This is a genomic window from Actinomadura formosensis NBRC 14204 (genome assembly GCF_001552155.1).
GTDB lineage: Bacteria > Actinomycetota > Actinomycetes > Streptosporangiales > Streptosporangiaceae > Spirillospora > Spirillospora formosensis.
The window spans coordinates 1-57671 of record NZ_BCQQ01000023.1; the positions used below are offsets into that span (position 1 = coordinate 1).

Consider the following 57671-nt stretch of genomic DNA (forward strand, 5'->3'; position numbering starts at 1 on the left):
GTGCCGGTCATGAGATAGCCCTGGACGTCCTCGGGCACGTTGCGGAGCCGGGTGACGTAGTCGTGGTGGACGATGCCGGTGAACACTCCGACGTCGGCGCCCTTCAACGACAGCGGGTCGATGCCCGCCCGTTCCAGCGCCTCCCACGACGTCTCCAGCAGCAGCCGCTGCTGCGGATCCATCGCCAGCGCCTCACGCGGCGAGATGCCGAACAGGCCGGCGTCGAACTGCGCGGCCTCGTGCAGGAACCCGCCCGAGCGGGTGTAGCTGGTGCCGGGGTGGCCGGGGTCCGGGTGGTACAGCCCCTCGACGTCCCAGCCGCGGTCGAGTGGGAAGCCGGACACGGCGTCCCGCTGCTCCACCACCAGCCTCCACAGCTCCTCGGGACTGTCCGCGCCGCCCGGCAGCCGCGTGCTCATCCCGACGATCGCGATCGGCTCGCCGGAGACCGCCGCCGGCGCCGCCACGGCCGGTGGTGCCGCTCGCTCGCCGATCAGCCCGGCCCGCAGGTGGGCCGCGAGGAGCGCGGGGGTCGGGTAGTCGAAGATCAGGGTGCTGGGCAGGTCCACGCCGGTGAAGTCGCGCAGCCGGTTGCGCAGCCTGACCGCGCTGAGGGAGTCGAAGCCGAGGCTCTTGAAGGACCGCTCCTCACCGAACCCGTCCGAGTCGCGGTGCCCGAGCACGACCGCGGTGCTCTCCCGGACCAGGTCCATCACGATCTGGAGCTGTTCGGTGGCCGCCAGCCCGGCCAGCCGGTCCGCCATCGCCCCGCCCGGCCCGTCGCCGCGCGCCACCGCGCGCCGGGCGAGCGGCACCGGTGGTGCGCCGGTGCCGGGCTCCTCGGCCACCGTGCCGGGCAGCGGGTGCCGGGCGCTGAGCGCCTCCGCGCCGCCCGCCGCCGTATCGGTCTCCACCCAGTACCGCCGGTGCTGGAACGCGTAGGTGGGCAGGTCGGTCCCGACCGCCGCGGCCGGCCGGCCGAGCACGGCCGCCCAGTCGACGGCCACGCCGCGCACGTGCAGTTCCGCGAGCGCGGTCATGACGTCGGTGGCCTCCGCACCGTTCCTGCGGAGGGTGGCGACGCAGCTCTGCTCCTCCGCGCCCAGCGTGCCGAGCGCCATCGCGGCGAGGACCCCGCCGGGGCCCAGTTCGAGGAACGTCGTCGCGCCCCTGTCGCGCAGCGCGGTGACGGCATCACCGAACCGCACCGCGTTCCGCGCCTGATCGACCCAGTAGTCGGGGGTGCCGAACCGGCCGTCCTCGGCGGGACGGCCGGTCAGCGTGGACACGATCGGCAGGTCGCCGGGCCGGCGCGGCAGGCCGGCCGCGACGGCGCGGAACTCGTCGAGCACGGGTGCCATGAGCGGCGAGTGGAAGGCGTGGCCGACCGGCAGCCTCCGCGTCTTACGGCCACGGCCGGCCAGCTCGCCGGCGGCGGCCAGCACCGCGTCCTCCGCCCCGGACAGCACCACCGAGTCGGGGCCGTTCACCGCCGCGACGCAGACCACACCGCCCACCTGGCCGAGCAGCGGCACCACCTCGGCCTCGGCCGCCTGGACCGCGACCATCGCGCCGCCTTCGGGCAGGCCCTGCATCAACCGGCCGCGTGCCGCGACCAACGTCGCCGCCTCGTCCAGGGCGAGCACCCCGGAGACGTGGGCGGCGGTGATCTCACCGATCGAGTGGCCCGCCAGGAGGTCCGGTCGCACGCCCCACGACTCGAACAGCCGGAACAGCGCGGTCTCCAGGGCGAACAGGGCGCCCTGTGTGTACATGGTCTGGTCGAGCAGGTCGCCGTCCGGCGCGGACACCACATCGCGCAGCGGATGTGCCGCGTACCCCCGCAGGTGCTCGTCCACGGCCGCGCACGCGGCGGCGAACGCGTCCCGGAAGACCGGGAACGTCTCGGCGAGTTCGCGGCCCATGCCGGCCCACTGGCTGCCCTGACCGGTGAAGAGAATCGCCAGCTTGCCCGGCACCGGAGTGCCGGACACGACCGAAGGGCTCGCCTCCCCGCTCTCGAAAGCGGTCAGGTCCGCACGGGCCCGGCGCCGGTCGGACGCCACGACCACGGCGCGGTCGTCGAGGTGGGCCCGCTCGGTGGCGAGCGCGTGGGCGGCGTCGGCGAGGCGCACGTCGGGCCGGTCGCCGAGGAACCGTGCGAGCCGGCCGGCCTGGCCGCGCAGTCCGGCCGGCGTCCGCCCCGACACGAGCACCGGGACGGGGACACCCGCCGGCTCCGGCGCGGGCTCCGGCGTGGGGGCCGCCGGCTCGTCGGGAGCCGCTTCCAGGATGACGTGCGCGTTGGTACCGCCGATGCCGAAGGACGACACGGCCGCCCGGCGGGGCCGGCCCGTCTCCGGCCAGTCGCGGGCCTCGGTCAGCAGCGCCACGGCGCCCGCCGACCAGTCCACCTTGGACGACGGGCGGTCCACGTGCAGCGTCCGGGGCAGCACGCCGTGCCGCATGGCCATAACCATCTTGATCACGCCCGCCGCGCCCGCCGCCGCCTGCGTGTGCCCGATGTTCGACTTCACCGACCCCAGCCACATCGGCCGGTCGGCCGGCCGGCCCTGGCCGTAGGTCGCCAGGAGCGCCTGCGCCTCGATCGGGTCGCCGAGCGTCGTGCCGGTGCCGTGTGCCTCCACGGCGTCCACGTCCGCCGCGCGCAGGCCGGCGTCGGCCAGTGCCCTGCGGATCACCCGCTGCTGCGCCGGGCCGTTCGGCGCCGTCAGCCCATTCGACGCACCGTCCTGGTTCACCGCCGACCCGCGGACCACCGCCAGCACCCGGTGGCCCCGGCGGCGGGCGTCGGACAGCCGCTCCACCAGCAGCAGCCCCACGCCCTCGGACCAGCCGGTGCCGTCGGCGCCGTCCGCGAACGCCTTGCACCGGCCGTCGGGCGCGAGCCCGCGCTGCCGGGAGAACTCCACGAAGGTCTCCACGGTGCCCATCACCATCACGCCGCCCGCCAGCGCCATGGAGCACTCGCCCCGGTTCAGCGCCTGCGCCGCCATGTGCAGCGCCACCAGCGAGGAGGAGCAGGCGGTGTCGACCGTGATGGCGGGGCCCTCGAAGCCGAAGTGGTAGGCGACGCGCCCGGAGACGACGCTGCCCGAGCCGCCGGTGAGCCGGAAGCCCTCGACGCCGGACGCCCGGTGCATCCGCATGCTGTAGTCGTGGCTGTTGACGCCGGCGAAGACGCCGACGTCCTGCCCGGCGAGCGTGGTCGGGTCGATCGCCGCCCGTTCGAACGCCTCCCAGGACGTCTCCAGCAGCAGCCGCTGCTGCGGGTCCATCGCGAGCGCCTCGTTCGGCGAGATGCCGAAGAAGGCGGCGTCGAACCCGGCGGCGTCGTCGAGGAAGGCGCCGTGCCGCACGTAGGTGGTGCCCTCGTGGTCGGGGTCGGGGTGGAAGAGCCCGCCTGTGTCCCAACCGCGGTCGGCCGGGAACTCGGTGACGGCGTCGACCCCGTCGGCCACCACCCGCCACAGGTCCTCCGGGCTGTGCACGCCGGCCGGGAAGCGGCACGCCATCGCCACGATCGCGATCGGCTCGCCGGCCGGCGCGGCGGGGCCGCCGGGGCCGGCCGGACGGTGCGCCGTGCCGCCGGCGAGCACGGCGCGCAGGTGCTCGGCGAGCGCCGACGGCTTCGGATAGTCGAAGATCATTGTCGGGGAGAGGGGGAGCCCGGTCGCGGCGGCCAGCCGGTTGCGCAGCTCCAGGGCGGTCAGCGAGTCGAACCCGGCGTCCTTGAAGGTCCGGCCGGGGTGGACGGCGTCGGCGGTGTGCCCGAGCACCTCGGCGGCGTGCCGCCGCACCAGGGCGAGTACGGCCTCGGCCTGCTCGGGGCCGGTGAGGCCGGCGAGGCGGTCCGCCAGGGGCGCGGACACGGCCGCCCGTGCCGCGGGTCGCGGCGCCGGGACGAGACCGCGCAGCAGCGGCGGGACCGGTTCGCCGGCGGCCGCGGTCGCGCGCAGGGCGAGCAGGTCGAGCTTCGCCGCCACGAACGTGCCGGAGGCGCCGAGGGCGGCGTCCAGGATGGCCATGCCTTCGGCGGTGGAGAGACCGGCCATGCCCGTCCGCTGGTTGCGCCGCAGGTCCGCGGCGCCCAGGTGCCGGGTCATGGCGCTGGCCGTCGACCAGTGGCCCCAGGCGAGCGAGACGGCCGGCAGCCCGAGACGGTGCCGCCGGCGGGCCACCGCGTCGAGCGCGGTGTTGGCCGCGGCGTAGCCGGCCTGCCCCGGGTTGCCCAGCACGCCTGCCGCCGAGGAGAACAGCACGAACGCGGCGAGGTCCAGGTCGCGGGTGAGTTCGTCCAGGTGGAGCGCCGCGTCCACCTTCGGCCGCAGCACGGTGTCGACACGTTCCGGGCTCAGCTCGGTGAGCACCCCGTCGTCGAGGACACCGGCGGTGTGCACCACGGCGGTGAGCGGGTGCTCGGCCGGGACGGCGGCCAGGACGGCCTCCAGCCGGATCCGGTCCGCCGTGTCGCAGGCGGCGATGGTGACGGACGCTCCCATGGCGGTCAGCTCGTCGTGGAGGTCCGGGGCATGGCCGCGGCGGCTGACCAGGACCAGGTGCCTGATGCCGTGCGCGGTGACGAGATGCCGGGCCGTGGCCGCGCCGAGTGTTCCGGTGCCACCGGTGATCAGCACGGTGCCACGGGGGTCGAGCGGGCGGCGGTCCCCCGCGTCCTCGGGCGAGACGCGTGCCAGGCGCGGCACCGCCGCGGCGCCGCCGCGCACCCTCAGCTGCGGTTCGCCGCTCAGCAGCACGGCGGGCAGCACGGGCCGGGAGGCGTCGTCGAGGTCGGCCAGCACTATCCGGCCCGGGTGCTCCGACTGCGCCGAGCGCACCAGGCCCCACACCGCGGCCGCGTCGAGTTCGGCGCAGTCCCCGGTGACGACGGCCAGCCGGGTGTCCGCCAGGGCCGGTTCCGCGAGCCACGCCTGGAGCAGTGCCAGCGCGGCGTTGACCGACGCGCGGGGATCCCCGGCGATGGCCTCGTACAGCAGGAAGTCGGGAGCCGCCGCGGCCGACGCGGCGACGTCCGCGCCGGTCGCGACGGGCACGATGTCGAGGGCGCGGTCCGCGGCGGGGAGCGGCAGTTCCGTCCAGTCGACACGGAACAGGGCATCGTGCGGCGACGCGCCGGCGATCCCCGCCTGTTCGGGGGAGAACGGTGTGCCGAGGACCGCGTCGACGGTCATGACGGGTCGCCCCGCGGTGTCGGTCAGCGCCAGCCCGGTCCCCCGCTCCGACGTCGCGCCCGGTCGCACGCGCAGCGCGGTGGCGCCCGATGCCAGAAGGGTCACCCCGGTCCACACGGACGGGAGCATGTCGCCGGGGACGACGGTGCGGACGGCGGCGTCGAGCAGGGCGGGGTGCATCCCGTAGCGGTCGGCGTCGCGGAGAGCGGCGCCGTCCAGGCCGACTTCGGTGGCGGCCCCGGCGCCCGGACGTGTCACCTGCGAGGCGGCGGGCGCCAGCGTGCCGTGCGCGTGGCTCGTCCATGGTGCGTCCAGAGGGGCGTCCGCGGCGCGGGAGTAGATCTCCACGGACCGCCGCCGCGCGTCGTCGGGCTCGCCGACGACGGCCTGGATGTCGCGGCCGCCTCGCTGTGGCAGCACCACGGGCGCCTCGACGGTCAGTTCGTCGAGGACGGGGGTGGCGGCCAGGTCGCCGAGCCGGACGGCCACCTCGACCAGGGCCGCGTTCGGTACCGGGACGGCATCGGCCACGAGGTGGTCCGCGAGCCAGGGCTGCGACTGCGGTGACCACCTCGACGTGGCCGTGAATCCGGCCGAGCCGGGCAGGCTGACGACCGCGCCCAGCAACGGGTGGTCAGCCGCCGCCTGTCCCAGCGACGCGGCATCCGCCGCCGGCCGGGCCGGCTGGAGCCAGTAGTGACGGTGGTCGAAGGCGTAGGTCGGCAGATCCACCCACCCGGACGCGGGCGGCAGCACCTCGGCCCAGTCGACGGTGACGCCCCGCACGAACAGCTCGGCGATCGAGGTCAGCAGCCGCCGCATACCGCCGTCGTCACGCCGCAGCGAGCCGGTCACCACCACGTCGGCGGTCCCGGTGATCTCGGTGATCGGCTGGACCAGCACCGGGTGGGCACTGATCTCCACGAACACGCCGTGCCCACGCTCGATCAGGTCCGCGACCGCGGGGCCGAAACCCACCTGGTTGCGCAGGTTCCGGTACCAGTACCCGCCGTCGACGGCACCGGCGTCCCGGATCCAGTCACCGGTGACGGTGGAGTAGAACGGCACCGCCGGCGCCAGCGCGCTGATCCCGGCCAGTGATTCGGCAAGCGTGTCGTGGACGTCTTCCACGTGCCGGGTGTGCGAGGCGTAGTCCACCGCCACCCGCCGCACCCGGACACCCTGGCCCGACAACGCCTCCAGAGCCTCGTCCAGCGCCTGCGCGTCCCCGGCGATCACCACCGAGGACGGCCCGTTGACCGCCGCGACCTCCACCCGGCCCGCCCAGGGCGTCAACCGGGCGACCGCGTCTTCTTCCGCGAGCGCGACGGAGGCCATGCCGCCGCGGCCGGACAACCGGGCCGCGATGGCCTGGCTGCGCAACGCCACCACCCGCGCCGCGTCCTCCAGCGACAACGCACCGGCCGCACACGCCGCCGCGATCTCACCCTGGGAATGGCCCACCACGGCGTCGGGCCGCACACCCACCGACGACCACACCGCCGCGAGACCGACCATGACCGCGAAGGTGGCGGGCTGCAGCACGTCGACCCGGTCCATCAGCTCGGGCTCGGCGTCGCCGCGCAACACGTCCACCAGGGACCAGTCGACCCACCGGTCCAACGCGGCGGCGCACTCCGCGATCCGTTCGGCGAACACCGGGGACGAGCCGAGCAGTTCCCGGCCCATCCCGGCCCACTGCGTCCCCTGGCCCGGGAACACCCACACCAGCTTGCCCGGCACGTCCGCACCGCCCGCGACGAGACCGGGCGCGGGCTCACCGCGCGCCAGGGCGCCCAGGCCGGTCAGCGCCTCCTCGCGGGAACCCGCCACCACGACGGCCCGCTCGTCCATCACCGCCCGGCGCGCCACCAGCGCCCCGGCCACATCCGCCGGCGGGGTCTCACCGGAATCCCCGATGGACGCCGCCAGCCGACCGGCCTGTCCCGCCAGCGACCCGGCGCTCCGCGCCGACACCACCAGCGGCACCACACCCGCCGGCGCCACACCCGCCGGCGCCACACCCGCGGGCGCCGCCTCTTCGGCGGCCGGCTCCTCGGGCGCCTCCTCCAGGATCACATGCGCGTTCGTGCCGCTGACCCCGAACGAGGACACACCGGCCCGGCGCGGACGGCCGTTCCGGGGCCACTCACGGGCCTCCGTCAGCAACTCCACGGCGCCCGCGGACCAATCCACCTCGGTCGTGGGCCCGTCCACGTGCAGCGTCGCCGGAAGTACGCCGTGCCGCAGCGCCTGCACCATCTTGATCACACCGGCCACACCGGCCGCGGCCTGCGCGTGCCCGATGTTCGACTTCAGCGACCCCAGCCACAACGGCTTCCCGGGGTCCCGCTGCCCATAGGTGGCGAGCAGCGCCCGCGCCTCGATCGGATCGCCCAGCGGTGTCCCCGTTCCGTGCGCCTCCACCGCGTCCACATCGGACGGCGCCAGGCCCGCGGCGCCGAGTGCCCTGCGGATCACCCGCTGCTGCGACAGACCGTTCGGCGCCGTCAGGCCGTTGGACGCGCCGTCCTGGTTCACCGCGCTGCCGCGCAACACCGCCAAGATCCGGTGCCCGCGCTCCCGCGCCACCGACAGCCGCTCCAGCACGACCACGCCCGCGCCCTCGGCCCAGCCGGTCCCGTCGGCCGTCGCCGAAAACGCCTTGCACCGACCGTCGGGGGCAAGAGCCCGCTGCCGGGAGAACTCCACGAAGGTGCCGGGTGTCGCCATGACCGTCGCGCCGCCGGCCAGCGCCATCGAGCACTCGCCCTGCCGCAGCGCCTGCGCGGCGAGGTGAATGGCCACCAGCGACGACGAGCACGCCGTGTCCACCGTGACCGCCGGGCCCTCGAAACCGAACACGTAGGACACCCGGCCCGACGCCACGCTCGACGCCGACCCGGTGGTCGCGAAACCTTCCAGTTCCGGCGCGACCACGCCGCCCCCGTAGCCGTGACCGAACACGCCGGAGAACACCCCGACCTCGGTTCCCTTCAACGAGAGCGGGTCGATGCCGGATCGTTCCAGCGCTTCCCAGGAGGTCTCCAGCAGCAACCGCTGCTGCGGGTCCATCGCCAGCGCCTCACGCGGCGAGATACCGAAGAACCCCGCGTCGAACAGCCCGGCCCCGCGCAGGAAGCCGCCCTGACGCGTGTACGAGGTGCCCGCGCGATCGGGATCGGGGTCGAACAGGCCCTCCAGGTCCCAGCCCCGGTCGTCGGGGAACCCGGAGACGGCGTCGACCCCGCCGGCCACCAGCTTCCACAGGTCCTCCGGTCCCGCCACCCCGCCGGGCAGCCGGCAGGCCATGCCCACGATCGCGATCGGTTCGCCGGGGTCGGCCGCCGTGACCGGCCCGGTCACCGATCCGGTGACACCGAGGACCTCGGTCCGCAGGCAGGACGCCAGCGCCGCCGGAGTGGGGTGGTCGAAGACGGCGGTGGTGGGCAGCCGCAGCCCGGTGCTCTCCGTCAGCCGGTCGCGCAGTTCGACGACGGCCATCGAGCTGAAGCCCAGGTCGTGGAAGGCGCGGTCGGCCGGGACCGCCTCGGGTCCCGGCTGCCGCAGCACAACGGCGGCCTGCGTGCGGACCAGGTCTTCCAGCAGTGTCCGCTGCGCGCGCTCCTCCAGACCGGCCAGCCGGTCACGCAGGGCCGCCGTGACGGCCGCGTCCGGCCTGCTCTGCCGGGACGGCGTCCCGGCCAGGGCTTTGAGGATCGCGGGAACGGGGGTGCCCGGGGCCGGTGTACCCGCCCTCAGGGCCAGCAGCGGCGAGCGGTCCGTCGTGACGGCGAGGTCGAGCGCGGCGAGCAGGTCGCTCAGCCGGCCGGTGGCGCGGGGCCAGCCGAGGAAGGAGGCCGGCAGGTTCCGCAGCCGGCGGTTCCGCACCACCGCTTCGGACAGGACGCCGTTGACGGCCGCATGGTGGTCGCCGGGTGACCCCAGCAGCCCCGCGGCATCGGACACCACGACGAAGGTGGAAGGCCCGTCGCCGGCGGTCATCTCATCCAGGTGCAGGGCCAGTCCGGGATCGTCGGCGGCGTGCACCACCGCGGTCACCGGGAGCCGCGGGCCGGCCAACGCGGCCCGCAGCGGCTCCGGGTCCCGGCCGTCCGCGGTCACCCAGGCGGCGTCCGCCCCGGTGAAGGCGGGTTCGGTGCCGGGCGGACCGACGAGGACCAGGTGCGCCGCGTTGTGGACCGTGGCCAGCCGGCGTGCGATCGCCGCGCCGTGCCCGGTGTCCGCTCCGGTGACCACCACCGTGCCGGCGGCACCCGGCCACGACTCCGCCCGCGGCGCGCCGGTGACGGGCAGGCGGGTCAGCCGGGGCGCCAGCAGTGCCCCCGACCGCACCGCGACCTGCGGCTCGTTCGACGCGATCGCGGCCATCAGGGTGCCGGGGCCCGGTTCGGCGCCGCCGTCGAGATCGAGGACGGTGAGCGGAGCGTCCGGGAAGGACCGGGCGACGGCCCAGAGCGGAGCGTCGGCCAGGTTCTGGGCGCCGTCCGTCGCGGTGGCCGCGACCGCGGCGCGGGTGAGGACGACCAGCCGGGAAGCCGCCGGTTCCGGCCGCGCCGCCGAGGCGCGCACGTGCTCCGCCAGGAGACGGGCGTTGTCGCGTCCCGCGGCGACCGGGTCGTGCGCGGGTCCGGGCGGCCGGACCAGGACCGTCACGTCCGCAACCGCCTCGGCCCCGGCCGCCGCCGCCAGGTCCGGGTACTGCCGTACCTCGGCGCCGCCCGCGCGCAGCGCGGTGACGAGTCCGGCCGCGGAACCGACCACCGCCCAGCTCCGGACCGGGGGCGCGGGGTCCGCCGGTGCCGTCACCGGAACCCAATCCACGGTCATCAGCGCGTCGTGGTGCCCGCTCGCCGCGTACCGCAGCCGGCTCGGCCGGTCCGCCAGGAGACGCCGCTGGACCTTGCCCGACGTGGTCCGGGGGATGCTCGCGACCTCGTGGACCTGCTCGGGCGCCTTGTAGGCGGAGAGTTCCTCGCGGCACCGGGTCATCAGGGCCTGGACGTCGAACCCGGAGGGGCCGGGGATCACATACGCGACCGGCACTTCGCCGAGCATGTCGTGCGGCGCACCGGCCACCGCCACATCGGCGACGCCCGGGACCGTGCGCAGGACCGCCTCCACCTCCGTGGGGTGGATGTTCTCCCCACCGCGGATGATGAGCTCGTTGATCCGGCCGCGAATGGTGAAGTAGCCGGCGTCGTCGCACCGGGCCAGGTCGCCGGTCCGGTACCAGCCGTCCCGCAGCGCCGCGGCGGTCGCCTCCGGGCTGTTGTGGTAGCCGACCATCACGTTCGGCCCGCTGACCCAGACCTCCCCCTCCTCGCCGGCGGGAACGTCGAGCCCGGTGCCCGGATCGACGACGCGCACCCCGACACCCGGCACGGGCAGGCCGCAGGACCCGTCGACCCGGGCACCGTCCGGCGGGTTCATGGTGATGGCCCCGCACGTCTCGGTGCTGCCATAGGCATCGACCAGCGGGACCCCGAAGGTCTCCTCGAACTCCCGGCGCAGCCCGGGCCCGGTGACCGCTCCCCCGACCAGGCCGATCCGCAGGCGGGGCGCGGAGAAACCGTTCCGCCGGGCGGCCGCCACCAGGCGGTGGTACGTCGTGGGAACACCGGCCAGGAAGGTCGGCTCGTCCTCGCGGAGCGCCCTGATCACGTCCTCCGCTGAACTCCCGTCCATGATCCGGGCGGTGGCGCCGACCACGGTGACGGAGAGGACGCACGCGATGTGCGAGAGGCTGTGGAACAGCGGGAGAGGCCAGAGCACCCGGTCCCGGTCCGTCAGCCCCGGAATCGGCACATAGCTGGAGGCGACGGACCAGAGGCAGTTGCGCTGCGTCGACAGGACGCCCTTGGGCCGGCCGGTCGTCCCCGACGTGTAGAACATCCAGGCCACGTCGTCGAGGCCGAGGTCGTCCCTGGCCGGCGTGTCCGGCTCACCGGCGGCGAGTTCGTCGTAGGAGTGGGCTCCCACCCGCACCGGGGCATCGCCCGTCACCACCAGCGTGAGGTGCGGCGCGGGCTGGAGCCGCTCCGCCTGCGCGGCATCGGTGATGACCACCGTGGCGCCGCTGTCGGCCAGCAGGTACTCCAGCTCGGCACGGGCCGAGGCGGGGTTGAGCGGCACCCCGACACCGCCCGCGCGCACGATCGCGAGATAAGCCTCTACGGTGGACACCGTGTTGCCCAGGCAGATGGCCACCCGGTCTCCGTGCCGGACGCCGAGGCCCGCCAGATGCCCGGCCAGCCTGCGCGTCCGCGCCTCCAGGTCCGCATAGGTGACCGCCCGCCGGTCGTCCGCGAAAGCCACCTTGCCGGGAAAGCGGGCCGCGTTCTCCTGGAGTACGGCAGGCAGCGGCTTGATGAGGTCGGTGCGCACTATGCCGCGGATCCTTTCGGGGACTCGGTGGGGAGAGCGCTCACCACGAGACGGGCAGGTTCTTCACCGCGAAGACGGATCCTCTGAGCAGCAGCGGCACCGCATCGGCCGCGACGGCCAGCCGGAGGCCGGGGAACGCGCGGAAGAGAGCCGACAGCCCGGCGCGCAGCTCGATGCGCGCCAGGTTCTGGCCGAGGCACTGGTGGACACCGAAGCCGAACGCCACGTGGCCCGAGGTGTCGCGAGCGATGTCCAGCCTGTCGGGGCACTCGAACTTGGCCGGGTCACGGTTGGCCGCGGGCAGCGACACCGTGACGCTGTCCCCCTTTTTGATCACCTCACCGTCCAGTTCGAGGTCCTCCAACGCGGTGCGGTAGGTGTGGTACTGGTTGACGGTGAGGTAGCGGAGTAGTTCCTCGACCGCGGCGTTGAGTTTCGCCGGGTCCGCGCGGAGCGCCGCCAGCTGGTCCGCGTGGTGCAGCAGCGCGAAGACACCCACGGCCAGCGCGCTCTCCGTGGTCTCGTAGCCCGCGAACAGCAGAAGGGTGACGATGTTGCGCAGCTCTTCGGTGGTCAGTTGCCCGTCGGCGGCGAGGCGGCTGACGAGGTCGTCCTCAGGTTGCTTCCGCCTCCTCTCGATGACCTCGTCGAAGAAGGCGCCTGCCTGCTCGTAAGCGGCGGCGGCCTCTTCCGGGGACGCGTCCGGGTCGTGCAGGAGAGCCACTGCGTGTACGTACCGGTCACGTTCGGCGTAGGGCAGGCCGACCATCTCGGACAGCACCCTCAGGACGAGCGGTTTGGCGAAGGTCGCCACCAGATCCACCGGAGCCCCGTGCTCACGCATGACGCCGATCTGCTCGGCGGCCACGGCCTCGACGCGCGATGTCAGCCGGCTCGCCCGGCGGACGGTGAACTCACCCGCCAGCAGACGGCGGTACCGGGTGTGATCGGGCGGGTCCATATGGATGAACATCCCGGGAATCTTCGGATGGGTCGGTATCACCTCCCCCTGGTGCGTCACCGGAAAATGACCGATTTCGCAGCTGTGGCTGAACCGCGGGTCACTGAGGACCTCGCGCACCAACGCGTAGCTGGAGACGATCCAGCCCACGTGTCCGTCCGGGTAAACCATCCTCGCGAGGGGGCGTTCTTCGCGCAGCGAAGCGAATACCGAAGGAGGGTCGAACTTGTCGGTCCGCGCCCACGGCACCTCGAAGGAAATGGCGTCGTTCATGGAATCCTTCTCACTCGGGACAACGGGCGGGCGGGCGAAGGGAATCACTCGGCGATCTTCGTGCGATTCGTCCAGTGGAAGACCGCGACCTCGCATCCGTCTATCGTCTGGTATTCCCCGTCGTGAACGAAATGCTCGTACCCGGCTCGGTAGCAGATCTTGAGCGTTCGGCCCAACTCCGCCACCGGGACCCTGCGGTCCACCGTAGCCAGCTCGACCGGACCGCCGCTCAGCATGATTTTCACTTGCGCGACACTCACCATGATCCTCAACTCTCGCCGGGCCATTCCGCCCGGTGCACAGGCGCGGCATGACCATTCCGGAATAGTTGGCTTCACATGCAGGAGATACGATCAGCCGGTTTGCGAATCGCTTATTCATAAACCAGGCTAGACGAGCCGCGACTACCCGGCATCCCTCAGGCTGGTAGGACTAAGACCGAGCCGGGATCATCATCAGATATCGACGGGACGGCTGGTGCGCGCCGATTTTCGGGCCGCCTGGATGACCCGCAGCGCACGCACCCCGGCTGCACCATCCGGGCCTACTTCGTGCCCATTACCGACCGCGGCGATGAACTCATTGAGCATGACCGAATACAGGTCGGCCCCGCCCGGTTCCCACCGTTCACCGGCGGTGGCGGAGTCGAATCCGCCGAGCAGCCGCGGGCAGGAATTGAACTCCGCACTCGCCCGCTCGCCGATGAAGGTCATGGTCGGTCCGCCCGCTGCCGGCCGGCTCGCTGACGGGCTCCAGCTGCAGTCGATGGCCGCGACCACCCCGCTCGGATAACGCACGGTGACCAGTGCCGCGCTCGCAACGCCCGGCTCCGCGCCAAGGACGCCGTTGGACTGTGCGTACACCTGCTCCGCCGGCTCCCCGCCGAGCACCGCGTCCACCATGTCCAGCAGGAACGCCGCGTTGGCGTCCAGCGCGCCGTCCGCCGCCGCCTCCCCGGTCGCCGGCGGGGAACCCGGCCGGGCCCGCCCCGGGTTGTTGCAGGCCCCGTGGATGGTCGTCAGCCTGCCGATGACATCACCGGCGGCGATCGCTTCGCGCACAGCGGTGAACGCCGGGCTGAAGCAGACCGGGGACGCCGCGGTCAGCCGCACCCCCGCATCCGCACAGGCGCCCGCCATCGCCTGAGCGTCCGCTTCCGTGGCCGCCAGCGGCGGCTCGCACAACACCTGTGCCCCGACCTGGGCCGCCCGCTCGGCCAACTCCCGCCGGCGGGCGATCTCGCTGGTGACCACCACGGCCTGGAGACCTGGCGCGAACACCTCGTCCCAGCCGCCCGCATATGCCGCGCCGAGCCGCCGGGCCACGGCCTGGCCCCGCGCCGGATCATCCGGCGAACCATCGGGGTCGGCAATGACCACCTCCACCCCGGGCATGTCGCGCAGCAACCGAGCGTAGGTCGCGGCACGCTCGTGGGCGAACGACAACACGGCGACCTTCATGCGGCCCCGCCTTTCTGAAGGTGTCCCGAGGGTCCCGTGCGAGCGGGACCACCGGGTGGTGCGGGTGAGGCAGGGACGGAACTCATGCCGGCTGCCCTCGATGGCTCAGGAGGCCGGCCTCCTCGACCGGCAACTCCACCGCACGCCCCGTCCATGCGGACTCCGCCGCGGCCTGGGTGATGCGCACGGCGGCCAGCGCGTCCCGGGGCCCCAGACGCGGCTCGGGGCCACCCGAAAACGCCTGAGCGAACTCCCGGATCTCGGAGACGAACGGCAATTCCCCCACGTATCCGAATCTCCCGATGCTCCCGGCCGCGTCACCGGTGACCTGGACCTCCTGAGGCCACTCAGAGTCATGGCGCACCGTCCCGCCCGTACCCGAGACATGAAAGGCGATGCGAACGGGCGGGTGCGGCGTCGCCGTCCATCGGCTCACGATCTGACTGAGCGCACCGGTGGCATGCGTGAGAAGGGCGGTCCCGACCGCGACGGTCCCCTCCGGGGCCGGTGCGGCGATTTCCCCCTGGTAATAGGCGTGCACCCGCACCACATCCCCGAAGATCCAATAAGCAAGGTCAACGCCGTGCAGCATCTGATCGGTCAGAATTCCGCCCGACCGCGCGGACATATGCCCCGTCCAGGGCCGCGGATGATAACCGCTCACGGCGAACCGGGCGACCGCGCCCGCACCCAGCCGACCCGCCGCCACCAACTCGTGAAGCCGGGCGAACGCCGGGCCGTAACGCACATCATGGGCCGGATAAAGCCGCACACCAGCCCGCTCCGCGGCGGCAACGATCTCCTCGGCCTCCGCGACGCTCGCGGCCAGCGGCTTCTCACACACCACCCCCGCACCCGCGGCAATGGCGGCCATGGCTATTTCATGATGACTGTTCGTCGGGGTGCAGATATCCACCGCATCCGCGCCGTCCAGCGCCTCATCCAGAGAACCGACGGCCTTAACACCGAACTCATGCGCCAGATCCGCAGCCCGGCCATCATCGGAGTACACCCGAACGGACGCCCCGGCACCGATCCACGCCTCCACATGCAAACGCGCTATCAGTCCCGCACCGATCAGCGCCACCTCAAGCCGCCGCATGGCACTCCACCCCTCCCCAGACCCGCAAAGCACGCAGGCTCTTGAACATTTCCTCACCTACTACGACTGTGAATAGCCGACAGGGAGTGTCAGTCCCGGCATGGCCGCCGACGCCCTACACGTCCGAAGCCTGATCAGTTTCACCCGCACCGCTCGTCGCTGCCATCACTAACATGGGTAATCTCCGCCAGGTGCTGAGCCTGGTGCGCCTCGGGTCACGTCCATGGCGGTGCTGGACGAGATCCGGCAGGTCACAGGATGTCTTCATGAACGCGCGGCGGACGGGTGCAACCGGGGTGCGGGCTTCGGGATAGAGGAGGGTGTCAGCACCCCCTGGTCACGGAGAACGCGCTCCATGAAGAGACGCCCATGGGCACTGTGAGTCATGCCGGCGAAGAGCCGGACGATTCGAGGATCGTCGCCGGCCCCTCCTCCTCCGGCGACGGCCGCTGCGATCCCTGCGCACCGTCGTTCTCGGTCATCGCCGGGCTCCTCAGCGCCCGGAAGCCCGGAGTCGCGCGGTGCTGGACGCCCCCTGACCGTTCCTGGAGGCGTCTCCCCCATCACCCGTCAGGAACATCCGGAACAGGCTGCGGCGGTACAGGTCTCCAGCGACCTGCTTCTCGTCCGGTTCCAGATCCGCGGCGGTGTGAACCCGATGGCCCTGTTCCGCGACTGTGCAGAGGACGGGAGGACGACATGAACGATGAGTTGCTGGTGGTTCGCTGCCAGCTCGGAGAGCGGGAGGCCTTCACCGAATTGGTGGGCCTCTGGCACGTCCCAGTGTGGACGTTCGTCCGGCGGATGCTGGATGCCGAGCGAGCGGACGACGTGGTCCAGGAAATCTGGGTGGCGGTGCTTCGCAGCCTGCCCCGGCTGGCCGATCCCAGCCGGTTCGCGCCATGGCTGTTCACCATCGCCCGGCGTACCGTGCTGGACCGCCTCCGCCGCGAGTACACGGTCACCGAAACACCCGGCGGGGCCACTGAGACGCCCACCGAGGATCTGGCCGAGGAAGTCGCGGACCGGACCGACCTGATCGCCGCACTGGCGAGCCTGCCGACGCTGGAGCGGGAGATTCTCATCCTGTTCTACCTGGAGGATCTGTCGATCGCGGACTGCGCGCAGATCTGCGAGGTCCCGGCCGGCACGGTCAAGTCCCGCCTGTATCGCGCGCGCCGCCTGCTGCGCGAGCACCTAGCCGAGAAGGGATGTCAGCCATGAACGACGAACCGCGCATGTCCGCGGAGGAGATGCTGGAGCGACTGGCCCCGATGCTGTCGCGCAGGCGGCGGCTGCGCGGCATCGGGGCGTTGCTGGCCGGGCTGACCGGAGCGGTCTTCACCACGGTGTTGTGGGTCACCGAGCCGGGATCGCTTCCAGACCGCACCCGGCTGTCGTTCGCTCTGCTCATCCTGGTGTGCCTGGCCTGGACCGGCTACGGCATCTGGTTGACCGCACGGCGCGCCCCGCTGTTCGCACTGGACCGGGTGGTCGGCGCGTGGCTCGGCCTGACCGCCGCGCTGCTCACCGGAACCATCACGATCACGCTGGCAGCCGTCCGGGAACGGGGCCTGATCACCGCCCTGGTGGTGAGCGCGATCATCGTCGCCGTCGCCGTGCTGCTCACCGTCCGGGCCCACTCGCACCGCGCCGCCCTGCTGCGCCGGAAGGCGGAGCTCACCGGATCCGGCCCGCGATAACGGCGACCCGGCATCCGCACTCCCCGCCGCCCCTCCGAGACCTTGTGGCGACGCCGCCTCGAAACAGCCGGAAACGCACCGCAAGGGGCCCGTTCCACGTGGAACGGGCCCCTTGCGGTGCGCGGCGGGTCAGGCGAACGCCTTGCACTCCACCACGGCGCGTCGCTCGGTCATGCCCTGCTGGACCGACGAGGTCACGCACGCGCGCTGCTTCTCGTTGAGCTGCGGCTGACCGCACTCGGTGGCGCTTGAGTAGGTGCGGCAGTCCCGGCGCGTGTTCTGCTCGTGGGACGGCTGGGCGGCGGTGGCGCTGCCGACTCCGGCGATACCCACGAACCCGGCGATCAGCGCACCGGTCATGACCCTCTTCATCTGCTCTCTCCCCCGTCGCGTACTTGGGCAACGAGGATGTTCCTCCCCGGGCACGGAAGCATAAAAACACCCCCAAAGGTCAAGAAATCGGGCACATGTCCGGGTCAAGCCACCGCCGAGGATCCCGGCCTCCCCGATGGACCGGTCCCGGCTCCGCAGACGCGGAAGGCCGCCCCCGCGAACGCGGGAGGCGGCCTTCTGCGTGCCCTGCGGCCTTACCGGTTGTACTGGCCGAAGTCGTACTCCTCCAGCGGGACGGCTTCGCCGGAGCCCTGCCCGAAGGCGTACTCGGCGCCCTCGTCGTAGGAGCCGACGGAGTACACCGCCGCCTTCGCCTCCTCGGTCGGCTCGACCCGGACGTTGCGGTACTGCGGCATGCCGGTACCGGCCGGGATGAGCTTACCGATGATGACGTTCTCCTTGAGGCCGAGCAGCGGGTCGCTCTTGGCGTGCATCGCGGCCTCGGTGAGCACCCGGGTCGTCTCCTGGAAGGACGCCGCCGACAGCCACGACTCGGTCGCGAGCGAGGCCTTGGTGATGCCCATCAGGACGGGGCGGCCGGCGGCGGGGGTGCCGCCCTCGGCCACGACGTTCCGGTTCGTCTCCTCGAAGATCGGACGCTCCACCAGGTCGCCCGGCAGCAGCTCGGTGTCGCCCGACTCGAGGATGTTCACCCGCTTCAGCATCTGGCGGACGATGATCTCGATGTGCTTGTCGTGGATCGACACACCCTGCGACCGGTACACCTCCTGCACCTCCTGCACGAGGTGGAGCTGCACGGCGCGGGGACCGAGGATGCGCAGCACCTCGTGCGGGTTGATCGCACCCGCGATGAGCTGCTGGCCGACGTCGACGTGCTCGCCCTCCTTGACCAGGAGCCGCGAGCGCATCGGCACCGAGTAGGCGATCTCGTCGGAGCCGTCGTCCGGGACGATGACGACCTTGCGGGCCTTCTCCGTCTCGTCGATCTTCGCCCGGCCGGCGACCTCGCTGATCGGGGCCACACCCTTGGGGATGCGGGCCTCGAACAGCTCGGTGACACGCGGCAGACCGTGCGTGATGTCACCGCCGGCGACACCGCCGGTGTGGAAGGTCCGCATGGTCAGCTGGGTGCCGGGCTCGCCGATGGACTGCGCGGCGATGATCCCGACGGCCTCGCCGACGTCCACCCGGTTGCCGGTGGCCAGCGAGCGGCCGTAGCAGGCGGCGCAGACACCGATCTTGGCCTCGCAGACCAGGGCGCTGCGAGTGCGGACGGTCTCCACCCCGGCCTCGACGAGCCGCGTCACGACCGCGTCCGACAGGTCGGTACCGGCCGGGAAGATGACCGTGCCGTCCACGACGACGTCCTCGGCGATGGTGCGGCCGATCAGCGAGGTCTCGCTCGTGGCCGGCTTGACCAGCGTGCCGTCCGCCAGCTTCTCGGCGACCTCGAACGGGATCGTGCGGTCGGTGCCGCAGTCGGTCTCGCGGACGATGACGTCCTGCGCGACGTCCACCAGGCGCCGGGTCAGGTAGCCCGAGTCGGCGGTGCGCAGCGCGGTGTCGGCGAGACCCTTGCGGGCGCCGTGCGTCGAGATGAAGTACTCGACGACCGACAGGCCCTCGCGGAACGACGACTTGATCGGACGCGGGATGGTCTCGCCCTTCGGGTTGGAGACCAGGCCGCGCATACCGGCGATCTGGCGGAGCTGCAGCGGGTTGCCGCGGGCACCCGACTGGATCATCATCCAGATCGGGTTGGCCTTCGGGAACGCCTTCTCCATGTCCACCGCGACGTCCGCGGTGGCCTTGTTCCAGATCTCGATGAGCTCCTGCTTGCGCTCATCGTCGGTGATCAGGCCGCGGTTGAACTCCCGCTGCACCTTCTCGGCGCGCTGCTCGTAGCCGCCCAGGATCTCCTGCTTGTTCGGCGGCGTGATGACGTCGTCGATCGCGATCGTGACCCCGGACCTGGTCGCCCAGTGGAACCCGGTGCTCTTCAGCGCGTCGAGCGCGTTGGCGACGGCGACCTTCGGGTACGTCTCCGCCAGCTCGTTGACGATCGCCGAGAGCTGCTTCTTGCCGATCTCGTCGTCGACGAACGGGAAGTCGTCCGGCAGCGCCTCGTTGAACATGGCGCGGCCGAGCGTGGTCTCCAGCCGGTACGGCTGACCGGGCTCGTAGCCCTCGGGCGCCTTCCAGCCGCGCGGCGGCGGGATGTCCTTCAGCCGGACCTGGATCTTGGCCTGCAGGTCCAGCTCACCGCGGTCGTAGGCCATGATCGCCTCGGCGACCGAACCGAACGCGCGGCCCTCGCCGGTGGCGCCGTCCTTCTGCGTCGTCAGCCAGTACAGGCCGATGACCATGTCCTGGGTGGGCATGGTGACGGGCTTGCCGTCCGACGGCTTCAGGATGTTGTTGGTCGACAGCATCAGGATCCGCGCCTCGGCCTGCGCCTCGGCGGACAGCGGCAGGTGCACCGCCATCTGGTCGCCGTCGAAGTCCGCGTTGAACGCGGTGCAGACGAGCGGGTGGATCTGGATGGCCTTGCCCTCGACCAGCTGCGGCTCGAACGCCTGGATGCCGAGCCGGTGCAGGGTCGGCGCGCGGTTCAGCAGCACCGGGTGCTCGGTGATGACCTCTTCCAGCACGTCCCACACGACCGGGCGGGCCCGCTCGACCATCCGCTTGGCGGACTTGATGTTCTGCGCGTGGTTGAGGTCGACCAGCCGCTTCATGACGAACGGCTTGAACAGCTCCAGCGCCATCTGCTTGGGCAGGCCGCACTGGTGCAGCTTCAGCTGCGGGCCGACGACGATGACCGAACGGCCGGAGTAGTCGACGCGCTTGCCGAGCAGGTTCTGCCGGAACCGGCCCTGCTTGCCCTTGAGCATGTCGGACAGCGACTTCAGCGGACGGTTGCCGGGCCCGGTGACCGGGCGGCCGCGGCGGCCGTTGTCGAACAGCGCGTCGACGGCCTCCTGCAGCATCCGCTTCTCGTTGTTGACGATGATCTCGGGCGCGCCCAGGTCGAGCAGGCGCTTGAGCCGGTTGTTCCGGTTGATGACCCGGCGGTACAGGTCGTTCAGGTCGGACGTGGCGAACCGGCCGCCGTCCAGCTGGACCATCGGACGCAGGTCCGGCGGGATGACGGGGATGCAGTCCAGCACCATGCCGAGCGGGCTGTTGCGGGTGTTGAGGAACGCCGAGACGACCTTCAGCCGCTTCAGGGCGCGGGCCTTCTTCTGGCCCTTGCCGGTGCGGATGATGTCGCGCAGCTTCTCGGCCTCGGCCTCGAGGTCGAAGTTCTGCAGCCGCGCCTGGATGGCCGCGGCGCCCATGCCGCCCTCGAAGTACTTGCCGAACCGGTCGCGCATCTCGCGGTAGAGCAGCTCGTCGCCCTCCAGGTCCTGGACCTTGAGGTTCTTGAAGCGGCTCCACACCTCGTCGAGACGGTCGAGCTCGCGCTGCGCGCGGTCGCGCAGCTGCTTCATCTCCCGCTCGGCGCCGTCGCGCACCTTGCGCTTCTGGTCGGCCTTCGCGCCGGCCTCCTCCAGCTCCGCGAGGTCGGCCTCCAGCTTCTGCTGGCGGGCCTCGACCTGCGCGTCGCGGGCCTGCTCGATCTGCTGGCGCTCCACCGAGATGTGCGCCTCCAGCGTGGGCAGGTCGCGGTCACGCCGCTCCGCGTCCACGCTGGTGATCATGTAGGCCGCGAAGTAGATGATCTTTTCGAGATCCTTCGGGGCCAGGTCCAGCAGGTAGCCGAGGCGCGACGGGACGCCCTTGAAGTACCAGATGTGCGTGACCGGCGCGGCCAGCTCGATGTGGCCCATCCGCTCGCGGCGCACCTTGGCACGGGTCACCTCGACGCCGCAGCGCTCACAGATGATGCCCTTGAAGCGGACGCGCTTGTACTTGCCGCAGTAGCACTCCCAGTCCCGGGTGGGGCCGAAGATCTTCTCGCAGAAGAGCCCGTCCTTCTCCGGCTTGAGGGTCCGGTAGTTGATCGTCTCCGGCTTCTTCACCTCGCCGTGCGACCACTGGCGGATGTCGTCGGCGGTCGCCAGACCGATGCGAAGCTCGTCGAAGAAGTTGACGTCAAGCAACTGTTTTCCCCTTGAGTTCTCAGACCTCGTCGACGCTCATCGCGCCCTCGTTCGGGCGGCGGGAGAGGTCGATGCCGAGCTCCTCCGCGGCGCGGAAGACGTCCTCGTCGGTGTCGCGCATCTCGATGGACATGCCGTCGCTGGAGAGCACCTCGACGTTGAGGCACAGCGACTGCATCTCCTTGATGAGCACCTTGAAGGACTCGGGAATGCCGGGCTCGGGGATGTTCTCGCCCTTGACGATGGCCTCGTAGACCTTCACGCGGCCGAGCACGTCGTCGGACTTGATGGTCAGCAGCTCCTGGAGGGCGTAGGCGGCGCCGTAGGCCTCCAGTGCCCACACCTCCATCTCACCGAAGCGCTGGCCGCCGAACTGGGCCTTACCGCCGAGCGGCTGCTGGGTGATCATGGAGTACGGGCCGGTCGAACGCGCGTGGATCTTGTCGTCGACCAGGTGGAGCAGCTTGAGGATGTAGATGTAGCCGACCGAGATCGGGTCCTTGTACGGCTCGCCGGTGCGGCCGTCGAACAGCCGCGCCTTGCCGCCCGGGCCGACCATGCGGCGGCCGTCGCGGTTCGGCAGGGTGCTCTCGATCAGGCCGGTGACGTCGTTCTCGCGGGCACCGTCGAAGACCGGCGTCGCGGTGTTGGTCCACGCCGGGGCCTCGTCGGCGCCGATCTCCTGGAGGGCGCGCTTCCACTCGGTGTCGTCGCCCTCGACCTTCCAGCCGCGGGAGGCGACCCAGCCGAGGTGGGTCTCCAGGACCTGGCCGACGTTCATGCGGCCGGGGACGCCCAGCGGGTTGAGCACGATGTCGACCGGGGTGCCGTCCTCCAGGAACGGCATGTCCTCCACCGGCAGCACCTTGGAGATGACACCCTTGTTGCCGTGCCGGCCGGCCAGCTTGTCCCCATCGGTGATCTTGCGCTTCTGCGCCACGTACACCCGGACCAGCTCGTTGACCCCCGGCGGCAGCTCGTCACCGTCGTCGCGGGAGAACACCCGCACCCCGATGACCTTGCCCTGCTCACCGTGCGGCACCTTCAGCGAGGTGTCGCGCACCTCCCGCGCCTTCTCCCCGAAGATCGCCCGCAGCAGCCGCTCCTCGGGCGTCAGCTCGGTCTCCCCCTTCGGGGTGACCTTGCCGACCAGGATGTCGCCGGGGACGACGTCGGCGCCGATCCGGATGATGCCGCGCTCGTCCAGGTCGGCCAGGACCTCTTCGGAGACGTTGGGGATGTCGCGGGTGATCTCCTCGGGGCCCAGCTTGGTGTCGCGGGCGTCGACCTCGTGCTCCTCAATGTGGATCGAGGACAGCACATCGTCCTGCACCAGGCGCTGGGACAGGATGATGGCGTCCTCGTAGTTGTGGCCCTCCCACGGCATGAACGCCACCAGCAGGTTCTTGCCCAGCGCCATCTCACCATCGTCGGTGCACGGCCCGTCGGCGATGACCTGCCCCGCCTCGACCCGCCGCCCCTCGTCCACGATGGGCTTCTGGTTGTAGCAGGTGCCCTGGTTGGAGCGCTTGAACTTGGTGACCCGGTAGGTGGTGCGGGTGCCGTCGTCGTTCATCACCGTGATGTAGTCGGCCGAGACCTCCTCGACCACACCGGCCTTCTCGGCGACGATGACATCACCGGCGTCGACCGCGGCGCGGTACTCCATGCCGGTGCCCACCAGCGGCGCCTCGCTGCGCAGCAGCGGCACCGCCTGGCGCTGCATGTTGGAACCCATCAGCGCCCGGTTGGCGTCGTCGTGCTCCAGGAACGGGATCATCGCGGTGGCGACCGAGGCCATCTGCCGCGCCGAGACGTCCATGTACTGGACCTCGTTCGGCGGCACCAGCTCGACCTCGCCGCCCTTCTTGCGGACCAGGACGCGCGCCTCGGCGAACGAGCCGTCCTCGTTGAGCGCCGAGTCGGCCTGGGCGATGACGTAGCGGTCCTCGACGTCGGCGGTCAGGTAGTCGATCTCCTCGGTGACCACGCCGTCCACGACCTTGCGGTACGGGGTCTCCACGAACCCGAACGGGTTGACCCGCCCGAACGCCGCCAGCGACCCGATCAGCCCGATGTTGGGGCCTTCGGGCGTCTCGATCGGGCACATCCGGCCGTAGTGCGAGGGGTGAACGTCACGGACCTCCATGCCCGCCCGCTCCCGCGACAGACCACCCGGGCCCAGCGCCGACAGCCGCCGCTTGTGGGTCAGACCGTCCAGCGGGTTGGTCTGCTGCATGAACTGGGAGAGCTGGCTGGTGCCGAAGAACTCCTTGATGGAGGCCACCACCGGCCGGATGTTGATCAGGGTCTGCGGCGTGATCGCCTCAACGTCCTGGGTGGTCATCCGCTCCCGGACCACCCGCTCCATCCGCGCCAGCCCCAGCCGCACCTGGTTCTGGATCAGCTCGCCCACCGTGCGCAGCCGCCGGTTGCCGAAGTGGTCGATGTCATCGACCTCGATCGGCACCGGGGCACCGCCGACAGAACCTTCTTCTTCGCCGGCGTGCAGCCGGACCAGGTACTCGATGGTGGCGACGATGTCGTCCTCGGTCAGCGTCCCCTGGTTCATGTCCAGGTCCAGACCGAGCTTCTTGTTGATCTTGTAGCGGCCGACCTTGGCCACGTCGTACCGCTTGGGGTTGAAGTACAGATTCTCCAGCAGCGTCTGCGCCGACTCCCGCGTCGGCGGCTCTCCCGGCCGCAGCTTGCGGTAGATGTCCAGCAGCGCGTCATCCTGACCGGAGGTGTGGTCCTTCTCCAGCGTCACATTGATCGACTCATACGACCCGAAACGCTCCCGGATCCGCGCCTCGTCCCATCCCAGCGCCTTCAGCAGCACCGTCACCGGCTGCTTGCGCTTGCGGTCGATGCGCACCCCGACGTTGTCGCGCTTGTCGATCTCGAACTCCAGCCACGCCCCCCGCGAGGGAATGACCCGGCATCCGTAGATGTCCTTGTCGGACGCCTTGTCCAGAGCGCGATCGAAGTACACCCCGGGCGAGCGCACCAGCTGCGACACCACCACCCGCTCGGTGCCGTTGATGATGAAGGTCCCCTTGGGCGTCATGAGCGGGAAGTCACCCATGAACACCGTCTGGCTCTTGATCTCACCGGTGGTGTTGTTGATGAACTCCGCCGTGACGAACATCGGGGCGGAGTAGGTCATGTCCTTGTCCTTGCACTCCTCCACCGAGTACTTGGGCGGCTCGAACCGGTGGTCCCGGAACGACAAGGACATCGTCCCCGAGAAGTCCTCGATCGGACTGATCTCCTCGAAGATTTCCTCAAGCCCCGACTGAGTCGGGACGCTCTTACTACCGGCCTTCTGGGCCGCCTCGACCCGGGCCTTCCACCTCTCGTTGCCCAGCAGCCAGTCAAACGAGTTGGTCTGTAGAGCAAGAAGGTCCGGGACTTCGAGCGGCTCCTTGATGCGCGCGAAGGAGACGCGGTACGGACCGGTTGTGGTATTCGAGGCGTTGCGCGAGGCTGCCAAGAGTGGTCCTTCCGAGGGCTCGCGGCGTAACTGACGACACGCACGCCAGACGATCCACGTCCGAGACCTGCTTTTTTCGGGTCTACGACAGACCCCTGCAGGGGTGCTCTCACACGCGGATAGTCAGAGGGCAGCGCAAAGGGGCAGTGTAGCCGACCGGTACACCGCTCGCAACTCTAGCGCCGCAGTATGCATCACGTTGCCATGGAGCAACGCCCCTCAGCGCCTCTCAGTCAAGAGCGGACTTGGACTTTTCGGGCCCTGACCTGCAGTGAGGAAGACCATAGTTTAGAGGACGCAGACCCCGGTGTTCGCCGGCGTCGCCCGTGGTGAAGGCCACCTTCCGGCCGAGTGGGCGCCGGGGTCGCGGGGGTCGTTCGCCGGCCGGGCGGGCGGGGTCAGGAGATGACGGTCAGTTCGGACGCCAGCCATCTGCCGTCCTTCTTCTCCATCGTCATCTTGATGCGGAGCGGCTCGGGGAGGCGCTGCCGCTCGTCGTTCTTGGTGGCGGACGAGCGGTTGGCGTAGACGAGGGTGACGACCTTGTCAGGTGCCGCGCTCACGACACCGACCTTCATCACGGTCGTGTTGGAGACGGCCTGCTGCTGGACGGCGACGGTCCTGAGTTCCTGGGCGAGCTTGTCGTACTGGGTGCGGAGCTTGCCCGTCGTCGTGGCGGACGCGGCCTTCAGGTCGGCGTCGAGCGTCTGGTAGTCGTACGACGAGAGCTTCTGGGCCGCGCGGGACGAGGCGAACGACGCCTCCTTGCTCGCCTGCTCGGTCGCCTTCTGCTCGCGGACCTTGAGGTACAGCACGGTGGTGCCGGCGCCGAGCGCGAGCACCAGGACGGCCAGGACCGCGATCACCGTCGAGAGACCGCCCATGCGGGCCCGGCGCGGCTCGTCGTCCTCGTCGTCTTCTTCCTCGTCGTCCTCGACCGGCTTCTTGAGGTTCAGGCGCCTGGTCTTCGTCGCCTTGGTCGTCGCCGGCTTCTCCTCCTCGCCGGCCTCGGCTTCGGACTCCGCCTCAACGGCGTCGTCGGCGTCGTCGTCAGCGTCGTCGTCGTCAGCGTCGTCACCGGCGGTGTCGGCGTCCTCGGGGGTTTCCGCGGCGGCAGAAACCGGCTCCGGAGCCTCTGAGTCGCCTTCTGGCGCGTCATCGTCCTTGGAAGCGACTTCGGATACCCCTTCGCCCTTTCGGGGCTTCTCTGGGGACGTGACGGTCTTTCCGGACTCCTCCGCCTCCACGGCGGCGGCCTCGTCCGCGGCTATCTGGGCCAGGCGGGCGGCCTCGCGGGCCTTGGCCGCGGCCTCCTCCGCCAGCCTCGCTGCCTCCTCGGCCTTCGCCACCTTGTCGGCCTTCACAGCCTTGTCCGGCTTGTTGTCTGCCTTGTCCGTCTTCTCGTCGGGCTTCTTCTTGCCCCGGCCAAGCATTGTCACGGGACGACCTCCAGTCCGGACACGAGCCAGCGGCCGTCGACCCGCGTGAGGTCCATCTGGTAGCGGTAGCCCTGCGGCGTACCGTTCTTCACCTTGTCGTTGGTGACGGTCCCGTTGAGGGAGACCATCACCTCGGCGGAGTCACCGTCGATCGAGACCAGGGCGGCGTCGACGTCGCTGACGGTCGACTTGGCCTTGGCCTTGGTCACCTGCTGCATGAAGGCGCTCGACTGGCTCGCCAGCTTGTTCTTCAGGTCGCCGGTGGTGCCGGCCACGATGCGGTCGAGGTCGCGCTGCGCGGTGGCGGCGTCCAGCGACATGAGGTTGACGCCCATCTGCCGCGCCGCCTGAACCGCCTTCGCCCGCTGGTCGGCCTCGTCCTTGCCCCGGAGGGAGACGACGCCGAGCCAACCGGCCGCGATCGCGAGGCCGACCACGATGACGCCGAGCGTGATCGCGGTGACCAGGGGAAGACGGCCTCTCATCGTGTCCGCCTCACTGGCTCAGGGGTCCGAGCAGGAGCCACTTCCACGAGGATTCCTCTCCCAACTGGCGTGTACCGGCGCTGCGCGGCATGACGTATCGCTTGCCGTCGGGCCCGTAGACGGCACCCGTCGTTGGATCGTATCCAGCGAATTCCACGGAATCCGCCGGATAGGACAGGATCAGCCGACCGTCCGTCAACTGGCCGGTCGGGGCCGCCGCCTTGGTCTTGGCGTCGCCCTTGCCCTTGGCCTCGGACGTCTTGCCGTCGTCCTCGGTGCCGTAGGCGCCGCCTTCGGGGAAGCCCGCGCCAGCGGTGGCGCCCGCCGGGACCTGCGGGTACGGCGCGATGGCGTCGCGCGGGAAGTTGCGGGCGCCGCGCACGGCGGTGGGGGCGTTGTGCGGGGCCTTGCAGCCGGCGTCCAGGGCCGGCTTCTTCGAGGACGTGTCCTGCGGCCAGCGGTGCTTGACCTTCTCGTAGCCCTTGGTGCAGGCGGGCGGTGCGTCGATGTTGAGCGCGAGACCCAGGTGCTGGGTGCCGTCGCCGGGCGTGACGGTGAACGCGCCGCCGACCGTCAGCGGGTACAGGATGAACAGCGTCCGCAGGCCCGCCTTACGGGACGTGATGACCTGGCCGGTCGTGGTGAGGTTCGCCAGCAGGACGGGCAGCGTCGGCGCGAGCTGGTTGATGGCCTTGTGCGTCTCGTCCACGGCGCCCGGCACGGCGTCGATGGTCTTGCGCAGGGCCGGGTCGTCGTTGCGCAGGGACGTGGTGAGCTCGTTCAGGTTGCGGGCGAAACCGCGGATGTTGGCGGCCTGCCCGCGCTGGGTGTCCAGGACGGTGACGCTGTTGTTCAGCAGCCGCTCGGTGTCGGGGTATGCCTCGTCGGCGGTCTTCAGCAGCCGGTCGGTGTCGTCCAGGATCGACTGGAGGTCCTCGGCGGAGCCGGAGAACGCCTTGTCCAGCTCGTCCACGATGATGCCGAGGTCCCTGGTGTCGACCGATCCGACGAGCGCGTCGACGTTGCGCAGCAGCTCGGCGGTGGACACCGGCAGCGTGGTGCGGCCCCTGGGGATCGTGTAGGGGTCGCCCTCGTCGAGATAGGGGCCGTTCTTCTTGGCGGGCTCCAGATCGATGTACTGCTCGCCGACCGCGGACCGGTTCGCCACGACGGCCTTGGTGCCGTCCCGGGGGATCCGCTTGCCGCGTTCGAGCAGCAGCTTGACCCGGATGCCGTCCTTGGTCAGCTCGATCGGCCCGACCCGTCCGACCGGGACGCCCCGGTAGGTGACCTCGGCGCCCGTGAAAACGCCGCCGGAGTCGGTGAGGTCGACGTAGGCGATGTACTGCTTGCCGAGCAGGTCGCGGCCCAGCCCGATGTAGTTCACCGAGACGATCGCCACGCCGACGACCGTGATGACGGCGAACGCGATCAGCTGGACGATGACGCCGCGCTTGAGGATCACGAGAGGCCCCCCGTCAGCAGGGTCCGCAGACCGCCGTCACCGGAGCCGGGGGCGAGCGCGCCCGTCCGTTCCGGGTTCGGGGTGCCGGACGTCGTCTTGGCCGGTGTGGGCGTGGAGCCGCCCGGCAGGCCCGGGACGCCCTGTCCGGGGAGTCCGCCCGTGCCGCCCGGTGTCTGCGGCAGCACGCCCAGCGGCGAGTCGGGCAGCGTCACGTTCGGCACCTGCAGCATGCCGCGCATCTGCCTGCCGCTGCCGAGCATCCCCTCCAGGTCGGTGCCGCCGAGCAGGTTGCGGGCGATGGACTCGAAGTCCAGGTCGACGGTCAGCCGCACGTTGCCGTAGTCGCCCTCGATGACGTTCTCGAACGTCGCCGGGAACGGGAAGGTGATCAGGCTCTCCAGCGACTTCGGCAGGTCGGAGCCCGCCCTGTTGAGGTTCCGCAGGATCTTGTCGAGGTCCTGCAGGTTCGCCAGCATGTCGGCCTTGGAGCGGTCGATCACGTAGGTGGTGGTGCGGCTGAGCTTGTCGAGCGCGACCAGCATCTTGGTCAGGTCGGCGCGGTTGCGGTTGAGGACGGCGATCGCCGGGCCCGTCTCGTCGATCGTGTCCTGGATCGTCCTGCGCTCGTTCGCGAGCTTGCCGCTCAGCCGGTCGATGCTGTCGAGCGCGCGGGTGATCGCGGCCCGGTTGCGGTCCAGCGTGCCGGCGAAGGTGTTGACCCGCTCCAGCACCGACCTGATCGTGGACTCGCGTCCGCCCATCGCGGCCTGCAGTTCGTGGCTGATCGTGGAGACCTGCTCCAGCCCGCCGCCGTTCAGCAGCAGCGACATCGCCGACAGCACCTCTTCGATCTCGGTGCCGCGGGAGGTGCGGTTCAGCGGGATCAGGTCGCCGGAGCCGAGGCGCCCGATCGGGGCCTCGTTCCTCGGCGGTGCGAGCTGCACGAACTTCTCGCCGAGGAGGCTGGTCTGGCCGATCGCGGCGACGGCGTTGTCCGGGAGCTTGACGTCCCCGCGCACCTTCACGGTGACGAGGGCGTGCCAGCCGCCCTTCCCGGGGGCGCCGCCGGCGAGCTCGATGTCCTCGACCTTGCCCACCGACACGTCGTTGACCTTGACCGCGGACTGCGGGACGAGGTCCAGCACATTCGCGAACTCGATCTTCACGGTCCGCGGGTTCGAGCCGAGGTCGGGGCCGCCGGGCAGCGGCAGCGACTCCACGCCGTTGAACGAGCAGCCCGACAGGGCCGTCGCCGCGGCGACCGCGGCGGCGCCCAGCAGATGGGCGCGGCGGGCGAGCCGTGTCCTGCTCATCGGCCACCTCCGGGCAGCAGCGCGCTGAGGTCCCCGGGCCCGCCGCGCGCCCCGGCCGTCGCGGTCTTGGCCGGCGTCGTGCCCGTCTTGCCGGTCTTGCCTGGCTTGCCGGACCCGCCCCGCGGGCCGTAGGCGTCCGGCGGGATCGGCACCGGGTCGTAGTGCGTGGTCAGCGCGGTGATCCAGGACAGGTCCAGGCTGAAGCCCGTCAGCGCCTTGCCGATGCCGTTGTACGGCCGGACGAAGTCGAGGCATTCCTTGGCGGGCGTGCCGACCGAGTACGCCAGCGAGCAGATCCAGTCGGCCAGGTCGTGGAACTGGCGGAAGTTGTCGCGGGTGTGGATGGTGCCGCTGATCGGGTCGTACGCGCGGGCCAGGTTGTTCACCGCGAGCGGTCCCGCGGTGAGGATCTCGGCGAGCGCGTCCTTCTCCTTCACCAGCACGCCGGTGATCTGGGCGAGCTGCCGGACGTTCGCGGCCAGTTCACCGCGGTTGTCCTTGACGAAGCGCTGCACGTTCCGCAGCGTCGGCGCGAGCGTGTTGAGGGCCGCGCTGAGCTCCTCCTTCTCCCCCGCCAGCTGCGCCGACACCCCGTTGAGGTGCCCGGTGAACGACTTGATCTGCTGGTCGTTCGCCTTCATCGCGTCGGTGATGATCCGCAGGTTCCGGATCGTGGCGGCGACGTCGCCGCGGTCGGTGCTGAGCGTGCTGAGCGCCTTGGAGGCGTCCGCGATCGTCTGCCGGATGTCCTCGCCCTGCCCGTCCAGGTTCGCGGCGCCGACCCGCAGCAGCCGCGACAGCGATCCGGTGCCGTCCTCGCCGGGCGCGTTGGCGCCCTGCGGGCCGAGCGCCTTGGAGAGGTCGTTGAGGCTGCCGCCGACCTCGTCGACCTCGACCGGGACGGCGGTGCGGCTGGTCGTCAGCGTCGCCCCGTCCGCGAGGACGGCGCCGCTCCGGTAGACGGGGGTCAGCTGGATGTAGCGGTCGGCGACGAGCGTCTGGTTGATGATGACGGCCTGCGCGTCGGCGGGCACCTTGTACTTGGCGTCGTACCTCATCTCGACCTTGACCGCGTCGCCGACGGGTTCGACGCTCGTGACCTCCCCGACCGGGATGCCGAGGATGCGGACGTCGGCGCCCTTGTAGAGGCCGACGGTCTTGGTGAAGTACACCGTCAGGCGGCGCTGCTTCGGCTCCTGGAGCACGAGCAGGAGCACGGCCACCAGCACTGCGACGGCGAGGACCGCGCCGCCGAGGCGAAGGATGGTTGCGGAGTTGCGCACTGTGACCTGCCTGCTCACGGGAGGAACGGCAACGGGTTGTCGCTCTGGTTGCCGGTCTGGTTGCCGCTCTGCTTCTGCTTCGTCCCGCCGTTCTTCGGGGCGTCCTGGATCGAGGCGGGGATCGGGACCAGGTTCTGGATCCAGGAGTCGAACCAGCGCCCGGTGCCGGTGACGTCCGAGAACTGCCGTGCGAACGGCGCGAACAGCTGCAGGATCCGGTCCAGGTTGTTCTGGTTCTTCAGCAGGATCCGGTTGACCTTCGCCAGGTTGTCCAGCATCGGCCGCAGCTGCTTGTCGTTCTCGCTGATCAGCGCGTTCACCTGCTGGGACAGGGTGACCGTGTTGATCAGCAGCTGGTGGATGACCGCGCGGCGCGCCTGCACCGCGCGCAGCACCTCGTCGCCGTCCCGGACGAGCCTGGCGAAGTCCTGGTTGCGGTCGGCGAGCAGTTGCGAGACGTCCTTGGCCTTGCCCGCCAGCTCGTGCAGCTCCTCGTCCCGGGACGCGACCGTGTTCGACAGCCGCCGCAGGCCCTCCAGCGACGCCCGGACCTCCTCCGGCGAGTTCTTGAACGTCTCCGACAGGACGTCGAACGACTTCGCGACCTGCTGGACGTCGATCGCACCGACCCGCTGGCTCAGCTCGCTGATCGCCGGAACGACCTCGAACGGCACGTGCGTCCGCTCGATCGGGATGTTGCGGCCGAGCCTGCCCCTGCCGCGCGGGGTCAGCTCCAGGTAGTGCGCGCCCAGAATCGTCTTGATCTTGATGCCGGCCTCGGTGCGCTCGCCCAGCCGCACCCCGTCGTCCACCCGGAAGGTGACCTTGACGTGGTCGCCGTCCAGGTCCAGGCCGGTGACCTTGCCGACCTTGACGCCCGCGATGCGGACCTCCTCGTCGGGCTTGAGCCCGGCCGCCTCCTTGAACGAGGCGGTGTGGGTCCGGCCGCCGGAGACGAGCGGGATGTTCTCCAGATTCATCGCCAGCGCCACCAGCAGCGCGATGATCGCGAACGCGGAGAGCCCGATGGGGACCGGGTTGCGTTGCCGGAACGGGACCCTCATCTACTTGCACCTCGCGTTCTCGTTCACGATCGCCGGTGTCTGGTAGACCGGTCCGCCCGGCAGCCGCACCCGCGCGTCGAGACCGCAGATGTACATGTTGAACCAGGACCCGTAGGACGAGATGTTGACGAGCTTCTGCAGCCGCTCCGGGCTCCGCTTGAGGCCCTTGTCGAGGTCGCCTCCGCTGGCGTTGAACGTCGCGGTCAGCTTGCGCAGCCCCGCGATGTCGTTGCGGATGCCCGGACGGGCGTCCGACAGCAGGTCCCGCGTCGTGCCGGTCAGCTCGTTGATCGCCGCGACCGAGTCGAAGATCGCCTTGCGGTCGCCGGAGACCCCGCCGACGAACCCGCGCAGATCCGTGATCAGCCGGTTGACCTCCGTGTGCCGCTCGTCGATGGTGCCGAGCACGGTGTTCAGGTTGTCGATCACCTGGCCGATGACCCGGTCCCGGTCGGCGAGCGTGTTGGTCAGCGACGCCACGTGCGCGAGCAGGCTGTTGATCGTGCCGCCCTCGCCCTGCAGCACCTGGACGATCTGCATCGCGAGCGTGTTGACGTCCTTCGGCTCCAGCGCGCGGAACAGCGGCCGGAAACCGTTGAACAGGGTCGTCAGGTCCAGTGCCGGCCTGGTCTGGGAGATCGGGATCGTCCCGCCCGGCTTCAGGTAGTCGTTGGCCTGCCCGGCGCCGTCGGTCAGCGCGAGATACCGCTGGCCCATCAGGTTGCGGTAGCGGATCTGCGCCTGCGTGGACGACGGCAGGCCCACCTTGAGCGGGCCGTCCCGCTCGACGCGGAACGTCACCTCGGCCTGGCTGCCCCGGTACAGCCGGATCTTCTCGATCTGCCCGACCCGGACGCCCGCGACCCGGACGTCGTCGTTCTCCAGCAGCCCGGTCACGTCCGAGAAGATCGCCTTGTAGCCGCGGGTCTCCCGGAACCGCACGTTGGCGATCGTCATCGCCAGCACGCCGGTGGCCACCGAGGTGATGACCACGAAGATGCCCAGCCTGATCGCCGCGCTCGTCGTCCTCACTTGATCGTCACCACCGATCCGTCCCGCAGCAGCGGACCGAACATCAGCGACGCCACGTCGGACACCTCATCGGCCGGGGTCCGCGTCGCCGGCCCGAGGACGCTGTTGAGCTGCTCCTTCGGGGACAGCGAGCCGGTGTCGACGAAGACGTTCGACAGCGCCCGGCCCCGGTCGCCGCCCCCGCCGTTCGGGTCGTCCGGGTTCTTCCACCACAGGTCGTCCTGCGTGCCGTCCAGCGCCAGGTAGTCCGGGAACGGCTTCTTCGGGTTCGGCAGGCCGTAGCAGCGCGGGTTGCGCTGGTCCCTGGCCTCCGGCTTGTCCAGCGGGTACTTGTAGCCCGGCCGCGGCTTGACGATCTCGATCGTCAGGTTGAAGGTCTTCGACCCGTTCCCGCCGGCCACCCGCTCGGACTCCGGCTTCAGCTTCATCAGCCCGGCGAACACGCACGGCAGCGACGGCGAGTACCGCGCCACCAGGCTCGCCACGTCCCGGTTCGCGATGTTCACGCCGATGATCTTCGGCCCGTTGTGCCGCATGAACGTGTCGCCGTCCTGCGCCAGCGCGGTCGTCGCCGGGATCAACTGCTCGATCGTCGCCTTCTTGTCGGTGATCGTCCGGCTGGTCACATTGAGGTTGCGCAGCGTCTGCAGCAGGTCCGGCGCCGCCGCGTAGTAGATGTCGGACACGTCCGACAGGCTGTTCAGGTCGTGCACCAGCGTGCCGAGCTGCGGGTTGATCTTCTTCAGCAGCGCGTCCGCCTGCTCCAGGTTCCGGCCGATCTGGTCGCCGCGGCCCTGCAGCGCCGTCGCCAGCGCGTTCAGCGTCGCGTTCAGCTCCGCCGGCTTCACCGCCTGCAGCAGCGGCAGCAGGTCGTTCAGCACCTTGTCGACCTCGACGGCGGCCTGGGAGCGGTCCTGCGCGATCACCGCGCCCTCGCGCAGCCCGAGCGGGGCCGGCTGGTCGGGGATCCGCAGGTCCACGTACTTCTCGCCGAACAGCGTCTTCGGCAGCAGCCGCGCCTGCACGTTCCGCGGGATCAGCTTCGCCTTGCCCGGGTCGAGCGCCAGGTGCAGCGTCGCGCCGTCCCCCGTCGCGGCGGTGCCGCGCACCTCCCCGACGATCAGCCCGCGCACCTTCACGTCCGAGTGCGGCAGCAGTTGCAGCCCGGCCCGCTCGGTCTTCACCGTCACCTCGGTGACCGGTGTGAACGCCTTGTTGTACAGCGCCACGGTCAGCGCCAGCAGCAGCGCGATCACGATGATCATCGAGATGCCGAGCACCCGGTAGCGCACACGTTCGCTCATCGCCGCGTCACCCCGCGATCCGGACGTCCGTCGAGGTGCCCCAGATCGCCATGCCGAGCAGCAGGTCCGCCACGTTGATCACGACGATGCTGGTGCGCACCGCGCGGCCCACCGCGACGCCGACGCCCGCCGGGCCGCCGCTCGCGTGGTAGCCGTAGTAGCAGTGGATCAGCATCACCAGCACCGCGAAGATGATCACTTTGCCGAACGACCACAGGATGTCGTTCGGCGGCAGGAACAGATGGAAGTAGTGGTCGTAGGTTCCGGGCGACTGCCCGTAGAACACCGTCACGATCACCCGTGTCGCGCCGTAGGAGGCGAGCAGGCCCACGGTGTACAGCGGGACGACCGCGATCATCCCGGCCAGCATCCGGGTCGTGACGAGGAACGGCATCGACGGGACGGCCATGACCTCCAGCGCGTCGATCTCGTCCGAGATCCGCATGGCGCCGAGCTGCGCGGTGAAGCCGCAGCCGACCGTCGCCGACAGCGCCAGCGCCGACACCAGCGGCGCGATCTCGCGGGTGTTGAAGTAGGACGCGACGAACCCGGTGAACGCGGCCGTGCCGATCTGGTTCAGCGACTCATAGCCCTGCAGGCCGACCTGGCTGCCGGTGAAGAACGTCATGAAGCCGACGATCACCACCGAGCCGCCGATCACCGCGAGGCCGCCGGTGCCGAGGCTCACCTCCGCCAGCAGCCGCAGCACCTCCGTGCGGTAGCGGCGCAGCACCCGGAACACCCACGCGAACGCGCGGGCGTAGAACGACAGCTGGTGCCCGAAGTCGTCCAGCCGCTGGAGCGGCGCGCCGGCCAGCCGGCCGGCCGCCTTTCCCGCCTTCGAAGGGGCAGCCATCACATCCCCTTCGACGGGACGAACTGGAAGTACAGCGTGGAGATCAGGAAGTTCTCCACGAACAGCAGCATGAACGTGATGACGACGGTCTGGTTGACCGCGTCGCCGACACCTTTCGGGCCGCCCTTGGCATTCAGGCCCTTGTAGGCGGCGACAAGGCCGGCGGTGATGCCGAACACGAACGCCTTGAACTCGGCCTGCAGCAGGTCGGGCAGTTGCGCGATCGCATTGAAGGACGCCAGGTACGCGCCCGGCGTGCCGCCCTGCAGCATGACGTTGAAGAAGTAGCCGCCGAGCAGGCCGACCACCGACACCAGGCCGTTCAAGAACAGCGCGACGAAGGCGCAGGCGAACATCCGCGGCACCACCAGGCGGTGCAGCGGGTTGATGCCCAGCACCTCCATGGCGTCGATCTCCTCGCGGATCTTGCGGGAGCCGATGTCGGCGCACATCGCCGACCCGGCGGCGCCCGCGACCAGCAGCGAGGTGACCAGCGGGCTGGCCTCCCGGACGATCGCGACCACCGCGGTCGCGCCGGTGTAGGACTGCGCACCGAGCTGCCGGATCAGCCCGCCGACCTGCAGCGACAGGATGCCGCCGAACGGGATGGCGACCAGCATGGTGGGAACCACGGTGACGCTGACGATGAACCATGCCTGCTGGACGAACTCGCGCCACTGGAACGGCCACTGGAACACCGCGCGGCCGGTGTCCAGACACAGGGCGAAGAACCGCCCGGGTTCCCTGACGACCACGTTGGCCGCGCCGTCCCCGATCTTGCGGAACGTCGCGGAAGAGCCGCCGCCCTTATCCCCTCGCTGGTCCGCGCCGATACCAGGAGTGGACATCAGTACCCTGCACCGCCCCCGGGCCGGCCAGGAGGCGGGTTGCCCGGGAACTGGCCGGGTCCGCCCGGCGGCATGCCGCCGGGCTGCCCCGCGGAGGACGCGCCGACGGGCGCCATGGACGCCACGTACCGCGGCCACTCCTCCACCCAGTTGCGGCCCAGGTCGTCGACGAACGAGCCGGGCGGCGGGGTGACGCCGTGCGCGGCGCACCACGCGCCGGGCGCGTGCATCCCGGCGCGCAGCAGCCCGTTGCTCGGCATCTGCTGCGGCGGGATCGACGGCAGCTTGCCGGGGTCGTGGCCCATCTTGGCCTCGGCCTCCAGCTCGGACTCGTCCTTCTCCTCGGACATGCCGATCGGGCCGATCTTGCTGGCGTTGAGGAACTGCCGGACGACCGGCTCCTCGCTGGACAGCAGCATCTCCCGGGGCCCGAACATCGCGAGGTGCCGCTGGTACAGCAGGCCGATGTTGTCGGGAACGGTCCGCGCCGTGTTGATGTCGTGGGTGACGATGAGGAAGGTCGCGCCGATCTGCGCGTTCAGGTCGATGAACACCTGGTTCAGGAACGCGGTGCGGACCGGGTCGAGGCCGGAGTCCGGCTCGTCCACCAGGAGGATCTCGGGGTCGAGGACGAGCGCGCGGGCGAGGCCGGCGCGCTTCTTCATACCGCCGGAGATCTCGCCGGGGAGTTTGTGCTCGGCGCCGAGGAGACCGACCATGTCCATCTTCTCAAGGACGATCCGCTTGACCTCGGACTCGGACTTCCTGGTGTGCTCGCGCAGCGGGAAGGCGATGTTGTCGAACAGGTTCATCGAGCCGAACAGGGCGCCGTCCTGGAACAGGACGCCGAAGAGCTTCCTGGTCTCGTACAGCTGCCCCTCGGGCAGATAGGGCAGGTCCCTGTCGCCGATCCAGATGTGCCCGCGGTCGGGCTTGAGGAGCCCGACGAGCGACTTCAGGAATACCGACTTGCCGGTACCGGACGGGCCCAGAAGAACGGAGATCTCACCTGCGGGAATGGTCAGCGACACGTCCTGCCAGATCACCTGGCGGCCGAAGGACTTGGTCAGGCCCTCGACTCTGATCTCGACGCCCACTCGTCACCTTTCGTCCAGGCCGGGGGAATCCCGAACCAATGAGCGAGTAGCACTCAGGCTCTTTCTGTCGTCACACGGCGTGTCCGCCGTATTGCTACCGTCCGGTAGCCGCGCCGGGTTCCACCACCGTAGCGGCCCCCCGTCCAAATGGAAGAGGTTCCTCTCCGGATCAGCGGCCGAATGCGACGTTGTAAGGCAATCGTTACTTACAACGCCTATGAGACTAGTGGTCCAAGAACCGACGTCTCAAGGGAGGGGTCCGGCCGACCGCCGAACCCGGACGGCAGGGACGGAGACCGCCTGATGTGACCACAGCGTCAGAACGGGACGGTACGCGGCCCGCAGATGACCACACAACCCGTCGCGGCACACGCTTTCACGCGGACCTTTATCACTCCGGCACAGGAAACGAAGGCCCCGGAACGCGAAGGAGGCGGCCACCCCCGAAGGGGTGACCGCCTCCGCGCAGAGCGGTGGAGCCACAGGCTCCGCGACTCTGGAGCTTGAAGAGCTCTGGAGCGTCCTTACTTGACGGTGACCGACGCGCCGGCCTTCTCCAGGGCCTCCTTGGCCTTGTCGGCCGTCTCCTTGTTGACCTTCTCCAGCAGCGGCTTCGGCGCGCCGTCGACCAGGTCCTTGGCCTCCTTGAGGCCGAGGCTCGTCAGGGCGCGAACCTCCTTGATGACCTGGATCTTCTTGTCGCCGGCGCCCTCAAGGATGACGTCGAACTCGTCCTGCGCGGCGGCCTCCTCGGCGGCCGGGGCGCCCGGCCCGCCCGGGACGGCGGCCACGGCCGCGACCGGCGCGGCGGCCTTGACGTCGAAGACCTCTTCGAACTGCTTCACGAACTCGGAGAGCTCGAGAAGGGTCATCTCCTTGAAAGCGTCGAGCAGGTCGTCGGTGCTGAGCTTCGCCATGATGTTTCCTCCGCTATGGCTTGTGATCTGGGGTGTGGGGAACCGCGGGTGTGCCTACTCGGCGGCGGGTGCCTCGGCGGTCTCGCCGGCGTCCTCGCGCTTGGCGCGCAGCGCCTCGGCGAGCTGGGCCGCCTGCGTCGGCAGGGCGTTGAACAGCGCGGCGGCGTTCGCCATCGAGCCCTTCATCGCACCGGCCAGCTTCGCGAGGAGCACCTCGCGCGACTCGAGGTCCGCGAGCTTGGCGACCTCGGCCGCGTCCATCGACTGACCGTCGATGAACCCGCCCTTGATCACCAGCATCGGGTTCGCCTTGGCGAAGTCACGCAGGCCCTTGGCTGCCTCGACCACGTCGCCGCGCACGAACGCGATGGCCGACGGGCCTTCGAGCAGGTCACGGAACTGCTCGTCGATACCGGCCTCGTTCGCCGCGCGCTTGGTCAGCGTGTTCTTCACCACGCGGAACCGCGCGTTCTCGCCGAGGTTGTCGCGCAGTTCCTTGACCTGCGCGACGGTCAGCCCGCGGTACTCGGTCAGCACGGCGCCGCTGGAGCTCTCGAACTCGCTCTTGAGCTCGGCGATCGCCGTGTCCTTGTGGGCCTTGGCCATAGCCCTCCTTCCGATTACCTGGGTGGTCCGATCCGCGTCCGTCCTCCCGAGGGGACAGGACGCCGATCCACCAAAAAACGCCCCGGCGCAGGCGCACGGGGCGTCCAGGCACGGCGCGGAGGCCATGCGGGGAAGCTCTCGTCTCACCTACGCAGGCCGCCCGAACGGAGTCGGGTCCTTCGGTCACCTCATGGAGGTGACGACCGGCGGTCTTCGGCATGGAACAGGATACGCGTGTCCTCGATCAGGGCCAAATCGGGGGGACGGCGGAGGGACCGCGGCCCGTGCGGGCCGCGGTCCCCCGGTGGTTCGGTGACTCGGTGGTTCGGTGGTTCGCCGTGCGGGTCAGGCGCCGGCGCCGGGAAGCCCGCCACCGCCGAGCCCGCTCATGAGCTGGCCGAAGTCGGTGACCTGGCTCGCCGGAGGCTCGACGATCTGCACCGGCTTGCCGTAGTCCCGGTACTTCATCGTCATGGTCATCGCGCCCTGGGACGTCTGGTTCGACTTCATCGTCATCTTGCGCGGCAGCTGCTGCCCGTCCACCCACAGGTCGAAGTGCATGTTCTGCATCCCGGTCGTGGCGAGGCTCTTGCGGTAGGCCTCCTGCATCTCCGGAGAGAGCTTCGCTATCGCGTCCTCCATCTGGTAGGTGCCGGTGTAGTGGGTCGTCTCGACGCCGTCCACCGACTCCTTGCCGACCTCACGCACGTCCTTGGACGCCGTCAGCATCTTCGTGTTCTGGATCGGGTCCATCTGGCGCGACTGCTGCAGCAGCTCGTCGATGTTCATGCCGGACTTCTTGCCCAGCTCGTCCAGCGAGATCTTGATCCACGGCTTCGCGCTGGAGCCGCCGCCGAGCGCGCTCAACATCGCCATCTTCATGTACATGTTCCGGCCGACGAGCCGCTGCTCCATGCCGCCCATCGACTTGCCCCCGACCGTCATCTGGGCGAAGTTCATGCTGTAGGCGAGGTCGGGCTTCGTCCGGTACTGCATGGTGCCGTTCATCGACACGTCGCCCTCGGCCGAGCCCGCCATCTGCAGCGACATGTCGGCCTTGAACGCGTCGGTCTGGCCGGTCTTCTCCGCGGCCTTGCCGAGCACCTGCGCGGCCGTCAGCTTGATGTTCTTGCCGGCCTCGTCCACCTTGCTGCCGGCGTCCCCGAGACAGCCGGTCAGCGAGAGGGCGAGGCCGGTGGCCAGCGCCGTGCCGGCGGCGAAACGACGGATCATCGTGGGGGTTCTCCTTGGTCTGCTTGGTCGCCCGGGCGCACGGGCCGAACGGTAGATCAGACGCGGGAGACACCGTCGCGGTTCACCCGGCCCCGCGTGAGGCCCTCGATCAGTTCCCGCCCGGGAAGGACCCGATCGACAGCTTCCCCACCTGGTCGGACGGCGGCGGGTTCACGCGGAACGACTTACCGTAGTCGCTGTACAGGACGGTCACCGTGCCGTTCTCGCCCCGCACGCCGGTCGCCTTCGAGACGAGCTTGCGCGGCAGATTGTCGCCGTCCGTCCACAGATCGAAGTTGATCTTGCCGTTGGCGCGGTCCTTCGGCAGCCACCTGCCGACCTTCTCGCGCGCCTGCGGGTCGAGCCGCCGCAGCGCGTCGTCGACGGTCACCGTCCCGGCGTAGTGCGTCGTCTTCACACCGTCGATCGTCTCGGTGCCGACCCGGCGTGCGTCCTTGGAGCCGGTGAACATCTTCGTCTGCTCGGCCGGATCCACCTTCTGCACCTGGTCGACCAGGCTCCGCACGTCGAACCCGGTCCGCTGCGCGACCTGGTTCACGTCGATCCTCACCCACGGCTTGCCGTCGCTGACGAACCGGGCGAGCTGCGGGACCTTCGCGTACAGGACGTCGCCGGTGTAGATCGCCTGCCCCTTGGCACCCGGCACGCTCTGCCCGTTGTGGCTGAACTCGTCCAGCCTCGCGGTGAACGTCAGCTCCGGACGCAGCCGGAACTGCCCGGTGGCGTGGACCTTCCCGGCGCCGTTCCCGGTGCCGGTCACGGTCAGGTCGGCCTTGAACGTGTCGGCCTGCCCCGTCTTCTGCGACGTCTTCAGCAGCGCCTCACCGGCGCTGAGCTTCATGTTGTCCGTGTTCGCCGACCCGTCCCCGTTGCATCCGGACAGGACGAGCGCGGCCCCCACGGCGGTGCCGCCGGCCGCCACCACGAGTCGTCGGTTCATGAGAGTCGAGCCTCCCTTGTCGTCCTTCTGGTGTTCCCAGTGTCCCGGGATGGCAACAGCTCGACATCCCCCGGTGGTACGAACGACTCTCCAAACGGTACGACCAACGGCGTAGCCCGCGACCGGCCCTACGGCAGGGCACGGAACGCGCGAGAAGGCCGCGTCAGCGGTAGGAGCCGAAGGCCATCGACCCGTTGAAGGACGCGCCGGGCCCCTGCGCGTTCAGCACGATCGACGTCGGGCGGGCCCTGCTGTCGGCCCACAGGTCGAGCCCGCAGCCGGTGCCGTCCGGTACCAGGGGGCGGAACCGGGCCGCCGTCTCCTGCGGAAGCAGCGCGTACACGCTGCCCATCAGCGCCTGCGCCGTGAAGTTCGTCCGGCCGGACGCGTCCGGCTCGCTCGCGGTCATCCCGGGCAGCGTCCCGATCATGAAGGTGAACTGCCGGGGGTCGGACTCGTTCTGCAGCCTGCCCAGCTGCGCCGCGGTGAGCGTGGACGTCGTCCACTTCGTCCCGTCGTAGCCCCTGAGCGTGTTCCCGCTCACGATCACCTTCTTGGTGACCTTGCTCAGCTCGCCGTTCTGCATCGTCTGCGTGACACCGGTCGCGCTCATCGCGAACTTCGGCCACAGGGTGAACGAGGCCGTCTCCGTGGCGTGCTGATAGTCGCCGCCCGACCCGATCGTCACCTTCATGTCCGTCTTGCGGGTGAAGGAGTGCAGGCTGGGGCCGGGCTGAGGCGGGGCCGTGGGCAGCCCGTGCGCGCCACCGCCGTTCCCCGTGCCGGGGGCGCCCGAGCCGGGGCCGTTGCCGGGGCCCGCGCCCGGTGCCGTGGACGCGCCCGGGGAGACCGTCCCGGACGCCGTCCCGTTCGGGTTCGTCCGGTCCCGCTGGGCCATGGCCGCGGCCGGCGGCATCGACCCGGCGTCCTTGGCGGAATCACCGCCGACCTTGACCACCATCAGGATCACCGTGGGCACGACGGCCACCGCGGTCACGGCGGAAATGGCGATGGCCCGGTCGGTTCGACGCTTCACGACGGCAATTCAACACCAGGTTCCCCGCGGGTAACAAAACAATCGTGCGACGAATTGTCCGGTTGCGGACGCGACCCGATGTATCCACCCGGTAGAACGCGGAAACGCGACAGGGCGCCCCCGGGTGGGGACGCCCTGTCGTGACGGTCGCCGCTACCGGCGAGCCGATGCGATCAAGCGGTTTCGAACTCCGCGGTCAGGTTGCGGACCGCGTTCGGGTCCACCGGGATGCTCGGGCCCATCGAGGTCGTCAGGGACGCCTTCTTGACGTACCGGCCCTTCGCCGCGGACGGCTTGAGCCGCTGGATCTCCTCGATCGCCGCCGCGTAGTTCTCCACCAGCCGGCGCTCGTCGAAGGACGCCTTGCCGATGATGAAGTGCAGGTTCGCGTGCCGGTCGACCCGGAACTCGATCTTGCCGCCCTTGATGTCGGACACGGCCTTCGCCACGTCCATGGTGACCGTGCCGGTCTTCGGGTTCGGCATCAGGCCGCGCGGGCCCAGCACCCGGCCGAGCCGTCCGACCTTGCCCATCTGGTCCGGCGTGGCGACCACCGCGTCGAAGTCCAGGAAACCGCCCTGGATCCGCTCGATCAGGTCGTCGGAGCCGACCAGGTCGGCGCCCGCCGACTCCGCCTCCTGCGCCTTCGCGCCGACCGCGAAGACCAGCACGCGGGCGGTCTTACCGGTGCCGTGCGGCAGGTTGACGGTGCCGCGCACCATCTGGTCGGCCTTGCGCGGGTCGACGCCCAGCCGCAGCGCGACCTCGACGGTCGCGTCGAACTTGGTGACCGCGGTCTCCTTGGCCAGCTTCACGGCCTCGGCCGGGCTGTACAGCCGCTCCCGGTCGATCTTCTCCGCGGCGGCGCGGTAGCCCTTGCTGCGCTTCATGCTCGTTCCTCCAATGGAACTCGTGGTACGGGCCGGCGCCGGCCCTCCCACCGGGTGACTTACTTGACGTCGATCCCCATCGACCGCGCGGTGCCGGCGACGATCTTCTCGGCGGCGTCCAGGTCCTTGGCGTTGAGGTCGGGCATCTTGGTCGTGGCGATCTCGCGGATCTGGTCACGGGTGACCGAGCCGACCTTGGTCTTGTGCGGCTCGCCGCTGCCCTTCTCCACGCCCGCGGCCTTCAGGATGAGCTGCGCGGCCGGCGGGGTCTTGGTGACGAAGGTGAACGACCGGTCCTCGTAGATGGTGATCTCTACGGGGATGACGTTGCCGCGCTGGGACTCCGTGGCAGCGTTGTACTGCTTGCAGAAGTCCATGATGTTGACGCCGTGCGGACCGAGCGCGGTACCGACCGGCGGCGCCGGAGTGGCCGCACCGGCCTGGAGCTGGACCTTCACCAACGCGGCGATTTTCTTCTTCTTGGGAGGCATGCCTCTCCCTCTGTGTTCCGTTTCGCTGTGGTCCCGACTCCCGGACACCGGGCAACACGGCGGGCGGAACTAGACCGCCGCGTTGGGACCTTGGTCGACCCCGCAGCCCCGCGTGCGCGGGGAGCACAGCCGCACCTTTACGAGGGCGGCCACGTTTCTGGGGGGTCATCCCCGCGGGAGCGGGGCCGATGGGTGCCCGTCCCGCCGGAGACCGGAGGGCGGGAACCCGAACCCGTCCCCGCTGACGCGAGGACGGCCTGTCAAGGATACGGCCTGACCGGAGCGGGCAGGACCGGGCGTCGAGACCGTGTCGGATCTCGGAGACCCGGGCAGATCCCGGAGGCGGTCAGATCTTGGAGACCTGGTTGAAGGACAGCTCGACCGGCGTCTCCCTGCCAAAGATCGAGACCAGGACCTTGAGCTTCTGCTGCTCGGCGTTGATCTCGTTGACGGTGGCGGGGAGGGTGGCGAACGGGCCGTCCATGACGGTGACGGACTCGCCGACCTCGTAGTCCACGGTGGCCGGGGCCTTCGCCTGCTCCTTGGCGGTCTTGGCGACGCCCTCCTCGGGCGCGGGGGCCAGCAGGCTGGCGACCTCGTCCAGGCTCAGCGGGGACGGCTTGTTCAGCAGGCCGACGAACCCGGTGACGCCCGGCGTGTTGCGGACGGCGGCCCACGACTCGTCGGTCAGCTCCATGCGGACGAGGATGTAGCCCGGCAGGACCTTCTCGTTGACCTTCTGGCGCTTGCCGCCCTTGATCTCGGTCACCTCGTGCTGCGGGACCTCGATCTGGAAGATGTAGTCCTCCATGTTGAGGGTCTGCGTCCGGGTCTCGATGTTGGTCTTGACCCGGTTCTCGTAGCCCGCGTACGAGTGGACGACGTACCAGTCGCCCGGCTGGAGCCGGAGCTGCATCTTGAAGTCGGCGTACGGGTCGGCCGGCGGCTCGGGCGTGGCCTCCTCGCCCTCGCCTTCGACGGCCTCCGCCAGCTCGGCGGCGCCTTCGGCGGCGTCCGGCGCGGGACCCTCGCCTTCGAGCTTCGTGTCCGCGGATTCGGCGTCGCCGGCGGACACGGCCGCCTCGGCCGTCTCCTCGGCGGGCTCCGCCGCCTGGTCTGCCGCAGCAGCCGCAGCGGACTGGGCCTCGTCAACGGCCTCGTCGTAGGGCTGTGAGGGCTCGGACACGGCGACTCTTTCTCTCGGTCTTCGGTGATGGACTTGCAAGGTTACGGCGGGTCTACCGGGTACACGGCCCCGGCCGCGCGACGTCAGCCGAAGATGGCGTAGACGCCCTTCTGCAGCCCGTAGTCGAAACCGGAGACGACCGCGACCATGATCAACACGAACACGAGCGAGACGGTCGTGTAGGTGACGAGCTCCCGCCGCGTGGGCCAGATGACCTTGCGCAGCTCAGCGATGACCTGGCGCACGAAAAGCGAAGGCGACGTCCGCCCGGAAGGGGACTTCTTCCTGCTCTTGCCCTCGTCCTTGGCCTCGGGCTCTTCGCGAGTCTCAGTCGCCATTTGCCGCCGTTCACCTCATAGGTCGTGATCCAACCACCCTGTGGTTGCCGCGCGGTTCCGTACCGCGGAGCGTCACGGCGCCGCCGTGACGCGGCCGGAACGGGTGCGCGCACCGCACCTCGCAGGGCAGGAGGGACTCGAACCCCCAACCGCCGGTTTTGGAGACCGGAGCTCTACCAATTGAGCCACTGCCCTTCGTTCTCCGGCTACGGAGAACACCCGGCCATGGGACCGGGATGGTGCCGGGTCCCAGCTTACGGCCTCATGTCGATGCCCGCGTGCGGACAGGCTCGTATGGCGGGGACACGCCACTTGGAGGGTGAGTCTACGTGGCCGAGGGCCCCGCGTCGAACCGATACCCGGAGATCGTCCTCCGGGCGGCGGCGAATCCCGTCCGACCAGCCCGGATATATGGCTCGGGTCATGGACCGGCGTCTGTAACGATAGAGCCATGAGCACTGACCGTCCTCGCATCTCCAAGCGCATCGCCGCGATATCCGAGTCCGCCACGCTGGCCGTCGACGCCAAGGCCAAGGCGCTGAAGGCGGCGGGCCGCCCGGTCATCGGGTTCGGGGCGGGCGAACCCGACTTCCCGACACCGGACTACATCGTCGAGGCCGCGGTGACCGCCTGCAGGGTGCCGCGCTTCCACAAGTACACGCCGGCGGGCGGGCTGCCCGAGTTGCGCGCCGCCATCGCCGAGAAGACCGAACGCGACTCCGGGTACAAGGTCGAGGCCAATCAGGTCCTCGTGACCAACGGCGGCAAGCAGGCGGTGTACGAGGCGTTCGCGGCGCTGCTGGACCCGGGCGACGAGGTGCTCGTCCCGACCCCGTACTGGACGACCTACCCCGAGTCGATCAAGCTGGCGGGCGGCGTGCCCGTGGACGTCGTCGCCGACGAGACCACCGGCTACCGGGTGAGCGTCGAGCAGCTGGAGGCGGCCCGCACGGACCGGACGAAGGTGCTGCTGTTCGTATCGCCGTCCAACCCGACCGGGGCCGTGTACTCGCGGGACGAGATCGAGGCCATCGGACGCTGGGCGGACGAGCACGGCCTCTGGGTCGTCACCGACGAGATCTATGAGCACCTCGTGTACGGCGACACCGAGTTCCACTCGATGCCGGTGGTGGTGCCGGAGCTGGCCGACCGGACGATCGTCCTGAACGGCGTCGCGAAGACGTACGCGATGACGGGCTGGCGCGTGGGCTGGCTGATCGGCCCGGCGGACGTGGTCAAGGCCGCGCAGAACCTCCAGTCGCACGCGACGTCCAATGTGGCGAACGTGTCCCAGGCCGCCGCGCTCGCCGCGGTGACCGGTGACCTGTCGGCGGTGGCGGAGATGCGGGCGGCGTTCGACCGGCGCCGCAAGACGATGGTGCGGATGCTGAACGAGATCCCGGGCGTGGTCTGCCCCGAACCGGAGGGCGCGTTCTACGCCTACCCGTCGGTGAAGGCGCTGCTGGGCAAGGAGCTGCGCGGCAAGCGTCCGGAGACGTCGGTGGAGCTGGCGTCGCTGATCCTGGAGGAGGCGGAGGTCGCGCTGGTGCCGGGTGAGGCGTTCGGCACGCCGGGCTACTTCCGTCTCTCCTACGCGCTGGGCGACGATGACCTGGTCGAGGGCGTCTCGCGGGTCGCGAAGCTGCTCTCCGAGGCGAGCTGACCCCGCCGACGTACGAACCGGCCCCGGGCGCACGCTGCCCGGGGCCGGTTTCTTTTCCCGTGGTCTCCCCTCAGGGGCGCACGCCCTCGGCGATGCGCATGAGCTGGTCCTTGGGCGCTCCCTTGGCGGTGACGGTGACACCGACCCCGGGCCGCGCCAGCCACGAGATCTGGCGCGCCGAGTCGGGACGGTCGGCGGTCAGCGCGGGCGCCCCCCGCACGGACGTACGGCCTGGGACGCCCGTCGTCTTCATGAGGTCGGCGGGGCCGGTGAGCCCGCCGCTCTTCACCAGAGCGATCTCCACCCAGCCGGTCTTGCCGCGCCACTGGCAGGTCGTGGTCTTGCGGCCGGCGTCCTCGGTCACGGCGCAGGGGCCGGTGGAGGCAAGAGCGTCCGGGATGTAGGTGATCCAGCGCGGCAGCCGTCCGGTCACGTCGCCCACGCCGGGCCTGTCCGGTCCCGTCCCCCCGCCGGAGGAGGGACGCGTGGCCGGCCTCGGCGAGGCACCCGCCTCGGTCCTCCCCTTGGACGGCGAGGACACCGGGACATCGGGGGCGGGAGACCGCTCCGGTGGCCGGTGCGCCGAGACGGTGTTCGTGGGACGTGGCGTCTCGGCGTTCCCGGCCGGCGTGGCCTGGAACGACTGGTAGGTGGGCACGAGGGCGAGCGCGGCGACCGATGCGGCCGCGACGCCCGCGGCGGCGCGGATCCGGGCCGCCCGGCGGCGGTGCCGCCGCTTGACGTCCGCGGCGAGCGAGGGGGACGCGGTCGCCGCGGCCACCTGCTCGGCCATGGCCTTCCGCAGTTCACTCTCCAGGTCCATCGCTCATCTCCCCAGTGGCGCCAGGTTCGTGTCGAGGCGCTCCCGGAGCCTGGCGAGCCCCCGGGACGCCTGGCTCTTGACCGTTCCGACCGAACAGCCGAGCGCCTGCGCCGTCTCCGCCTCCGAGAGGTCCTCCCAGAACCTCAGGACCAGTACCGCACGCTGCCGCGGGCCGAGCTTGCGCAGCTCGTCCATGAGCGTCCCCCTCAGCTCGACGGCGTGGTTCGGTGAGGCGGCCGGTGTCTCCGGGAGTCGCGCCATATGAATCTCCCGGAGCACCTTCCACCGGCGGGCGCGGCTGATGATGAGGTTGACCAGGATCCGGCGGACGTACGGTTCCGGATCGCTGCCCGCCTCCAGCCGCCCCCAATGGCGGTAAGCCTTCTCAAGCGCGGTCTGCAGGATGTCCTCGGCGTCCTGCCGGGCCCCGCACATCAACGACGCGGTGCGCAGCAGGGCATCGCCGCGTGCCGCCACGAACTCCACGAACGACTCGTCGTCTCGACGCCCCACTGTGCTCCGTCCCGGCTAGTGCGGTTCCGGTCGATGTCACCGAGAGCAGGCGGCCCCCGCGCCAGGGCCGCCCGCTCGCGCCTGTGGTGTTACCGCGCCTGCCCCAGCGCGGTCGCCACGTCCCGCAGCCCGCCGGCGAGGACGGGGCTGCCGTTGACGAACAGCGAGTAGCCGTTCGGGTCGAACAGCAGCACCCCGTTGCCGTTCGGGGCCCGCCAGCCGGCGAAGCCCGCCACGGTGACCGGGCTGCCGCCCTCGGGCAGCCGCAGCGCCTGCCGGAGCTGATTCTGGGTCATGCCGGCGGGCGTCTTCAGCGTTTCGACGGTGAGCCACTGGCCGGCCTTGCCGGTCCACTTCTGCGTGATCGCGCAGATCTTCCGCTTGCGCAGCTCGGCGGAGCCCGAGGCGGCCGAGGTGTAGCGCAGGCCCTTCGGCAGCATGACGGTCTTCTCGACCGTTCCGCCGACCTTGACCGCCGGCATCAGCTTGCTGCAGTCGAGCTTCGGGACGGCGGGCAGGCCGGGCTTGGCGGGGACGGCCGCGGACGGCCTCGGCGCCGGGGCGTCGGTCGGCAGGCCCGGGGCGGTCGGCGCGCAGGCCGGCAGGTGCGCGGGGAGCTGGCCCTTGACGTCCGGGCTCTTGACGCCGGGGGCGTCGACACCCGGGACCTTGGCGCCCGGCACGTCGGTCTCGGGCAGTTCGGTCTTCGGCAGGTTCTTCGTGACCGGGTTCTGCTTGAGGTGCTGCTCGACCTGCTTCTTCACGCCGGTCTTGGGGATGTCGGCCTTGGGCAGGCCGGTCGCGGGGAGCTTGCCCTCGGGCAGGCCGGGCTTCGCCGGGATGCAGGTCGGGAGCGTCTTCGGCGCGGTGTGCCGCAGCTCGCTGGTCGCGGCGGGAGCCTTGGCGCCGTTCGACTGGAGGCCGGCCTCGTGGTGGGTGCCCGTCATCGCCCAGGTCGCGCCGCCGCCGACGGCGACGGTTCCGACGGCGGACGCGGCGATCAAAGCGGCCTTCAGCGTGATCATGGTGTGTGTCCCTTTCTGCCCGGGTCGTTCTCGCGGGGGGTGCCCGTTTCTCTCTGGCGCCCCTCGTATACGCACGGTGCGGACAGGGGGTTGCACGCGGTTCCAAAGTTTTTTCTGAGGTGCCCATGGGCGGATGGCCGCCGCGTGTCATGCGGGGTAGTCCGGTGTGGTGATCTCGCGGGGACAGGGGTTCGAGACGCCCGCGGATCCGGCAACATTGGCACATGGAGGCCCGTACCGTTTCAGCCCGTCCGGCCCAGGACCACTCCATGCCGGACCACCGGGAGCCCGCCCCCGCCCCGCGCGGCTCCGCCCGCCCGGACGTGGCCAAGCTCCCGAAGGCGCATCTGCACCTGCACTTCACCGGATCGATGCGGCATTCGACGCTCGTGGAACTCGCCGGCGTGCACGGCGTCCACCTGCCGGACGCCCTCGTCGAGGACTGGCCGCCCCGGCTGCACGCGACCGACGAGCGCGGCTGGTTCCGGTTCCAGCGCCTGTACGACATCGCGCGTTCGGTGCTGCAGACGCCGGACGACCTGCGCCGCCTGCTGCGCGAGACGGCCGAGGACGAGGCGGCGGAGGGCTCGGGCTGGCTGGAGATCCAGGTCGATCCGAGCGGCTACATGGCGAAGTTCGGCGGGCTGACCCCGACCGTGGAGCTGATCCTGGACGCGGCGCGGGAGGCGGCGGAGGCGGCCGGCGTCGGCATCGGCGTGGTGATCGCGGCGAACCGGACCCGGCATCCGCTGGACGCCAAGACGCTCGCGCGGGTGGCCGTCCGGTACGCGGGCCGGGGCGTGGTCGGGTTCGGGCTGTCGAACGACGAGCGGCGGGGCCGGGCCTACGACTTCGAGGGGGCGTTCCGGATCGCCAAGCGCGGCGGGCTGCTGTCGAGCCCGCACGGCGGTGAGCTGCTCGGCCCGGCGAGCGTCCGGGAGTGCCTGGACATGCTGGCCGCCGACCGGATCGGGCACGGTGTCCGCGCCGTGGAGGACCCGCGGCTGCTGGCGCGGATCGTCGAGCGGGGCGTGACGCTGGAGGTGTGCCCGGCGTCGAACGTGGGTCTCGGGGTGGCGGCGACGGCATCGGAGGTTCCGGTGCGGCGGCTGTACGAGGAGGGCGCGTCGATCGCGCTGGGCGCGGACGATCCGCTGCTGTTCGGGTCGCGGCTGGCCCGCCAGTACGAGCTGGTCCGCACCGAGCACGGGTTCTCCGACGTGGAGCTGGCGGAGCTGGCCCGGCAGTCGATCAGGGCGTCGGCCGCCCCCGATGACGTGCGGAAGCGGCTGCTGGCCGGGGTGGACGCCTGGCTCGCGGGCTAGGCGGCGGACGCGGCCGAGCCCGCTCGCTTCCGCGTCCCGTCAGGCGGTGATCCCTTCGACCAGCAGGAGGGCGCCGAAGACGGCGAATCCCGTGGCGGCACCGTACTTGATGACGCGCTCGGGGAGTTTCCGGCCGAGCATCTGGCCGGCGGCGATGGCGAGCGCGTCGGCGGCGACCATGCCGATCGTCGAACCGGCCCACACACCGGCCAGCGCCAGGAGCCCGCCGTGGTCGGCGGCGAGGGTGACGGTGGCGAGCATGGTCTTGTCGCCCAGTTCGGCCAGGAAGAACGCGCCGCCGACGGCGAGGATCGCCGAGCCCTTGGCGCGGCGGGCCTTCGCGCGTTCGTCCTCGTCCAGTTCGTCGCCGCGGAGCGTCCACAGCGCGAAGCCGAGGAACGCGAGCCCGGCGAGGATCGAGATCGGGCCGGTGGGGAGCGCGGCGCCGAGCGCCGCGCCGAGGGCGACGCTCGCCAGGTGGACGAGCGCGGTCGCGGCCGTGATGCCGATCAGCACCTGCGCGGCGCGGAAACGGGTGGCGAAGGTCATGGCCATGAGCTGGCTCTTGTCGCCCAGCTCGGCAACGAAGATCACGGCCAGGCTGATGAGGAAGGCGGACACCGGTTCCCTCTCGCTCGGACGCCGGGCGAAGGGCGGGGGTCGAGCACACGCGACCTCGGCCCGGCATGGACTGCCAGGCCGAGGGTCTCGTCCGCCGCGGTGCGCACCGGGCCCGCGTGACCGGGCGCCACCGGCGGCGCCAGTATGTCGATCACGCGATTGGGACTACTCCCCCTCGACGTTTCCGACCCTACCGGATCAGAGCGCGACCCCGACGAGGACGGGCTCGTTGACCAGTTCGACCCCGAACGCGTCGCGGACGCCGGCGCGGACCTCGCGGGCCAGCGCGAGCAGGTCGGCGGTGCTGGCGCCGCCGGGGTTGGTGAGGGCGAGGGTGTGCTTGGTGGAGATGCGGGCGGGGCCGAGAACGTGGCCCTTGGCGAATCCGGCGCGGTCGATGAGCCAGGCGGCGGACGTCTTGACCCGGTCGCCGGTCTCCGGGTAGCGCGGGAACGTCGCGTCCGGGCCGAGGCGCTCGGCGACGCGGCGCTGGAGTTCGGCGAGCTGCTCGGGGTCGAGGACGGGGTTGGTGAAGAACGATCCGGCGCTGCGGGTGTCGGGGTCGGCGGCGTCCAGGACCATGCCCTTGCCGCGCCGCAGTTCGAGGACGGCGTCGCGGGCCTCTTTCAGCGTGACCCGCTCCCCCGGCCGTACGCCCAGTTTGCGCGCCAGTTCGGCGTAGGCGATGGGCTGCGACTCCTCGGCCTCGTGGAGCGCGTACGTCACGTCCAGGACGACGTACCGGTCGTTGCCCTTGAAGACGCTGTGCCGGTAGGTGAAGCGGCAGGCGGCGCGGTCGAGCGTGACGACGGCCCGGGACTCCCGGTCGTAGGCGCGGACCTCGATGATCGTCTCGCTGACGTCCTGCCCGTAGGCGCCGACGTTCTGGATCGGGGTGGCGCCGACGCGGCCGGGGATGCCGGACAGGCATTCGACGCCGGCGAGACCGTCGGCGACGCAGCGGGCGACGAACGGGTCCCAGTCCTCGCCGGCCTGGGCGCGGACGTGGACGGTGCCGCCCTCGGCGGCGGTGCGTTCGGTGCCGCGGGTGCCGATGTGCACGACGGTGCCGGGGAAGCCGTCGTCGGACACGACCAGGTTGCTGCCGCCGCCGAGCACGAGGACGGGTTCGCCTTCGTCGTCGGCCGCGCGGATCGCGGCGACGAGTTCGGCCTCGGTCGTCGCCTCGACGAACCGCCGGGCGGGGCCGCCCAGCCGCAGTGTGGTGTATCCGGCCAGGTTCACCTCTTCGGCGATCACCGCCACGTCGTCTTCCCTCCCGTACGTGCCCGGCCCCCATGGCGGCATCGGCCGGGACGGCCCCGGCCGATGCGTCGCTCCCGTTCAGGCGAGCTTGACGACCGCCTTCGCGCGCGTGAGGACCTTCTGGTCGTTGGACCTGGCGGTGAGCGCCACGACGACCTTGCCGTCGTCGAGCTTCTCCTCCACCTTGCCGCTGATCTCCAGTGTCGCGCCGCCCTCGTCGGGGACGACGACCGGAGAGGAGAACCGTACCCCGTAGTCCACGACGGCGCCGGGGTCGCCCGCCCAGTCGGTGACGAACCGGCCGCCCTGCGCCATCGTGTACATGCCGTGCGCGATGACGTCGGGGAGGCCGACGGCCTTGGCGACGGACTCGCGCCAGTGGATCGGGTTGAAGTCGCCGGACGCGCCCGCGTACATGACGAGGTCGGCGCGGTCGATCGCGTAGGTCTGCGCGGGGATCTCGGTGCCGACCTCGACGTCGGCGTAGTTCACCTTGGCGGTCATCAGGCACCCCGCTCCACGATCACGTTGTAGGACTTGCAGACCAGTTCGCCCTCGGTCGTCTTGACGTCGGTCTCGATGACCATCTTCTCGTTGTTGCCGATCGACCTGATCTCGGTGATCGTCGCGGTGCAGGTGACGACGTCGCCGGCGCGCAGCGGGCGGGTGTACTCGAAGCGCTGCTCACCGTGCACGACCATCGCGTAGTTCAGCCCGAGTTCGGGGTCGGCGAGACCGGCGTTGCCGAGCGAGACGACGATCGGGAAGGTGGGCGGCGCGATGACGTCGGGGTACCCGGCCGCCTTGGCCGCCTCCTGGTCGCGGTAGATCGGGTTGTGGTCGCCGATCGCGTCCGCGAACTCGCGGATCTTCACCCGGCTGACCTCGTACGGTTCGCTGGGCGGGAAGCTCCGCCCGATGAAATCACGGTTGAGTGCCATGCATTCCGTCCCTCTAGGTCGAACGGGGCATCCATGCCCGGGCGCCCCCTGAGCACATCCTGTCCCGTCTTCGCTCGGACGGTAACAGAACGACGTTCAGCCCGCCCTCGCGGGTCTCAGTGGCGAGGACGGGCTGATCATGTCAGGGCAAGCGTGCGAAGAAGCAGCCGCTGCGGGGCCTGGAGCGACCCGGCTCAACTGGCGGGTTTCCCGGTGCGGACGGTGCGTCCGGCCCGGTGCGGACGGTGGGTCCTGGCCCCGTGCCTTGAACACAGCGGGCAGTACTCCTCCGTCCGGGCCTCAGCTAGCGGGTTTCCCGGTGCGGACGGTGCGTCCTGCAGTTGGGGCAGTACTTCTTGATCTCAAGGCGGTCCGGGTCGTTGCGCCGGTTCTTCCGCGTGATGTAGTTGCGGTGCTTGCACTCCTGGCAGGCCAGCGTGATCTTCGGCCGGACGTCGGTGGCAGCCACGATGGAGTGCCTTTCTGGGTAAGGGACATGGAACTTCGGGCCGCGGCCGCCCTGGCGGGCGGCCGGCGATTCGACCCAGCCTGCTCACCTCCGGGACGGAGGTGAGAGACATGGGTAGTAGCGAGGGCCGGACTTGAACCGGCGACACAGCGATTATGAGCCGCTTGCTCTGCCTGACTGAGCTACCCCGCCGTGATGGTCGGTGTGACCGGATTACAAGGATACCGGATGCTCACCGAACCCTGGAAACGCGACAACCCGGATCGAGATCGGGGCTTCGGCTTCGCGGGCTCCACCGGACCGTCTCCGGGACATCGGGCGCGCCGATGAGCCGTGAAACGTCCTGCTGGAACCGGTGGGACGGTACCACAGGCCCCGCTATGGAGCGAATCAACTCGTTCCCGGCTCCTCGGCTCCGGCGCAGGAACCGCGGGGACGACGAAGGCCGCCGTCCGGTGATGCCGGAGGGCGGCCCGTGTGTCGTGAGCCCCTTTACGGAATCGAACCGTAGACCTTCTCCTTACCATGGAGACGCTCTGCCGACTGAGCTAAAGGGGCTTGCGTCGTTCGCGCAGTAAAACCATACACGGCCCGAGGGCATGGCGCGAACTGCATAAGGCTCTTCGGAGTCCGGGTGCGGCGCCCGCCGGAATGCCCCGCCCGGCGGCCGTCAGAAACGTACGAAGACCGCGGTGGCGTCGTCGAACCGCTTGCCTCTCGGCCGGCCGGCCGCCGACGCCTCCACGGCCCGGGTGCGCCTGACGAGTTCCCGCGGGCCTTCCTCGTCGAGGAGGCGGAGCAGGTCGTCCCAGCCCATGTGCTCGAACCGCTCCACGAGCCGGGACGCGCCGTCGCTCAGCACCGCCGCGCGTGTGAGGCCCTCGACCGGCACCTCGCCGGTCAGCCCCTCGTACGCGGCCTCCGGTTTCGTGCTCGCCACCCAGAACCCGCCGGGGCTGTTCCGCGACCTCCGCACGCCTTCGAGGGTGTAGCTGGGCAGATGGTCGACCCGGTCGTCCCGGAACACCCTGATCTCGCCGGCGTCCATCACGATCGGGGAGTCGGCGAGGACGTACCACTCCACCGCCCCGTCGCGGCGGCGCAGCAGCGACACCGTCGCCGACGGGCTGTCCGGATTCTCCAGATCGCATGTCCCCGCGTGCGCCTCGCCCGTCACCTTGATGGCCTCGGCGACCAGGTCGGGCAGCGGCCGGCCCTCCTCCAGCGCGAGCAGCGCCGCGATCCGGCCGCCCAGTCTCCGCACCAGCCATGCCGGGTCGTGCCGGCACCCGCTGTCCACCCCCGGCGGGGCCGTCGCCCCGTCCAGCAGCACGACCCATCCGGGCCCGGCCGCCACGAAGTCCTCGTTCTCCCGTCCCGGCGTCGCCTCGCTCACATAACTCACCTGCACGGATGCAGGTCTACACGGTGGACGGCCCGCCCGGGGCCGGTAGACCGAACCCGCAAATGGGGCACGCCGGGCCATCGCCCTGCTGTATCGGCCTCAGTCCTCGACGTCGACGCCGAAGCCGCTCGCCAGCTCGGCCAGGCCGAAGTCGTGGCCCTGCCCGACCACGCGGAGCCGCCACCTCGGGCCGCGCCGGTAGATCTCGGCGAGCAGCATCGTCCGCTCGCTCGTCCCGGCGTCGAGGGTCGCCTGCGCGACCGCCCGCTCGCCGTCGTCCGGTCCGATCCCGAGTTCGACCGGGCCGAGTTCACCGAACGTCACTCTGCCGTCGATCGCGGCCGCGACGGTCACCTTCCGGACGGCTTCGGGCAGCGCGGCCAGATCGATGGCGATCGCCTGCTCGGTGGGGCCGTCGGCGGCGAGGCGCACCGCCCCGTCCGGGGATTCGGCGGCGCCGTAGAACACGAAGTCCTCGTCGCAGGACACCTGGTCGTCCTCGTCGAGCGCGAAGGCCACCACATCCACCTCGCAGGACGCGTGCTGAACCCAGGACGCGGCGACCGTCCACCGCGTCCCGGCCGGCAGGTCGATGGCCGCACCGCGTGGCAGCACCATCGGCGACACGCGTTCCGTCTCCGCTCTTTCCGGTGCCCTGAGCCACCGTTCTTCGTGAACGGGCACTTCCAGGGCGACGACCCGTTCCATTCGCCGGTCGTTCTCGCCGCCGTCCAAGGCGACGACGTCCGTGACGCTTGCGGACAGGTTCACGGCCGCGGCACCGCCCAGCTCGACGACCCGGCTCCGCGCGGCGGACGAAGCGGGGTGGGTTCCGCCGAGGACCAGCACGCGGCGTCCTTCCAGCGGGCCGGTCCGCCCGGACGGTCTCCCGGGCGGTCTCCCGGGCGGTCTCCCGGGCGGCGGCGCCGGCTCCTTGGCCCCGTGCGGTGTTCCCGGCCGGACGTTTTCGAGGAGGGCGAGGAACGTCCGCTCGTCGACGATCGGCACACCTTCCCGGTGGGCTCGGCGTGCCTTGGCCGTTCCGGAGCCGGGGTCGTTCGTCACAAGGAGCACCGGCCGCGGCAACGGCGCGCCCGACGCGACCAGGACGAGGACGATCAGCTCGGCGGGCATCATCGCGAGCAGCGCGGCCCTGGCCGTCTTCAACACGACCGGTCCTTCAGGATCGCCACCAGCGACCGGAACACCTCGCGTTGCGCGGCGGACAACTCGTCCAGCCATCCGGTGTCCGCGCCGTGCTCGACCAGGAGCGCCGCCAGTTCCGGGGGCAGGTACGCGGCGAGATCTTCGGCGGCCCGCGCACTGGCCTCCGGCTCGGCGAGCGGACGCAGCATCTCGGCGAACCTGGCCCGCTCGGTGGGCTCGGACGCGGTGTCGACCAGCGCCGGCAGGCCCCGGTCGAGCTCGGCGAACCCCGATCCGTGCGGCAGCCCCCGCAGGACCTCCGCCATCTCCGGGGACACCGCCGAGTCGGGCCGCAGCTCCGCCTCGGCCAGCAGCGCGGCGAGCCGGGCCCGCCCCGCCTCGATCGCCTGCTGCTGCCGGGCCAGGTCCGCGTCCAGCTCGACCAGGACTTCACGCAGTTCGCGGCCCTGATCGTCGGCCAGGACGTCGCTGATCTCGGCCGGCGAAAGGCCCAGCTCGGTCAGCCTCCGTATCCGGGCGAGCAGGACCGCGTCCCGCAGCCGGTGCTCGCGGTACCCGTTCGCGCGCCGTTCCGGCTCGGGCGGCAGCCCCAGGCGGTGGTAATGCCGCACTGTCCGGGACGAGACCCCGACCAGTGCGGCGAGTTCGCCGATCCGCATGGCCCCCATTACAGACGTTGACGCAACGTCAAGGTCAACATGCGCTACACGCCCCGCCCGTCCCCCGGTCACCGTCCGTGTCCACGATCTGGAGGGACGTCTTACACGGGCCGGACGCACCATATACCACTGTCCGCGGAGAATTTCAGACAGGGAGGGCGCGCCGGTTGGCAGTCCCAGGTCGACGCGCCCGCCGCCGCCCGGCCGCAGGACTGCTGATCAGAGGTGTGAACCGGAGACGGCGGCCATCGTCCGGCTCGATTTTCGACCCGGCCAAGGTGACCACTTCCGGACAGCGATCTTTGTATCCACCGTCCGGTTTCGCCCTGTTTGATGATATTGCCGCGCGGACCGGCCGAAACCTCGGCCAGAAGTCCGATGGTTGACGTTTTCACAGGTCAGAACGTTGGACCCGGTGAGCATCCGGGGGATTTGGTCCATGACTCCGCGTAGCGGTCCGCCCCGTCGAGAGAGCCACCGGACGCTCGGCGGCACACCGCGCACCGCATCCGTCCCATGCCGCTCATCTGCGGCTTCACTCATGACAAGGGCCGATTGGTCACGTCAAGGCGTTACTGTTCCACCCGTCGCCGAGGGTTACGGCGATCACCATCGGTCGTACGTCGGGGAGTCGGTCTGTGGAACGTCGTGGTCGGCGCTCGCGCATCCTGGCGGCCGCGGCCGTCGGGCTGTCGGGCCTGGTCGGGGCGGCATTCCTCGCTTTCCACGCGTTCCGGGAGGAGCCCGCCACCGCCGGCCCGCCGATGCCGCCCGCCGCGGCGTCGGTGTCCAGCCCGGCCGTCCCCTCGACGACCCCCGCCCTGCCGCGTTCGGCGCCGCTGCGCCTGGAAGTACCGCGGATCGACGTCCGGAC

Annotated in this window: 44 protein-coding genes and 3 tRNA genes (1 of these 47 running past the window's edge); 5 read left to right on the plus strand and 42 right to left on the minus strand. The window is 70.6% G+C overall.

Going from position 1 to position 57671, the window contains the following annotated elements:
* From AF1_RS36200 to AF1_RS08530, 5 genes are all read right to left on the minus strand, one after another.
* Positions 1-11621: type I polyketide synthase (locus AF1_RS36200; RefSeq protein WP_255218790.1), on the minus strand; the 11621-nt coding region annotated here is incomplete at its 3' end.
* A gap of 40 nt (positions 11622-11661) precedes the next feature.
* Positions 11662-12855 (minus strand): cytochrome P450, encoded by a 1194-nt coding sequence (locus tag AF1_RS08515; protein WP_067794733.1) that lies wholly within the window; start codon positions 12853-12855, stop codon positions 11662-11664.
* A 44-nt stretch (positions 12856-12899) separates the two neighbouring features.
* Positions 12900-13118, minus strand: coding sequence for a DUF5988 family protein (locus AF1_RS08520; protein ID WP_067794853.1), 219 nt, complete (start codon positions 13116-13118; stop codon positions 12900-12902).
* 192 nt (positions 13119-13310) lie between these two features.
* Positions 13311-14315, minus strand: a complete 1005-nt coding sequence (locus tag AF1_RS08525; protein ID WP_067794736.1) for a Gfo/Idh/MocA family protein — start codon at positions 14313-14315, stop codon at positions 13311-13313.
* A gap of 82 nt (positions 14316-14397) precedes the next feature.
* The gene (locus tag AF1_RS08530; protein WP_067794739.1) at positions 14398-15417 is read right to left on the minus strand and encodes a Gfo/Idh/MocA family protein; all 1020 of its coding nucleotides are present in this window, start codon (positions 15415-15417) and stop codon (positions 14398-14400) included.
* A gap of 699 nt (positions 15418-16116) precedes the next feature.
* On the opposite strand from AF1_RS08530, the gene AF1_RS08535 reads away from it, so the two are divergent.
* Both AF1_RS08535 and AF1_RS08540 read left to right on the plus strand, forming a co-directional pair.
* Positions 16117-16641, plus strand: coding sequence for an RNA polymerase sigma factor (locus tag AF1_RS08535; RefSeq protein ID WP_067794742.1), 525 nt, complete (start codon positions 16117-16119; stop codon positions 16639-16641).
* Positions 16638-17120, plus strand: a complete 483-nt coding sequence (locus tag AF1_RS08540; RefSeq protein ID WP_067794745.1) for a hypothetical protein — start codon at positions 16638-16640, stop codon at positions 17118-17120. Before AF1_RS08535 ends, AF1_RS08540 begins: the two co-directional genes overlap by 4 nt.
* A 129-nt stretch (positions 17121-17249) precedes the next feature.
* On the opposite strand, the gene AF1_RS08545 is transcribed toward AF1_RS08540, so the two are convergent.
* The 24 genes from AF1_RS08545 to AF1_RS08660 all read right to left on the minus strand — a co-directional run bounded on the left by AF1_RS08545 (position 17250) and on the right by AF1_RS08660 (position 45115).
* Complete coding sequence (locus AF1_RS08545; RefSeq protein WP_067794748.1) at positions 17250-17492, minus strand: hypothetical protein; 243 nt, start codon at positions 17490-17492, stop codon at positions 17250-17252.
* 215 nt (positions 17493-17707) lie between these two features.
* Complete coding sequence (locus tag AF1_RS08550) at positions 17708-21580, minus strand: DNA-directed RNA polymerase subunit beta' (RefSeq protein WP_067794751.1); 3873 nt, start codon at positions 21578-21580, stop codon at positions 17708-17710.
* Positions 21581-21599: 19 nt separating this feature from the next.
* Positions 21600-25076: a DNA-directed RNA polymerase subunit beta gene (gene rpoB / locus AF1_RS08555; protein ID WP_067794754.1), complete on the minus strand. Its 3477-nt coding sequence runs from the start codon at positions 25074-25076 to the stop codon at positions 21600-21602.
* Between the two features lie 398 nt (positions 25077-25474).
* Positions 25475-26515, minus strand: a complete 1041-nt coding sequence (locus AF1_RS08560; protein WP_131732484.1) for a hypothetical protein — start codon at positions 26513-26515, stop codon at positions 25475-25477.
* Positions 26512-27000, minus strand: coding sequence for a nuclear transport factor 2 family protein (locus AF1_RS08565; protein WP_067794760.1), 489 nt, complete (start codon positions 26998-27000; stop codon positions 26512-26514). Before AF1_RS08565 ends, AF1_RS08560 begins: the two co-directional genes overlap by 4 nt.
* A 10-nt stretch (positions 27001-27010) precedes the next feature.
* Positions 27011-28465 (minus strand): MCE family protein, encoded by a 1455-nt coding sequence (locus AF1_RS08570; RefSeq protein ID WP_067794763.1) that lies wholly within the window; start codon positions 28463-28465, stop codon positions 27011-27013.
* Positions 28462-29778, minus strand: coding sequence for an MCE family protein (locus AF1_RS08575; protein ID WP_067794766.1), 1317 nt, complete (start codon positions 29776-29778; stop codon positions 28462-28464). Before AF1_RS08575 ends, AF1_RS08570 begins: the two co-directional genes overlap by 4 nt.
* Positions 29775-31079, minus strand: coding sequence for an MCE family protein (locus AF1_RS08580; protein ID WP_084262600.1), 1305 nt, complete (start codon positions 31077-31079; stop codon positions 29775-29777). Before AF1_RS08580 ends, AF1_RS08575 begins: the two co-directional genes overlap by 4 nt.
* Positions 31076-32125 carry an MCE family protein gene (locus tag AF1_RS08585; RefSeq protein WP_067794769.1) on the minus strand — a complete coding sequence of 350 codons (1050 nt, stop codon included), beginning with the start codon at positions 32123-32125 and terminating at the stop codon, positions 31076-31078. The genes AF1_RS08580 and AF1_RS08585 overlap by 4 nt, the downstream gene beginning before the upstream one ends.
* Positions 32126-33157, minus strand: a complete 1032-nt coding sequence (locus AF1_RS08590) for an MCE family protein (protein WP_084262621.1) — start codon at positions 33155-33157, stop codon at positions 32126-32128.
* Positions 33154-34461, minus strand: coding sequence for an MCE family protein (locus tag AF1_RS08595; RefSeq protein ID WP_067794773.1), 1308 nt, complete (start codon positions 34459-34461; stop codon positions 33154-33156). The genes AF1_RS08590 and AF1_RS08595 overlap by 4 nt, the downstream gene beginning before the upstream one ends.
* Before the next feature lie 7 nt (positions 34462-34468).
* Positions 34469-35317 (minus strand): MlaE family ABC transporter permease, encoded by an 849-nt coding sequence (locus AF1_RS08600; protein ID WP_067794777.1) that lies wholly within the window; start codon positions 35315-35317, stop codon positions 34469-34471.
* A complete protein-coding gene (locus AF1_RS08605) occupies positions 35317-36165 on the minus strand; it encodes an MlaE family ABC transporter permease (RefSeq protein WP_242608698.1) in 849 nt (282 codons plus the stop codon). Before AF1_RS08605 ends, AF1_RS08600 begins: the two co-directional genes overlap by 1 nt.
* On the minus strand, positions 36165-37262 hold the full coding sequence (locus AF1_RS08610; protein WP_067794779.1) for an ABC transporter ATP-binding protein: 1098 nt from the start codon (positions 37260-37262) through the stop codon (positions 36165-36167). The genes AF1_RS08605 and AF1_RS08610 overlap by 1 nt, the downstream gene beginning before the upstream one ends.
* A 524-nt stretch (positions 37263-37786) precedes the next feature.
* The gene (gene rplL / locus AF1_RS08615; protein WP_067794782.1) at positions 37787-38179 is read right to left on the minus strand and encodes a 50S ribosomal protein L7/L12; all 393 of its coding nucleotides are present in this window, start codon (positions 38177-38179) and stop codon (positions 37787-37789) included.
* 54 nt (positions 38180-38233) lie between these two features.
* A complete protein-coding gene (rplJ, locus tag AF1_RS08620; protein WP_067794785.1) occupies positions 38234-38785 on the minus strand; it encodes a 50S ribosomal protein L10 in 552 nt (183 codons plus the stop codon).
* 345 nt (positions 38786-39130) lie between these two features.
* Positions 39131-40018, minus strand: coding sequence for an LppX_LprAFG lipoprotein (locus AF1_RS08625; RefSeq protein ID WP_067794789.1), 888 nt, complete (start codon positions 40016-40018; stop codon positions 39131-39133).
* 109 nt (positions 40019-40127) lie between these two features.
* On the minus strand, positions 40128-40979 hold the full coding sequence (locus tag AF1_RS08630; RefSeq protein WP_242608697.1) for a LolA-like protein: 852 nt from the start codon (positions 40977-40979) through the stop codon (positions 40128-40130).
* Between the two features lie 163 nt (positions 40980-41142).
* Positions 41143-42015: a hypothetical protein gene (locus AF1_RS08635; RefSeq protein WP_067794795.1), complete on the minus strand. Its 873-nt coding sequence runs from the start codon at positions 42013-42015 to the stop codon at positions 41143-41145.
* Positions 42016-42188: 173 nt separating this feature from the next.
* The gene (rplA, locus tag AF1_RS08640; protein WP_067794798.1) at positions 42189-42905 is read right to left on the minus strand and encodes a 50S ribosomal protein L1; all 717 of its coding nucleotides are present in this window, start codon (positions 42903-42905) and stop codon (positions 42189-42191) included.
* A 59-nt stretch (positions 42906-42964) separates the two neighbouring features.
* A complete protein-coding gene (rplK, locus tag AF1_RS08645) occupies positions 42965-43396 on the minus strand; it encodes a 50S ribosomal protein L11 (RefSeq protein WP_067794801.1) in 432 nt (143 codons plus the stop codon).
* Between the two features lie 346 nt (positions 43397-43742).
* Positions 43743-44582 carry a transcription termination/antitermination protein NusG gene (gene nusG, locus AF1_RS08650; RefSeq protein ID WP_084262623.1) on the minus strand — a complete coding sequence of 280 codons (840 nt, stop codon included), beginning with the start codon at positions 44580-44582 and terminating at the stop codon, positions 43743-43745.
* Between the two features lie 83 nt (positions 44583-44665).
* Positions 44666-44920, minus strand: a complete 255-nt coding sequence (secE, locus tag AF1_RS08655; protein ID WP_067794807.1) for a preprotein translocase subunit SecE — start codon at positions 44918-44920, stop codon at positions 44666-44668.
* 122 nt (positions 44921-45042) lie between these two features.
* Positions 45043-45115 (minus strand) — tRNA-Trp (locus AF1_RS08660).
* 256 nt (positions 45116-45371) lie between these two features.
* Between AF1_RS08660 and AF1_RS08665 the strand changes: the two genes are divergently transcribed.
* Complete coding sequence (locus AF1_RS08665; RefSeq protein WP_067794810.1) at positions 45372-46583, plus strand: pyridoxal phosphate-dependent aminotransferase; 1212 nt, start codon at positions 45372-45374, stop codon at positions 46581-46583.
* A gap of 70 nt (positions 46584-46653) precedes the next feature.
* On the opposite strand, the gene AF1_RS08670 is transcribed toward AF1_RS08665, so the two are convergent.
* The 3 genes from AF1_RS08670 to AF1_RS08680 all read right to left on the minus strand — a co-directional run bounded on the left by AF1_RS08670 (position 46654) and on the right by AF1_RS08680 (position 48944).
* Positions 46654-47406, minus strand: coding sequence for a hypothetical protein (locus AF1_RS08670; protein ID WP_067794811.1), 753 nt, complete (start codon positions 47404-47406; stop codon positions 46654-46656).
* A gap of 3 nt (positions 47407-47409) precedes the next feature.
* Positions 47410-47919, minus strand: a complete 510-nt coding sequence (locus AF1_RS08675; protein WP_067794814.1) for a SigE family RNA polymerase sigma factor — start codon at positions 47917-47919, stop codon at positions 47410-47412.
* Positions 47920-48008: 89 nt separating this feature from the next.
* Positions 48009-48944 carry a hypothetical protein gene (locus AF1_RS08680; protein ID WP_067794817.1) on the minus strand — a complete coding sequence of 312 codons (936 nt, stop codon included), beginning with the start codon at positions 48942-48944 and terminating at the stop codon, positions 48009-48011.
* Positions 48945-49213: 269 nt separating this feature from the next.
* Between AF1_RS08680 and AF1_RS08685 the strand changes: the two genes are divergently transcribed.
* Entirely contained in the window at positions 49214-50269 is a 1056-nt protein-coding gene (locus AF1_RS08685) for an adenosine deaminase (protein ID WP_067794819.1), read from the plus strand.
* Between the two features lie 39 nt (positions 50270-50308).
* Here AF1_RS08685 and AF1_RS08690 read toward each other — a convergent pair whose 3' ends face one another.
* From AF1_RS08690 to AF1_RS08735, 10 genes are all read right to left on the minus strand, one after another.
* Positions 50309-50890 carry a TMEM165/GDT1 family protein gene (locus tag AF1_RS08690; protein WP_067794823.1) on the minus strand — a complete coding sequence of 194 codons (582 nt, stop codon included), beginning with the start codon at positions 50888-50890 and terminating at the stop codon, positions 50309-50311.
* A 198-nt stretch (positions 50891-51088) separates the two neighbouring features.
* Positions 51089-52156, minus strand: a complete 1068-nt coding sequence (locus tag AF1_RS08695; RefSeq protein ID WP_067794826.1) for a UDP-N-acetylmuramate dehydrogenase — start codon at positions 52154-52156, stop codon at positions 51089-51091.
* A gap of 78 nt (positions 52157-52234) precedes the next feature.
* Positions 52235-52660 carry a MaoC family dehydratase gene (locus AF1_RS08700; RefSeq protein WP_067794828.1) on the minus strand — a complete coding sequence of 142 codons (426 nt, stop codon included), beginning with the start codon at positions 52658-52660 and terminating at the stop codon, positions 52235-52237.
* On the minus strand, positions 52660-53097 hold the full coding sequence (locus tag AF1_RS08705; RefSeq protein WP_067794831.1) for a MaoC family dehydratase N-terminal domain-containing protein: 438 nt from the start codon (positions 53095-53097) through the stop codon (positions 52660-52662). Before AF1_RS08705 ends, AF1_RS08700 begins: the two co-directional genes overlap by 1 nt.
* A gap of 304 nt (positions 53098-53401) precedes the next feature.
* Complete coding sequence (rpmG, locus tag AF1_RS08710) at positions 53402-53566, minus strand: 50S ribosomal protein L33 (RefSeq protein ID WP_026404241.1); 165 nt, start codon at positions 53564-53566, stop codon at positions 53402-53404.
* Positions 53567-53684: 118 nt separating this feature from the next.
* A tRNA-Met gene (locus AF1_RS08715) sits at positions 53685-53758 on the minus strand.
* A gap of 293 nt (positions 53759-54051) precedes the next feature.
* Positions 54052-54124, minus strand: a tRNA-Thr gene (locus AF1_RS08720).
* Between the two features lie 112 nt (positions 54125-54236).
* A complete protein-coding gene (locus AF1_RS08725) occupies positions 54237-54962 on the minus strand; it encodes a protein phosphatase 2C domain-containing protein (RefSeq protein WP_242608696.1) in 726 nt (241 codons plus the stop codon).
* Between the two features lie 108 nt (positions 54963-55070).
* Complete coding sequence (locus AF1_RS08730) at positions 55071-56141, minus strand: TerD family protein (protein ID WP_067794837.1); 1071 nt, start codon at positions 56139-56141, stop codon at positions 55071-55073.
* Complete coding sequence (locus AF1_RS08735; protein ID WP_067794862.1) at positions 56135-56797, minus strand: MerR family transcriptional regulator; 663 nt, start codon at positions 56795-56797, stop codon at positions 56135-56137. The genes AF1_RS08730 and AF1_RS08735 overlap by 7 nt, the downstream gene beginning before the upstream one ends.
* Positions 56798-57435: 638 nt before the next feature.
* Between AF1_RS08735 and AF1_RS08740 the strand changes: the two genes are divergently transcribed.
* A protein-coding gene (locus tag AF1_RS08740) for a class F sortase (RefSeq protein ID WP_067794840.1) crosses the window boundary here: on the plus strand, positions 57436-57671 show its start. The gene runs 418 nt beyond the window's last position; only the first 236 of its 654 coding nucleotides appear in the window; the start codon lies at positions 57436-57438; its stop codon lies off the right edge, out of view.

What these genes read in the sequence shown, in the direction of transcription:
- AF1_RS08515 (WP_067794733.1), bottom strand. Translation starts at nt 12,855, where the DNA reads ATGAACGACGCCATTTCCTTCGAGGTGCCGTGGGCGCGGACCGACAAG.
- AF1_RS08520 (WP_067794853.1), bottom strand. Translation starts at nt 13,118, where the DNA reads ATGGTGAGTGTCGCGCAAGTGAAAATCATGCTGAGCGGCGGTCCGGTC.
- AF1_RS08525 (WP_067794736.1), bottom strand. Translation starts at nt 14,315, where the DNA reads ATGAAGGTCGCCGTGTTGTCGTTCGCCCACGAGCGTGCCGCGACCTAC.
- AF1_RS08530 (WP_067794739.1), bottom strand. Translation starts at nt 15,417, where the DNA reads ATGCGGCGGCTTGAGGTGGCGCTGATCGGTGCGGGACTGATAGCGCGT.
- AF1_RS08535 (WP_067794742.1), top strand. Translation starts at nt 16,117, where the DNA reads ATGAACGATGAGTTGCTGGTGGTTCGCTGCCAGCTCGGAGAGCGGGAG.
- AF1_RS08540 (WP_067794745.1), top strand. Translation starts at nt 16,638, where the DNA reads ATGAACGACGAACCGCGCATGTCCGCGGAGGAGATGCTGGAGCGACTG.
- AF1_RS08545 (WP_067794748.1), bottom strand. Translation starts at nt 17,492, where the DNA reads ATGAAGAGGGTCATGACCGGTGCGCTGATCGCCGGGTTCGTGGGTATC.
- AF1_RS08565 (WP_067794760.1), bottom strand. Translation starts at nt 27,000, where the DNA reads ATGAGAGGCCGTCTTCCCCTGGTCACCGCGATCACGCTCGGCGTCATC.
- AF1_RS08575 (WP_067794766.1), bottom strand. Translation starts at nt 29,778, where the DNA reads ATGAGCAGGACACGGCTCGCCCGCCGCGCCCATCTGCTGGGCGCCGCC.
- AF1_RS08585 (WP_067794769.1), bottom strand. Translation starts at nt 32,125, where the DNA reads ATGAGGGTCCCGTTCCGGCAACGCAACCCGGTCCCCATCGGGCTCTCC.
- AF1_RS08595 (WP_067794773.1), bottom strand. Translation starts at nt 34,461, where the DNA reads ATGAGCGAACGTGTGCGCTACCGGGTGCTCGGCATCTCGATGATCATC.
- AF1_RS08600 (WP_067794777.1), bottom strand. Translation starts at nt 35,317, where the DNA reads ATGGCTGCCCCTTCGAAGGCGGGAAAGGCGGCCGGCCGGCTGGCCGGC.
- AF1_RS08605 (WP_242608698.1), bottom strand. Translation starts at nt 36,165, where the DNA reads ATGTCCACTCCTGGTATCGGCGCGGACCAGCGAGGGGATAAGGGCGGC.
- rplL (WP_067794782.1), bottom strand. Translation starts at nt 38,179, where the DNA reads ATGGCGAAGCTCAGCACCGACGACCTGCTCGACGCTTTCAAGGAGATG.
- rplJ (WP_067794785.1), bottom strand. Translation starts at nt 38,785, where the DNA reads ATGGCCAAGGCCCACAAGGACACGGCGATCGCCGAGCTCAAGAGCGAG.
- AF1_RS08625 (WP_067794789.1), bottom strand. Translation starts at nt 40,018, where the DNA reads ATGATCCGTCGTTTCGCCGCCGGCACGGCGCTGGCCACCGGCCTCGCC.
- AF1_RS08630 (WP_242608697.1), bottom strand. Translation starts at nt 40,979, where the DNA reads ATGAACCGACGACTCGTGGTGGCGGCCGGCGGCACCGCCGTGGGGGCC.
- rplA (WP_067794798.1), bottom strand. Translation starts at nt 42,905, where the DNA reads ATGAAGCGCAGCAAGGGCTACCGCGCCGCCGCGGAGAAGATCGACCGG.
- rplK (WP_067794801.1), bottom strand. Translation starts at nt 43,396, where the DNA reads ATGCCTCCCAAGAAGAAGAAAATCGCCGCGTTGGTGAAGGTCCAGCTC.
- secE (WP_067794807.1), bottom strand. Translation starts at nt 44,920, where the DNA reads ATGGCGACTGAGACTCGCGAAGAGCCCGAGGCCAAGGACGAGGGCAAG.
- AF1_RS08665 (WP_067794810.1), top strand. Translation starts at nt 45,372, where the DNA reads ATGAGCACTGACCGTCCTCGCATCTCCAAGCGCATCGCCGCGATATCC.
- AF1_RS08670 (WP_067794811.1), bottom strand. Translation starts at nt 47,406, where the DNA reads ATGGACCTGGAGAGTGAACTGCGGAAGGCCATGGCCGAGCAGGTGGCC.
- AF1_RS08680 (WP_067794817.1), bottom strand. Translation starts at nt 48,944, where the DNA reads ATGATCACGCTGAAGGCCGCTTTGATCGCCGCGTCCGCCGTCGGAACC.
- AF1_RS08685 (WP_067794819.1), top strand. Translation starts at nt 49,214, where the DNA reads ATGCCGGACCACCGGGAGCCCGCCCCCGCCCCGCGCGGCTCCGCCCGC.
- AF1_RS08700 (WP_067794828.1), bottom strand. Translation starts at nt 52,660, where the DNA reads ATGACCGCCAAGGTGAACTACGCCGACGTCGAGGTCGGCACCGAGATC.
- AF1_RS08705 (WP_067794831.1), bottom strand. Translation starts at nt 53,097, where the DNA reads ATGGCACTCAACCGTGATTTCATCGGGCGGAGCTTCCCGCCCAGCGAA.
- AF1_RS08735 (WP_067794862.1), bottom strand. Translation starts at nt 56,797, where the DNA reads ATGCGGATCGGCGAACTCGCCGCACTGGTCGGGGTCTCGTCCCGGACA.